The sequence below is a fragment of the Burkholderia sp. AcTa6-5 genome, from assembly GCF_017815075.1.
Classification (GTDB): domain Bacteria; phylum Pseudomonadota; class Gammaproteobacteria; order Burkholderiales; family Burkholderiaceae; genus Burkholderia; species Burkholderia sola.
On sequence record NZ_JAGIQE010000006.1, the window covers coordinates 1 to 57,671 of the forward strand.

At 66.0% G+C, this 57,671-nt stretch carries 51 protein-coding genes, 1 tRNA gene and 1 rRNA gene (1 of these 53 running past the window's edge); 38 read left to right on the forward strand and 15 right to left on the reverse strand.

The genetic code is table 11. The features are described from left to right. Positions 1–192 precede the first annotated feature (192 nt). The 3 genes from rrf to J8I33_RS10095 all read left to right on the forward strand — a co-directional run bounded on the left by rrf (position 193) and on the right by J8I33_RS10095 (position 4,559). Positions 193–305 (forward strand): 5S ribosomal RNA (rrf, locus tag J8I33_RS10085). Positions 306–672: 367 nt separating this feature from the next. Then, positions 673–2,748 (forward strand): molybdopterin oxidoreductase family protein, encoded by a 2,076-nt coding sequence (locus J8I33_RS10090; RefSeq protein ID WP_124594241.1) that lies wholly within the window; start codon positions 673–675, stop codon positions 2,746–2,748. A gap of 137 nt (positions 2,749–2,885) precedes the next feature. Further along, entirely contained in the window at positions 2,886–4,559 is a 1,674-nt protein-coding gene (locus tag J8I33_RS10095) for a long-chain fatty acid--CoA ligase (RefSeq protein WP_209935273.1), read from the forward strand. A 280-nt stretch (positions 4,560–4,839) separates the two neighbouring features. Here the strand turns inward: J8I33_RS10095 and J8I33_RS10100 are convergent, their stop codons facing one another. After that, on the reverse strand, positions 4,840–5,991 hold the full coding sequence (locus J8I33_RS10100) for a porin (protein WP_050013912.1): 1,152 nt from the start codon (positions 5,989–5,991) through the stop codon (positions 4,840–4,842). A 277-nt stretch (positions 5,992–6,268) separates the two neighbouring features. Between J8I33_RS10100 and coq7 the strand changes: the two genes are divergently transcribed. From coq7 to lpxC, 18 genes are all read left to right on the forward strand, one after another. After that, positions 6,269–6,895 (forward strand): 2-polyprenyl-3-methyl-6-methoxy-1,4-benzoquinone monooxygenase, encoded by a 627-nt coding sequence (gene coq7 / locus J8I33_RS10105; RefSeq protein WP_050013911.1) that lies wholly within the window; start codon positions 6,269–6,271, stop codon positions 6,893–6,895. A gap of 385 nt (positions 6,896–7,280) precedes the next feature. Continuing rightward, complete coding sequence (gene mraZ / locus J8I33_RS10110; protein WP_006487094.1) at positions 7,281–7,709, forward strand: division/cell wall cluster transcriptional repressor MraZ; 429 nt, start codon at positions 7,281–7,283, stop codon at positions 7,707–7,709. 23 nt (positions 7,710–7,732) lie between these two features. Continuing rightward, complete coding sequence (gene rsmH / locus J8I33_RS10115) at positions 7,733–8,674, forward strand: 16S rRNA (cytosine(1402)-N(4))-methyltransferase RsmH (protein ID WP_050013910.1); 942 nt, start codon at positions 7,733–7,735, stop codon at positions 8,672–8,674. Next, positions 8,671–9,012 (forward strand): cell division protein FtsL, encoded by a 342-nt coding sequence (gene ftsL, locus J8I33_RS10120; RefSeq protein ID WP_050013909.1) that lies wholly within the window; start codon positions 8,671–8,673, stop codon positions 9,010–9,012. The genes rsmH and ftsL overlap by 4 nt, the downstream gene beginning before the upstream one ends. Then, positions 9,009–10,856 (forward strand): penicillin-binding protein 2, encoded by a 1,848-nt coding sequence (locus tag J8I33_RS10125; protein WP_209935280.1) that lies wholly within the window; start codon positions 9,009–9,011, stop codon positions 10,854–10,856. The genes ftsL and J8I33_RS10125 overlap by 4 nt, the downstream gene beginning before the upstream one ends. Next, positions 10,853–12,400, forward strand: coding sequence for a UDP-N-acetylmuramoyl-L-alanyl-D-glutamate--2,6-diaminopimelate ligase (locus J8I33_RS10130; RefSeq protein ID WP_209935288.1), 1,548 nt, complete (start codon positions 10,853–10,855; stop codon positions 12,398–12,400). The genes J8I33_RS10125 and J8I33_RS10130 overlap by 4 nt, the downstream gene beginning before the upstream one ends. Next, positions 12,397–13,803: a UDP-N-acetylmuramoyl-tripeptide--D-alanyl-D-alanine ligase gene (gene murF / locus J8I33_RS10135; protein ID WP_124651653.1), complete on the forward strand. Its 1,407-nt coding sequence runs from the start codon at positions 12,397–12,399 to the stop codon at positions 13,801–13,803. The genes J8I33_RS10130 and murF overlap by 4 nt, the downstream gene beginning before the upstream one ends. 16 nt (positions 13,804–13,819) lie before the next feature. Next, positions 13,820–14,989 carry a phospho-N-acetylmuramoyl-pentapeptide-transferase gene (gene mraY / locus J8I33_RS10140; protein WP_006477019.1) on the forward strand — a complete coding sequence of 390 codons (1,170 nt, stop codon included), beginning with the start codon at positions 13,820–13,822 and terminating at the stop codon, positions 14,987–14,989. A 28-nt stretch (positions 14,990–15,017) separates the two neighbouring features. Continuing rightward, entirely contained in the window at positions 15,018–16,526 is a 1,509-nt protein-coding gene (gene murD, locus J8I33_RS10145) for a UDP-N-acetylmuramoyl-L-alanine--D-glutamate ligase (RefSeq protein ID WP_209925707.1), read from the forward strand. Further along, positions 16,523–17,806, forward strand: coding sequence for a putative lipid II flippase FtsW (ftsW, locus tag J8I33_RS10150; RefSeq protein WP_050013904.1), 1,284 nt, complete (start codon positions 16,523–16,525; stop codon positions 17,804–17,806). Before murD ends, ftsW begins: the two co-directional genes overlap by 4 nt. Beyond that, positions 17,803–18,906, forward strand: coding sequence for an undecaprenyldiphospho-muramoylpentapeptide beta-N-acetylglucosaminyltransferase (gene murG, locus J8I33_RS10155; protein WP_050013903.1), 1,104 nt, complete (start codon positions 17,803–17,805; stop codon positions 18,904–18,906). Before ftsW ends, murG begins: the two co-directional genes overlap by 4 nt. Next, the gene (gene murC / locus J8I33_RS10160; RefSeq protein ID WP_050013902.1) at positions 18,903–20,300 is read left to right on the forward strand and encodes a UDP-N-acetylmuramate--L-alanine ligase; all 1,398 of its coding nucleotides are present in this window, start codon (positions 18,903–18,905) and stop codon (positions 20,298–20,300) included. Before murG ends, murC begins: the two co-directional genes overlap by 4 nt. Position 20,301: 1 nt before the next feature. Further along, positions 20,302–21,243 carry a D-alanine--D-alanine ligase gene (locus J8I33_RS10165; RefSeq protein ID WP_050013901.1) on the forward strand — a complete coding sequence of 314 codons (942 nt, stop codon included), beginning with the start codon at positions 20,302–20,304 and terminating at the stop codon, positions 21,241–21,243. Between the two features lie 19 nt (positions 21,244–21,262). Continuing rightward, the gene (locus J8I33_RS10170; protein ID WP_006477014.1) at positions 21,263–22,015 is read left to right on the forward strand and encodes a cell division protein FtsQ/DivIB; all 753 of its coding nucleotides are present in this window, start codon (positions 21,263–21,265) and stop codon (positions 22,013–22,015) included. Between the two features lie 26 nt (positions 22,016–22,041). Further along, positions 22,042–23,274, forward strand: coding sequence for a cell division protein FtsA (ftsA, locus tag J8I33_RS10175; RefSeq protein ID WP_006487138.1), 1,233 nt, complete (start codon positions 22,042–22,044; stop codon positions 23,272–23,274). Positions 23,275–23,386: 112 nt separating this feature from the next. Next, on the forward strand, positions 23,387–24,583 hold the full coding sequence (gene ftsZ / locus J8I33_RS10180) for a cell division protein FtsZ (RefSeq protein ID WP_006487140.1): 1,197 nt from the start codon (positions 23,387–23,389) through the stop codon (positions 24,581–24,583). A gap of 189 nt (positions 24,584–24,772) precedes the next feature. Next, positions 24,773–25,279: a peroxiredoxin gene (locus J8I33_RS10185; RefSeq protein ID WP_011544504.1), complete on the forward strand. Its 507-nt coding sequence runs from the start codon at positions 24,773–24,775 to the stop codon at positions 25,277–25,279. A gap of 240 nt (positions 25,280–25,519) precedes the next feature. After that, positions 25,520–26,437, forward strand: coding sequence for a UDP-3-O-acyl-N-acetylglucosamine deacetylase (gene lpxC, locus J8I33_RS10190; protein ID WP_124556620.1), 918 nt, complete (start codon positions 25,520–25,522; stop codon positions 26,435–26,437). A gap of 83 nt (positions 26,438–26,520) precedes the next feature. On the opposite strand, the gene J8I33_RS10195 is transcribed toward lpxC, so the two are convergent. Next, the gene (locus J8I33_RS10195; RefSeq protein WP_050013898.1) at positions 26,521–26,997 is read right to left on the reverse strand and encodes a DUF721 domain-containing protein; all 477 of its coding nucleotides are present in this window, start codon (positions 26,995–26,997) and stop codon (positions 26,521–26,523) included. Between the two features lie 256 nt (positions 26,998–27,253). Between J8I33_RS10195 and secA the strand changes: the two genes are divergently transcribed. The 4 genes from secA (at position 27,254) to J8I33_RS10215 (ending at position 32,767) form a co-directional block, all read left to right on the forward strand. Then, a complete protein-coding gene (gene secA, locus J8I33_RS10200; protein WP_124556621.1) occupies positions 27,254–30,052 on the forward strand; it encodes a preprotein translocase subunit SecA in 2,799 nt (932 codons plus the stop codon). A gap of 144 nt (positions 30,053–30,196) precedes the next feature. Beyond that, entirely contained in the window at positions 30,197–31,438 is a 1,242-nt protein-coding gene (gene argJ / locus J8I33_RS10205; RefSeq protein WP_209935292.1) for a bifunctional glutamate N-acetyltransferase/amino-acid acetyltransferase ArgJ, read from the forward strand. Between the two features lie 19 nt (positions 31,439–31,457). Beyond that, a complete protein-coding gene (locus J8I33_RS10210) occupies positions 31,458–32,327 on the forward strand; it encodes an ATP-binding protein (protein WP_050013895.1) in 870 nt (289 codons plus the stop codon). Beyond that, complete coding sequence (locus tag J8I33_RS10215) at positions 32,324–32,767, forward strand: NUDIX domain-containing protein (protein ID WP_209925709.1); 444 nt, start codon at positions 32,324–32,326, stop codon at positions 32,765–32,767. The genes J8I33_RS10210 and J8I33_RS10215 overlap by 4 nt, the downstream gene beginning before the upstream one ends. A 53-nt stretch (positions 32,768–32,820) precedes the next feature. Here the strand turns inward: J8I33_RS10215 and J8I33_RS10220 are convergent, their stop codons facing one another. The 9 genes from J8I33_RS10220 to J8I33_RS10260 form a co-directional block, all read right to left on the reverse strand. Continuing rightward, on the reverse strand, positions 32,821–33,021 hold the full coding sequence (locus J8I33_RS10220; RefSeq protein WP_011544509.1) for a DNA gyrase inhibitor YacG: 201 nt from the start codon (positions 33,019–33,021) through the stop codon (positions 32,821–32,823). Positions 33,022–33,049: 28 nt separating this feature from the next. Then, positions 33,050–33,805: a cell division protein ZapD gene (gene zapD, locus J8I33_RS10225; protein WP_050013893.1), complete on the reverse strand. Its 756-nt coding sequence runs from the start codon at positions 33,803–33,805 to the stop codon at positions 33,050–33,052. 109 nt (positions 33,806–33,914) lie between these two features. Continuing rightward, on the reverse strand, positions 33,915–34,523 hold the full coding sequence (gene coaE / locus J8I33_RS10230; RefSeq protein ID WP_050013892.1) for a dephospho-CoA kinase: 609 nt from the start codon (positions 34,521–34,523) through the stop codon (positions 33,915–33,917). 1 nt (position 34,524) lies between these two features. Further along, positions 34,525–35,436, reverse strand: a complete 912-nt coding sequence (locus J8I33_RS10235; protein WP_050013891.1) for an A24 family peptidase — start codon at positions 35,434–35,436, stop codon at positions 34,525–34,527. A gap of 46 nt (positions 35,437–35,482) precedes the next feature. Then, positions 35,483–36,694, reverse strand: coding sequence for a type II secretion system F family protein (locus tag J8I33_RS10240; protein ID WP_209935294.1), 1,212 nt, complete (start codon positions 36,692–36,694; stop codon positions 35,483–35,485). Continuing rightward, complete coding sequence (locus tag J8I33_RS10245) at positions 36,691–37,968, reverse strand: ATPase, T2SS/T4P/T4SS family (protein ID WP_050013889.1); 1,278 nt, start codon at positions 37,966–37,968, stop codon at positions 36,691–36,693. Before J8I33_RS10245 ends, J8I33_RS10240 begins: the two co-directional genes overlap by 4 nt. Before the next feature lie 116 nt (positions 37,969–38,084). Next, positions 38,085–39,377, reverse strand: coding sequence for an HlyC/CorC family transporter (locus tag J8I33_RS10250; RefSeq protein ID WP_124556626.1), 1,293 nt, complete (start codon positions 39,375–39,377; stop codon positions 38,085–38,087). 140 nt (positions 39,378–39,517) lie between these two features. Next, positions 39,518–39,594: transfer RNA gene (locus J8I33_RS10255), tRNA-Pro, on the reverse strand. A gap of 149 nt (positions 39,595–39,743) precedes the next feature. Further along, positions 39,744–40,739 (reverse strand): polyprenyl synthetase family protein, encoded by a 996-nt coding sequence (locus J8I33_RS10260; protein ID WP_050013887.1) that lies wholly within the window; start codon positions 40,737–40,739, stop codon positions 39,744–39,746. Between the two features lie 210 nt (positions 40,740–40,949). On the opposite strand from J8I33_RS10260, the gene rplU reads away from it, so the two are divergent. From rplU to proB, 4 genes are all read left to right on the forward strand, one after another. After that, positions 40,950–41,261, forward strand: a complete 312-nt coding sequence (rplU, locus tag J8I33_RS10265; RefSeq protein WP_004194344.1) for a 50S ribosomal protein L21 — start codon at positions 40,950–40,952, stop codon at positions 41,259–41,261. 24 nt (positions 41,262–41,285) lie between these two features. Next, entirely contained in the window at positions 41,286–41,549 is a 264-nt protein-coding gene (gene rpmA, locus J8I33_RS10270; RefSeq protein WP_006476999.1) for a 50S ribosomal protein L27, read from the forward strand. Positions 41,550–41,735: 186 nt separating this feature from the next. Next, entirely contained in the window at positions 41,736–42,848 is a 1,113-nt protein-coding gene (gene obgE, locus J8I33_RS10275; RefSeq protein WP_050013886.1) for a GTPase ObgE, read from the forward strand. A gap of 97 nt (positions 42,849–42,945) precedes the next feature. After that, positions 42,946–44,064 carry a glutamate 5-kinase gene (gene proB / locus J8I33_RS10280; RefSeq protein ID WP_050013885.1) on the forward strand — a complete coding sequence of 373 codons (1,119 nt, stop codon included), beginning with the start codon at positions 42,946–42,948 and terminating at the stop codon, positions 44,062–44,064. Between the two features lie 98 nt (positions 44,065–44,162). Here proB and J8I33_RS10285 read toward each other — a convergent pair whose 3' ends face one another. Together J8I33_RS10285 and J8I33_RS10290 are read right to left on the reverse strand one after the other, a co-directional pair. Next, positions 44,163–44,771, reverse strand: a complete 609-nt coding sequence (locus tag J8I33_RS10285) for a CNP1-like family protein (protein ID WP_050013884.1) — start codon at positions 44,769–44,771, stop codon at positions 44,163–44,165. 13 nt (positions 44,772–44,784) lie between these two features. Continuing rightward, positions 44,785–45,429 carry an RNA pyrophosphohydrolase gene (locus J8I33_RS10290; protein ID WP_050013883.1) on the reverse strand — a complete coding sequence of 215 codons (645 nt, stop codon included), beginning with the start codon at positions 45,427–45,429 and terminating at the stop codon, positions 44,785–44,787. A 218-nt stretch (positions 45,430–45,647) separates the two neighbouring features. Here J8I33_RS10290 and J8I33_RS10295 point away from each other — a divergent pair, with 218 nt between their 5' ends. Next, complete coding sequence (locus J8I33_RS10295; protein ID WP_050013882.1) at positions 45,648–47,384, forward strand: proline--tRNA ligase; 1,737 nt, start codon at positions 45,648–45,650, stop codon at positions 47,382–47,384. A gap of 21 nt (positions 47,385–47,405) precedes the next feature. Next, on the forward strand, positions 47,406–48,014 hold the full coding sequence (locus J8I33_RS10300; RefSeq protein ID WP_050013881.1) for a MarC family protein: 609 nt from the start codon (positions 47,406–47,408) through the stop codon (positions 48,012–48,014). Between the two features lie 89 nt (positions 48,015–48,103). Here the strand turns inward: J8I33_RS10300 and J8I33_RS10305 are convergent, their stop codons facing one another. Beyond that, positions 48,104–48,655, reverse strand: coding sequence for a hypoxanthine-guanine phosphoribosyltransferase (locus J8I33_RS10305; RefSeq protein WP_023477519.1), 552 nt, complete (start codon positions 48,653–48,655; stop codon positions 48,104–48,106). 94 nt (positions 48,656–48,749) lie between these two features. Next, positions 48,750–50,117, reverse strand: coding sequence for a signal recognition particle protein (gene ffh / locus J8I33_RS10310; protein WP_209935300.1), 1,368 nt, complete (start codon positions 50,115–50,117; stop codon positions 48,750–48,752). 89 nt (positions 50,118–50,206) lie between these two features. Between ffh and ccsA the strand changes: the two genes are divergently transcribed. From ccsA to J8I33_RS10345, 7 genes are all read left to right on the forward strand, one after another. Continuing rightward, a complete protein-coding gene (gene ccsA, locus J8I33_RS10315) occupies positions 50,207–51,100 on the forward strand; it encodes a cytochrome c biogenesis protein CcsA (protein WP_050013879.1) in 894 nt (297 codons plus the stop codon). A 13-nt stretch (positions 51,101–51,113) separates the two neighbouring features. Further along, positions 51,114–51,434 carry a PP0621 family protein gene (locus J8I33_RS10320; RefSeq protein ID WP_124556627.1) on the forward strand — a complete coding sequence of 107 codons (321 nt, stop codon included), beginning with the start codon at positions 51,114–51,116 and terminating at the stop codon, positions 51,432–51,434. After that, complete coding sequence (ampD, locus tag J8I33_RS10325) at positions 51,431–52,021, forward strand: 1,6-anhydro-N-acetylmuramyl-L-alanine amidase AmpD (protein ID WP_050013877.1); 591 nt, start codon at positions 51,431–51,433, stop codon at positions 52,019–52,021. The genes J8I33_RS10320 and ampD overlap by 4 nt, the downstream gene beginning before the upstream one ends. 452 nt (positions 52,022–52,473) lie before the next feature. Beyond that, complete coding sequence (locus J8I33_RS10330; protein ID WP_050013876.1) at positions 52,474–55,476, forward strand: ribonucleoside-diphosphate reductase subunit alpha; 3,003 nt, start codon at positions 52,474–52,476, stop codon at positions 55,474–55,476. A 365-nt stretch (positions 55,477–55,841) separates the two neighbouring features. Then, on the forward strand, positions 55,842–57,053 hold the full coding sequence (locus J8I33_RS10335) for a ribonucleotide-diphosphate reductase subunit beta (RefSeq protein WP_014898151.1): 1,212 nt from the start codon (positions 55,842–55,844) through the stop codon (positions 57,051–57,053). Positions 57,054–57,135: 82 nt separating this feature from the next. Then, positions 57,136–57,462, forward strand: coding sequence for a hypothetical protein (locus tag J8I33_RS10340; RefSeq protein ID WP_080334256.1), 327 nt, complete (start codon positions 57,136–57,138; stop codon positions 57,460–57,462). A gap of 28 nt (positions 57,463–57,490) precedes the next feature. Further along, positions 57,491–57,671: the 5' end (the start) of a histone H1-like DNA-binding protein gene (locus J8I33_RS10345; protein WP_089488157.1), read on the forward strand. It continues 470 nt past the right edge of the window; the window shows 181 of its 651 coding nt (coding positions 1–181); it begins with the start codon at positions 57,491–57,493; its stop codon lies off the right edge, out of view.

A 57,671-nucleotide genomic window follows, 5' to 3' on the forward strand; every position in this document is an offset into this window, starting at 1 on the left:
TCAGGTGTGTAAGCGCAGTAATGCGTTCAGCTAACTGATACTAATTGCCCGTAAGGCTTGATCCTATAACAAGTCTGTTTCGCGCTACAGAGCGCGTCGGACGGTTGGATTCTCGTGTGTGATACACACAACCTAATTACTGCTTCTTCCAGGATTGGTTGCGCTGCGAAGCCAGCGCAACAACCCCCTTTGCCTGATGACCATAGCGAGTCGGTCCCACCCCTTCCCATCCCGAACAGGACCGTGAAACGACTCTACGCCGATGATAGTGCGGATTCCCGTGTGAAAGTAGGTAATCGTCAGGCTCCCTAAGCCAGAAACCCCCGCCCGACAAGGCGGGGGTTTTTGCATTTCGGCATTCCAAAAAGCATGTGGCGAGGCGTGACCGAGGCTACGTACGCCGGGCTCCTCTGCCGTAAACCATTGCAGCATCAAACTCCCCCAACCGCTTCCATCTCCGGCGATTCCGCCGATTATCGACCGTATCTTCGATCAAAACCGCAATTTGCTCCCCGCAAACGTATATCGACAAGCGCGATTGCGCGACCCGCTTCCTGCAGCCAGCTACCCGTCCCGTCTTCGGTCAAATAATCCAAAATCCGTGCGAAATGAACGCTTTATTCGACGTCCCCACGTAAAATTTGCGAATCCCCATCTCTGCATTCAAAAACGATGAACGCCGCCACCCAGATAGCCCGGGCCGTTTGCCCGCATGATTGTCCGGACACGTGCGCAATGCGGGTGACCGTCGAGAACGGCAAGGCCATCAAGGTCACCGGCGATCCCGATCATCCGCCGACGCAGGGTGTGTTGTGTACGAAAGTCAGCCGATACGCGGATCGCGTTCATCATCCCGATCGCCTCACCGTCCCGCTCAAGCGCGTCGGCGCGAAGGGGGAAGGGCGCTTCGTGCCGATTAGCTGGAGCGAGGCATTCGACGAGATCGGGCGTCGCCTCGGTGAAATCGCCGAGCGCGCGCCGGAAGCAATCATGCCGTACAGCTATGCGGGGACGATGGGGTTCGTGCAAGGCGAGGGCATTGCCCAGCGCTTCTTCCACAAGCTCGGCGCGTCGCGGCTGGAGCGCACGATCTGCTCGGCGGCCGGCGCGGCGGGGCTGCGATACACATACGGCGGTAGTGTCGGCATGCACGTCGAGCACTTCGAGGAAAGCGAGCTGATCCTGATATGGGGCGCGAATCCGATTGCATCGAGCCTGCACTTCTGGACCCGCGCGCAGGAAGCGAAGCGTCGTGGCGCGCATCTTGTCGCGATCGACCCGTACCGTTCGCTCACCGCGGAGAAATGTCATCAGCACATTGCACTGAAGCCCGGTACCGATGGCGCGTTTGCGCTCGGCATGATGTACGTGCTGATTACCGAAAACCTGCTCGATCACGATTACATCGCCGACCACACACTCGGCTTTGACGCACTCAAGGCGCGCGCCTTGTCCTACCCGCCGGAACGCGTTGCGCAGATCTGCGGCATCGACGCATCGGAGCTGGTCGACCTTGCGCGTCGCTACGGCGCCACCCGCAAGGCATCGATTCGCCTCAACTACGGCATGCAGCGCGTTCGCGGCGGCGGCAATGCCGTGCGCGCAATCGCAAGCCTGCCGGCATTGACGGGGGCGTGGCGCGATCGGGCGGGTGGCCTGCTGCTCTCGTCGTCGGAATCGGCGCCCGTCAATCAGGCGACGCTGGTACGTCCGGACCTGATGCCGGGTTGGCCGCACAAGCTGCCGCGCATCATCAACATGAACGCGCTCGGCGATGCGCTGCTACACCCGGGCGACGCGACGTTCGGGCCGAAAGTCGAAGCGGTGATCGTGTACAACTCGAATCCGGTGGCGGTCGCGCCGGACTCGTCGAAGGTTGCCGCGGGCTTCGCACGTGACGATTTGTTCACGGTCGTTCTCGAACACTTCAAGACGGATACGGTCGATTTCGCCGACATTGTCTTGCCGGCGACGACGCAGCTCGAACATCTGGATGTTCATAAGTCGTACGGCCATACCTACGTGATGGCCAACCTGCCGGCGATTCCGCCGGTGGGAGACGCGCGGCCGAACACGGAGATCTTTCGCGGAATCGCGCGCAGCATGGGACTCGACGAGCCCGCGCTCTATCACAGCGACGAAGAGGTCGCGCGTGCGGCGCTTCGCTGGGACGATCCGGCGCTCGACAGCGACTGGGACACGTTGAAGCGCGCAGGCTGGCTGAAGCTCAAGCTGCCGGAAGCGCCATTCGCGAACGGCGGTTTCCGCACACCCTCCGGCAAGTGCGAGTTCTACAGCCCGCGGCTCGAGCAGATGGGCATGGACCCCGTCCCTGACTATCTGCCGCCGTTCGAATCGGCCGAAGCCGCGCCCGAGCTTGCCGCACGCTATCCACTGGCGATGATTTCGCCGCCGGCCCGCCACTTCCTGAACAGCACGTTCGTGAACGTCGACAGCCTGCGTTCGACGGAAGGCGAGCCGCACCTGGACATGCATCCGTCCGACGCCCGCGCGCGCGGCATCGCAGAGGGAGACGTCGTCCGTATCTTCAACGACCGCGGATCGATGCAGGCGCTCGCGCGAGTAACCGATCGCGCGCGTGCCGGGCTCGTCGTCGGTCTGTCGATCTGGTGGAAGAAGCTGTCGCCGGACGGCAGGAACGCGAACGAGGTGACGAGCCAGGCGCTGACAGACCTGGGCAATTCGGCGACGTTTTACGATTGTCTTGTGGAAGTTGAGCGGATTTGATCGAATATCGCCGTATGATCAGACGAAATTGATATGCAAGTTCGAAGTGGACATCTAACCCTGTTGTCTCGGGGCGGGGGAGCCGTTACGATGCGTTTTAGCACGACCATTCGAAAATCTGTGAGGAGACGCGCGGTATGGATCAAATTTGGCTGAAATCGTACCCACCCGGCGTTCCAGCCGAAATTGACGCCTCTCCTTATCCGTCCGTTCCAGACCTGCTCGACGAGAGCTTCCGGCAGTACCGAGACCGTACCGCGTTCGTCTGCATGGGCAAGGGCATCACGTACGGCGAACTCGACAAGCTGTCGCGCGAGTTCGGCGCGTGGCTGCAATCCCGCGGCCTGGCTCGCGGGGCGCGCGTCGCGATCATGATGCCGAACGTGCTGCAATATCCGGTCACGATTGCCGCGGTCCTGCGTGCCGGCTACACGGTCGTCAACGTCAACCCGCTCTATACGCCGCGTGAGCTCGAGCATCAGCTGAAGGACAGCGGTGCGGAGGCGATCGTCATCCTGGAGAATTTCGCGTCGACGCTGCAGGCCGTCATCGCCAATACGGCCGTCAAGCACGTGGTCGTCGCGTCGATGGGCGACCTGCTGGGCATCAAGGGCTGGCTCGTCAATTACGTCGTGCGCAACGTGAAGAAGATGGTGCCTGCGTGGCAACTGCCGTCGTTCACGCGCTTCAAGGCCGCGCTGTCGGTGGGCGGGCGACAGGGCTTCAAATCGCAGAAAATCGGCCCCGACGACGTCGCGTTCCTGCAGTACACGGGCGGGACGACCGGCGTGGCGAAGGGCGCGACGCTGCTGCACCGGAACATCGTGTCGAACGTGCTGCAGGCCGGCGCGTGGCATCAGCCGGCTCACGACAAGTACCCGGACGTGAAACAGTTCGTGACGGTTGTCGCGCTGCCGCTGTATCACGTGTTCGCGCTGACCGTGTGCGGTTTCCTGACGATGCGCACGGGCGGGATGGGTATCCTGATCCCGAACCCGCGCGATATCGGCGGCATGATCAAGGAGTTGAAGGGCTACCAGATCTCGACGATTCCGGCCGTCAACACGCTGTACAACGCGCTGCTGAACCATCCGGAATTCGGTCAGCTCGACCTGTCGAAGCTCGTGATCGCCAACGGCGGCGGCATGGCGATCCAGGAAGGCGTCGCGAAGCGCTGGTATGAAAAGACCGGTACGGCGATCATCGAAGGATACGGGCTGTCCGAAACGTCGCCGGTGGCGACCTGCAACCCTGTGACGGCGACCGAATACAGCGGCACGATCGGCTTGCCGCTGCCGTCGACCGAAGTCGCGATCCGAGACGATGCCGGCAACGACGTCGCGCTCGGCGAGCCGGGCGAGATCTGCATCCGTGGCCCGCAGGTGATGGCCGGCTACTGGAACCGGCCCGACGAGACCGCGAAGGTCATGTTCGCGGACGGCTTCTTCAAGACGGGCGACGTCGGCGTGATGGATGCGCGCGGCTACGTGAAGATCGTCGATCGCAAGAAGGACATGATTCTCGTGTCCGGCTTCAACGTCTATCCGAACGAAGTCGAGGACGTCGTGGCGTCGCATCCGGGCGTGTTCGAGGTGGCGGCAGTTGGCGTGCCGGACGAGCATTCCGGCGAAGCCGTGAAGCTGTTCGTCGTCAAAAAGGATCCGGCGCTGACCGACAAGGACATCCTTGCCTACTGCAAGGAGCGGCTCACCGGGTACAAGCGGCCGAAGCTGGTCGAGTTCCGCACGGAGCTGCCGAAGACGAACGTCGGCAAGATCCTGCGGCGCGAACTGCGCGACGGACGTGCGTAACGCACGCAACGATGCGGTTGAACGAAACGCCCGGCCTGTGCCGGGCTTTTTGTTTGCGGCTGCGGGTGATTGACCAAGAGGCGCCTGTTTCGTGCGAGCGGCGGCGCAAGCCTCGCGTTTCGACCTGACGGCCGGGACGGCGTACCGCGACGCGCGTCTACCGCCACCCGCGGACCGATCGATTCACCGCCCGGCCACCAATCGACATCCCCGCCGCGCCAGCAAAGAAAAAGGCGCCCGAAGGCGCCTTCAATATGCTGCGGCTTGTCAGACAAGCTGATTAGAACTTGTGACGGATACCGACGCGTGCTGCGACCTGGTTGCTGGTGCTCGAACCTGCGAGACCGTTGATCGCCGCCGTTGCCTTCAGGACGTTGCCGTTCGAATCGAGCACGTTGCCCGATGCGTGCTGGTACACGCCGATCGCGTACACGTCCGTGCGCTTCGACAGGAAGTAGTCGACGCCCAGCGAGCCCTGGTGGTACTTGGCTGCCGAGTTGCCGTCGATCTTGCTGCCTTGCGTGTAGTCGTACGCGGCGCCGAGAATCAACGCCGGGGTCAACTGGTACTTGAAGTTGATTTCGCCGTTGTTGAACGTCGCGGTCTGGTTCACGAACGGGCCTGCCGAGAAGCCCTTGAACTTCGTGTTCGAGTACGTCGCGCCGATCGTCGCTGCGCCGAACGTGTACGCGCCGCCTGCACCGATGACCTGGTACGTGTTCGCGTTGTTCGCGTACGCGCCGTAGACCGGCGACGAGACCGACGACGATGCCGAGCCGTTGTTGAACATGCCGCCGAACTGGTTCGGCGTACGTGCGTTCAAGTAACCGACGCCGAGGACCAGCGGGCCGTTGTTGTAGCCTGCGCCGAGCGACCAGACCTGGTTCTTCGAGAACTGGCCTGCCTGGCCGCCGAAGCTGTACAAGCCGCCGAACGTGAGGCCGCCGTAGTTCTGGCTCGTGAACTTGACCGCGTTGTTCACGCGATACGCGTTGTTGAAGTTGTCGAGGTCGCCCGGGTGAGCGGCGATGTAGCCGCCCCACTGGTCGCCTGCCTCGAGCGGGCCGACGAAGTCGACGACGGAGTCGTACTGACGACCCAGCGTGACCGTACCGTACGGGCTCGACAGGCCGACGTAAGCCTGACGACCGAACATCAGGCCGCCCTGACCGAGCCGGCCGCTGTTCACGTCGAAACCGTTTTCGAGGGTGAAGATCGCCTTCAGGCCGCCACCGAGGTCCTCGGTGCCGCGCAGGCCGAAGCGGCTGCCTTGCATCACGCCGCTCGCCAGGCCGTACAGGTGCTTGCCGCCTGCGTTGTTGTTGAAGAGGAAGCCTTCATCGATGATGCCGTAAAGCGTCACGCTGCTTTGCGCATGAGCAGCGCCAGCGAACGCGCCCAGCGCGACGAGCGCGAGAAGCGACTTTTTCATTAGCGGATCTCCAAGAATCACTGAATTTTTTTTGGCGGGGCGGATAGTTATGTTCTGTCGACGGGCCCCATCAACTTCGCAAGAAGTCGCTCGTAATGTAGCAAAGCCGGTTTTTGCCACAAAGCGAAATGCTGCAGCTCAACGCCGCCATGTTTCCTTTATGCAACAATGGTTAAAATCACGGGTTAACCGCAATTTCCGCTGAATAATCAAGTCGGTTACGCAGCGGACTCGTGCCCTTGCCGCGCGCAGCGGCATCTGCAGCCAGGAGAACAGGATGGTGTTGGATGAACTGATCAGCGAATTCGATCGCGGCCTGCGATCGCTGACCGGCATTAGCCGGATGAGCCGGCCGGTGCCCGTGCCGGTCGATACGACGGACGTCGAGCTGACGCCCGCCGAGCGCACGCACGCGGCCGGCCTGATGCGCGTGAATCACGTCGGCGAGGTCTGCGCGCAGGCGCTCTACCAGGCGCAGAAGCTCACCGCGCGTACCGCGTCGGCGAAGGCGATGTTCGAGGAGGCCGCGCGCGAGGAGGAGGATCACCTCGCGTGGACCGCGCACCGCCTGAAGGAACTCGATTCGCGCCCGAGCCTGCTGAACCCACTGTGGTATGCCGGCGCGCTCGCGATCGGTGTGGCGGCCGGCACGCTCGGCGACAAGGTCAGCCTCGGCTTCATGGCGGAGACGGAGCGGCAGGTCGAGAGCCATCTCGAAGGTCACATGTCCGAGCTGCCGGCGACCGACACCGCATCGCGCGCGATCGTCGACCAGATGCGGATCGACGAGGTGAAGCACGGCAAGGCCGCGACCGACGCCGGCGGGATCGAGCTGCCGCTACCCGCGCGGATGCTGATGCGCGCCGCGTCGAAAGTCATGACGCGCACTGCTTACTATCTCTGAGATTTGGCCGGGGTGGCGCAGGACGCCGCCCCGGTTCACCGCCCCCGATACCGTCCGCTCACTCCTCGTTTTCCCGCCCCCGAAAGCCCCGTCCGCACGCCAGTCTGGCCCGTCTTTCTCACGTATCACCTTCACAAGTTGCACTAGCTCATTCATTTATAACGGTTTTTGGAATGAGGGGTCGCATGAGCATGTGCGCGTAAGTCCTTGTTCTAACTAACAAAATTCGTCAAAAAAGCGGGCCGCTCCCTTGACCGTGCCACACCCTTCCTCTAAAGTGGGAGACAGTGTGAGAAAGTGTATTTTTGTGTGATTTAGCCGGCTGTTCCGGCTAAATTCTCAGCATTGAGCGGGTGCTTCGGTGCCCTGAACGGGAGAGCGGAAAGTGTTTCAAGGGGCGTCGGCGCTGACGCTCGATGCGAAAGGGCGGATGTCGGTGCCGGCTCGCTATCGCGAAGCGCTGCAAGGACAGGCAGAAGGACGGGTGACTGTGACCAAGCACCCGGACGGCTGCCTGTTGCTGTTTCCGCGCCCCGAATGGGAAGTGTTCCGCGCCAAGATCGCCGCGCTGCCGATGGACGCGCACTGGTGGCGGCGAATTTTTCTCGGCAATGCGATGGATGTCGATCTCGACAGCGCGGGCCGGATTCTCGTATCGCCCGAGCTGCGCATGGCAGCCGGACTGGAAAAGGAAGTCATGTTGTTGGGAATGGGTAGTCACTTCGAGCTGTGGGATTCGCAGACCTACAACGCGAAGGAGCAGGCGGCGATGGCGCAGGGCATGCCCGACGCGCTGAAGAATTTCACGTTCTGATTGCGGTGACGGAGACGCCCGCGATGGGAAATGAATTGCGGCATCGGACGGTGCTGTTGGATGAGGCGGTCGAGTCGCTCGTGACGCGGCCGGACGGCGTGTATGTCGACGGCACGTTCGGGCGCGGCGGCCATAGCCGCGCGGTGCTCGCGCGGCTGGCGTCGGGCGGGCGGCTGATCGCGTTCGACAAGGATCCGAGGGCGATCGAGACGGCACAGGGCATCGAGGATGCGCGCTTCTCGATCGTGCATGACAGCTTTGCATCGATGCGCGACGCGCTTGCGGCGCGCGGCGTCGAGAAGGTGTCGGGGGTGTTGCTGGACCTGGGCGTGTCCTCGCCGCAGGTGGACGATCCGGCGCGCGGCTTCAGTTTCCGCGCGGATGGTCCGCTGGACATGCGAATGGATCCGACGCGCGGCGAGTCGGCGGCCGAATGGCTCGCGCGGGCATCGGTGCAGGAATTGACGGAGGTGATACGGGATTATGGGGAAGAACGGTTTGCTTTTCAGATTGCAAAGGCGCTTGTTGCTCGCCGGGCAGAGTCCGACCGTCTTGGGCCTCTCGACACCACGGGCGAGCTTGCCCAAATCGTGGGTCACGTCGTCAAAACCCGTGAGAAGGGCAAGGATCCGGCAACCCGCACCTTTCAGGCTATACGGATTCACGTCAATCAAGAGCTTGCGGACCTGCAAGTCGTACTAGACGCGGCACTGTCGTTGCTGGAGCAAGGGGGGCGGCTGGTGGTCATCAGCTTTCATTCACTCGAGGACCGGATCGTCAAGCGATTCATGCAGGCGCACGCGAGTGCGCCTGCGGTCGATCGTCGCCTGCCGATCCGCGCCGTCGACCTGCCGAGCCCGCCGCTCAAGATCATCAGCCGCCAGTTCCCGAGCGAAGCGGAAGTCGCCGCGAATCCGCGCGCCCGCTCGGCCGTGATGCGCATTGCGGAGCGCGTCACGCCATGAGCCGTCTCAATATCTTCCTGCTGATCATCGTGATGGGTTGCGCGCTGTCGGTCGTCAACTCGACGAACCAGCAACGCCAGATCTTCATCCAGCTGCAGCGCGCGCAGTCGCAGGAGCGTCAGCTCCAGCAGGACTACGCGCAGCTTCAATATCAGCAGAGCGCGCTGTCGAAGACGTCGCGCATCGAGCAGCTCGCGAACGATTCGCTGAAAATGCAGCCGATTTCGACCGGTCGCACGCAATACCTGACGCTGCCGGCGGGTGCGGCGAAGGCGATCGACGCGCCGATGGCGGCATCGGCCGACACGACCGGCAAGGGCAACGGGGGCGCGCGATGAAGCCGTCCCCGAAGCGCCAGAACGTGAAGTTCTCGTCGAGCCCCGTGCTGGGCGTGCATTTGCCGATGTGGCGCTCGAAGCTCGTCGTGTTCCTGCTGTTCATGGCGTTCGTCGCGCTGACCGCCCGGGCGTTCTGGATCCAGGGGCCCGGCAACGCGTTCTATCAGAAGCAGGGCGAAAGCCGCTACCAGCGCACGCTCGAGCTGCCGGCCACGCGCGGCAAGATTCTCGACCGTAACGGGCTCGTGCTCGCGACGAGCTTGCCGGTGCGCGCGATCTGGGCGATTCCGGACGCGGTGCCAGACGATCTCGATACCGACAAGGTCAACCAGCTCGGCAAGCTCCTCGGCATGACGTCGAAGGAACTGCGCGTGAAGCTGTCGCAAGACAAGGGTTTCGTCTACGTGAAGCGCCAGGTGCCGATCGACGTCGCGGACAAGGTCGCCGCGCTCGACATTCCCGGCATCTATCAGCGCAACGAATACAAGCGCTTCTATCCGGAAGGCGAGATCACCGCTCACCTGATCGGTTTCACGAACGTCGAGGACGAAGGGCAGGAAGGCGTCGAACTGGGCGACCAGAAGATGTTGTCCGGCACGTCCGGCATGCGTCGCGTGATCAAGGACCGGATGGGGCACATCATCGAGGATGTCGCCGAGCAGATCCCGCCGCACAACGGCACCGACGTCGACCTGTCGATCGACAGCAAGATCCAGTACATCGCGTACGCGAACCTGAAGGCCGCCGTCGAGAAGTTCAAGGCGAAGGCCGGCGCGGCGATGGTCGTCGACGTGCGGACCGGCGAAGTGCTCGCGCTCGTCAACTACCCGACGTACAACCCGAACGACCGTTCGCGCATGACGGGCGAGCAGTTGCGCAACCGGATCATGACCGACGTGTTCGAGCCGGGCTCGATCATGAAGCCGTTCACCGTGTCGCTCGCGCTCGATCTGCATCGCGTGACGCCGAACACGCTCGTCGAGACGGGCAACGGGCACTTCGTGCTCGACGGCGCGCCGATCACCGACGACGCGGGTTTCGGCACGCTGACGGTCGGCGGCGTGATCCAGAAGTCGAGCAACATCGGCGCGACGAAGATCGCGATGACGATGCGGCCCGAGGAAATGTGGAATATGTATACGAGCATCGGCCTCGGCCAGGCGCCGAAGGTCGGGTTCCCGGGCGCGGTGGCCGGCCGACTGCGTCCGTGGAAGAGCTGGCGCCGCATCGAGCAGGCGACGATGTCGTACGGCTATGGCCTGTCGGTGTCGCTGTTCCAGCTCGCCCGCGCGTACACGGCGATCGCGCACGACGGCGAGCTGATGCCCGTGACCATTTTCAAGACCGACCCCAATCAGCCGATCGCGGGCACGCAGGTGTTCAATCCGACCACCGCGCGCGAAGTGCGCGCGATGCTCGAGACGGTGGTCGCGCCGGGCGGCACGTCGCCGGATGCGGCCGTGCCGGGCTACCGCGTCGGCGGCAAGAGCGGTACCGCATACAAACATGAAGGTCACGGCTACACGCGCAAATACCGCGCGTCGTTCGTCGGGATGGCGCCGATGCCGAATCCGCGCGTCGTGATCGCGGTGTCGGTCGACGAGCCGACTGCCGGCAGCCACTTCGGCGGCCAGGTGTCGGGCCCCGTATTCTCGGCGATCGCCGGCGACACGATGCGTGCGCTGAACGTCCCGCCGAACATGCCGATCAAGCAGCTCGTCGTGTCCGACGATTCGCCGGAATTTGCTACCGCAAAGGGCCCGCAAAAGCTGGCCGCGGGCAGCGGTGCGAAGCATATGATCGTATCCAGCACGACACGTAATTCACCAGGAGTGGTTCGATGAGCGCCGCCCGCAGTTCCCATCCGGCGCATCAGCAGATCGCAGCCGCGCTCGCGTGGTTGCGTCAGCATGTGACCCCCGCGGCGCAACTGCATGCGGACACGCGCAGCCTGAAGGCTGGCGACGTGTTCGTCGCGTATGCGGTCGACGGGGCAGATAACCGCGTGTTCATGGCCGACGCCGTCGCACGCGGTGCGGCCGCCGTGCTGTATCAGCCGGAAGGGCTGAGCGCGGCACCGGCCGCGCCGGCCGTACCCGTCGCGCTCGCGGTGCCGGCGCTCGACCAGCTCGCCGGCGAGATCGCCAGCGGCTGGTACGGCGATCCGAGCGACAGCCTGCTCGCGATCGGCGTCACCGGCACGAACGGCAAGACGTCGTGCACGCAATGGATCGCCACCGCGCTGACGGCGTTGCACCAGCCGTGCGCGGTGATCGGCACGCTCGGCAGCGGGATGCCCGGCCAGCTCGTGCCGACCGGCTTCACGACGCCCGACGCGCCGCAACTTCAGCGCAGCCTTGCGCAGTTGCGCGGCGCGGGCGCGCAGGCCGTCGCGATGGAGGTGTCGTCGCACGCGCTGCACCAGGGGCGCGTGAACGGGACGGCGTTCGACATCGCGGTGTTGACGAACCTCACGCAGGATCACCTCGACTATCACGGCACGTTGGATGCGTACGAGGCGGCGAAGGCGAAGCTGTTCGCGTGGCGCGGTTTGCGCGCGGCGGTGATCAACCGCGACGACGCAGCGGGCCGTCGCCTGCTCGAGAAGCTGGCCGGCCGTGTGCGCACGATCGCGTATGGGATCGGCGACGTGCCGGCGCCCGACGCCGATCGCGAACTGATCGCGCTCGACGTGCGCGCGACGGCGACCGGCACCGCTTTCCGCTTGCGTTCGTCGTGGGGCGACGCGGACGTCGAGGTCGGCACGCTCGGCACGTTCAACGTCAGCAACCTGCTCGCGGTACTCGGCTCGCTGCTCGCGGCCGACGTGCCGTTCGACGCGGCCCTCGGCGAAATCGAGCGGCTCGAGTCGGTCAACGGCCGGATGCAGCGGCTCGGCGGCCGGCTGCAGAACGACGAGCCGCTCGTCGTGATCGACTACGCGCATACGCCGGACGCGCTCGAAAAGACGCTCGACGCGCTGCGCCCGATCGCCGCGGCGCGCGGCGGCCGGCTCGTCTGCATGTTCGGCTGCGGCGGCGATCGCGATGCGACGAAGCGTCCGCTGATGGGCGCGATCGCGGAGCGGCTCGCCGATGAAACCGTCGTCACGAGCGACAACCCGCGCAGCGAGGATCCGCAGCGCATCATCGACCAGGTCGTCGCGGGCATGACCGCGCCCGATCGCGCACGCCGGATCGAGGATCGCGCGAGCGCGATCCTGCAGGCCGTGCGCGGCGCCGCTCGCGAGGACGTCGTCGTGCTGGCCGGCAAGGGCCACGAGGCCACGCAGGAAATCATGGGCAAGAAGCGCACGTTCTCCGATCAGGATCATGCAAGGCTCGCGCTCGCCGCGCGCGCGACGCACGGCAAGGGAGGCGCCGAATGACGATGCTCAGTCTCGGCGAAGCCGGCCGCCTGATTCCCGGCGCCACCGTCCACGGCGACGCGGGCGTCACGTTCGACCGCGTGTCGACCGATAGCCGTACGGTCGGCCCGGGCGACCTGTTCGTCGCGCTGAAGGGCGAGCGCTTCGACGCGCACGATTTCCTCGGCGACGTCGCCGCGCGCGGGGCGACCGCCGCGCTCGTCGCGCACGCGCCCGCAGGCGTCGCGATGCCGATGATCGAAGGCGGCGAAACGCGTGCCGCGCTCGGTGCGCTCGCGCACGGCTGGCGGATGCGATTCCCGCTGCCGCTGGTCGCGGTGACGGGCAGCAACGGCAAGACGACCGTCAAGGAAATGATCGCGTCGATCTTCGCGGCGGCGGTCGGCGCCGACGCGCGGCTCGCGACGGCCGGCAACCTGAACAACGACGTCGGCCTGCCGCTGACGCTGCTGCGCTTGTCGGCCGTGCATCGTCTCGCGGTGATCGAGATCGGCATGAACCACCCGGGCGAAACCGACGTCCTCGCGCGTCTGACCGCGCCGACGGTCGCGCTCGTCAACAACGCGCAGCGCGAGCACCAGGAATTCATGGCGACGGTCGAAGCCGTCGCGCTCGAACACGCGGCCGTGATCCACGCGCTGCCGCCGGACGGCGTCGCGGTGTTCCCCGCCGACGACGCGTACGCGGGCATCTGGCGCGTTGCGGCGACCGGCAACCGGATCCTCGATTTCGCGCTGCACGACGTCGAACGGCAGAACGACGCGCAGGTGGTCGGCCGCGTGCACGGCGGCGAGCTCGCGATCGACACGCCGGCGGGCGCCGTCACGGTCCGGCTGCGTGCGCTCGGCGAGCACAACGCGCGCAACGCGCTGGCCGCGACGGCCGCGGCGCTCGGCGCCGGCGTCGCGCTGTCGGCGATCCGGCAGGGGCTCGAAGCGTTCGAACCGGTCAAGGGCCGGCTGCAGGTGAAGCAGGCGAGCGTCGGCAGCCTCGCGGGCGCGACGGTCGTCGACGATACGTACAACGCGAACCCCGATTCGATGCGTGCCGCGATCGACGTGCTCGCCGCGCATCCGGCGCCGCGCGTGCTGGTGATCGGCGACATGGGCGAAGTCGGCGACGAAGGGCCGGCATTCCACCGCGAGGTCGGCGCGTACGCGCGCGAACGCGGGATCGACGCGCTGTTCGCGCTCGGCGACGCATCGCGCGACGCGTGCACCGCCTACGGCGACACGGCACGCCATTTCGGCGACGTCGGCGCGCTCGTGTCGGCGCTGCTCGCGGCCGGTTACGGCGCGCAGGCGACGGTGCTCGTGAAGGGCTCGCGGTACATGAAGATGGAGCGCGTGGTCGACGCGCTGACGAACCAACCCGCGACGGGCACCGTGCCCGCCGCACACTGAGTAGAAGGAAGGAAGCATGCTGCTGGCGCTGGCGCAATGGCTGCAAGGAGACGCAAGCTTTTTGCGCTTGTTCACGTACCTCACGTTCCGGGCGGTGATGGCCACCATCACCGCGCTGGGGATCGGGCTCGTGTGCGGACCGTGGGTGATTCGCAAGCTGACGCAAATGAAGGTCGGGCAGGCCGTGCGCAAGGACGGCCCGCAGACCCACCTCGTCAAGTCCGGCACGCCGACGATGGGCGGCGTGCTGATCCTGATCGGCATCGCGGTCGCGACGCTGCTGTGGGGTGACCTGACGAACCGGTTCATCTGGATCGTGATGCTCGTCACGTTCGGCTTCGGCGTAATTGGCTGGGTCGACGATTACCGCAAGGTCGTCCACAAGGATCCGCGCGGGATGTCGTCGCGCGAGAAGTATTTCTGGCAGTCGGTGATCGGGCTGTTCGCGGCCGTCTATCTCGCGTTCAGCGTGTCCGAGGCGAACAACGTACGCGTGTTCGACCTGTTCATGGCATGGGTGAGGAGCGGCCTGTCGATGGGGCTGCCGGCGCGTGCCGACCTGATGCTGCCGTTCCTGAAGTCGATCAGCTACCCGCTCGGCGTGTGGGGCTTCATCGTGCTGACCTACTTCGTGATCGTCGGCGCGAGCAACGCGGTGAACCTGACCGACGGCCTCGACGGCCTCGTGATCATGCCGGTCGTGCTGGTCGGCGCGTCGCTCGGCGTGTTCGCGTACGTGATGGGTAGCGCGGTCTATTCAAAATATTTGCTGTTCCCGCACATCCCGGGCGCGGGCGAACTGCTGATCTTCTGTTCCGCGATGGGCGGGGCAGGGCTCGCGTTCCTCTGGTACAACACGCACCCCGCGCAGGTGTTCATGGGCGACGTCGGCGCGCTGGCGCTGGGCGGCGCGCTCGGCACGGTCGCGGTGATCGTGCGCCAGGAAATCGTGCTGTTCATCATGGGCGGCATCTTCGTCGCGGAAACGCTGTCGGTGATGCTGCAGGTGTCGTGGTTCAAGTACACGAAGAAGCGTTACGGCGAAGGGCGGCGCCTGCTGAAGATGGCGCCGCTGCATCACCATTTCGAATTGTCCGGCTGGAAGGAAACGCAGGTGGTCGTGCGTTTCTGGATCATCACCCTGATGTTGTGCCTGTTCGGTCTGACCACCCTCAAGCTGCGGTAAAGGAAAGGTAACAAGGATGTCTGGCGAGATGTTTGGAGATCGGCAACGGCCGATGGTGCTCGTACTGGGGCTCGGGGAATCGGGTCTCGCGATCGCGCGATGGTGCGCGAGACACGGGTGCCGGCTGCGCATTGCCGATACCCGCGAGGCGCCGCCGAACCTTGCCGCGCTGCAGGCCGAAGGCATCGATGCGGAGTTCGTTGGCGGGGCGTTCACGCCCGCGCTGCTCGACGGCGGCGTCGAGATCGTCGGGCTGAGCCCCGGGCTGTCGCCGCTCGAACCCGCACTCGCGGCGCTGGTCGCGGCCGCGAACGAGCGCGGTGTCGCGGTCTGGGGCGAGCTGGAATTCTTCGCGCAGGCGCTGCGCGCGCTCGGCACGAGCGGCTACCAGCCGAAGGTGCTCGCGATCACCGGCACCAACGGCAAGACCACGACCACGAGCCTCACGGGCTTGCTGTGCCACCGCTCGGGCAAGCAGGTCGCGGTCGCGGGCAACATCAGCCCGGCGATGCTCGATCGGCTCGCGAGCGCGATCGACGAAACCGCGCTGCCCGACGTCTGGGTGCTCGAACTGTCGAGCTTCCAGCTCGAGACCGCGCGCACGTTCGCGCCCGATGCGGCCGCGATCCTCAACATCACGCAGGACCACCTCGACTGGCACGGCGGCTTCGACGCGTACGCGCAGGCAAAGGGCCGGATCTTCGGCGCGACGACGACGCGCGTACTGAACCGCGACGACGCGGCCGTGATGAAGTTCGCGCCGGCAGCCGGCGCGGCCGACGCACCGCGCACGGTCACGTTCGGCCTGAACGAACCGACGCAGGACGGCGACTACGGGCTGTCGCGCGACAACGGCATCGCGTGGCTCGTGGAAGCCGTCGATCGCGACGCGCCGGATGAAGCGACGACGACCCGCCGGCGCAAGCGCGACGCGCATACGCCCGACATCGCGCAGAAGCGCCTGATGCCGGCCGACGCGCTGCGCATCCGCGGGCTGCACAACGCGGCGAACGCGCTGGCCGCGTTCGCGCTCGCGCGGGCGATCGACCTGCCCGCCGCGCCGCTGCTGCACGCACTGCGCGAATACCGCGGCGAAGCGCATCGCGTCGAGGTGATCGCGACGATCGACGACGTCGACTACGTCGACGACAGCAAGGGCACGAACGTCGGCGCGACGGTGGCCGCGCTCGACGGACTCGCGCAGAAGATCGTGCTGATCGCGGGCGGCGACGGCAAGGGGCAGGATTTCGCGCCGCTGGTCGTGCCGGTCGCGCGCTGGTGCCGCGCGGTGATGCTGATCGGCCGCGACGCGCCGGCGATCCGCGACACGCTCGCCGAAACGGGCGTGCCGCTTTCCGACCATGCGACGCTCGAAGGCGCGGTGCACGCGGCGGCCGAGCTGGCCGAGCCGGGCGATGCGGTGCTGCTGTCGCCCGCGTGCGCGAGCCTCGACATGTTCAGGAACTACGCCCATCGCGCGGAAGTGTTCCGCGCGGCGGTGGATGAAGTCGCCATCGACAAAGGAGCGACGTCATGAGCTGGTCCGATCGCCTCGTCTCCCGTTTCAACGACCGGCGCGACACCGGCGGCAATGCCGCGGGCGGCCGCGTCGCATCGGCCACGCGCGCCGCGACGGGCGGCCTCGCGAGCGTCGTCAACGGCGTGCGTCCGAGCCGTTCGCGGATGCTCGATTTCGACTATTCGCTGCTGTGGGTCGCGATCGCGCTGCTCGGGCTCGGCGTCGTGATGGTGTATTCGGCGTCGATCGCGATGCCCGATTCGCCGAAATACGCGTCGTATCACGATTACGCGTTCCTGATGCGCCACTGCGTGTCGCTTACCGTCGCGTTCATCGCGGCGGTGGTTGCGTTCCGCGTGCCGGTGTCGACCTGGGATAAATACGCGCCGCATCTGTTCCTGATCGCGCTGGTCGGCCTCGTGATCGTGCTGATCCCGCACGTCGGCAAGGGCGTGAACGGTGCGCGCCGCTGGATTCCGCTCGGCATCACGAACATGCAGCCGTCGGAAATCATGAAGCTCGCGGTGACGATCTACGCGGCGAACTACACGGTGCGCAAGCAGGAATACATGCAGAGCTTCGCGAAGGGCTTCCTGCCGATGGCGTTCGCGGTCGGCCTCGTCGGCGCGCTGCTGCTGCTCGAGCCGGACATGGGCGCGTTCATGGTGGTCGCCGCGATCGCGATGGGCGTGCTGTTTCTCGGCGGCGTGAACGGCAAGCTGTTCGGCGGCCTCGTCGCGACGGCGGTCGGCACGTTCACGATGCTTGTGTGGCTGTCGCCGTGGCGTCGCGAGCGGATCTTCGCGTATCTCGATCCGTGGGACGAGCGCTACGCGCAAGGCAAGGCCTATCAGCTCACGCACTCGCTGATCGCGTTCGGCCGCGGCGAGTGGTTCGGCGTCGGCCTCGGCGGCAGCGTCGAGAAGCTGAATTACCTGCCGGAAGCGCATACCGACTTCATCCTCGCGGTGATCGGCGAGGAACTCGGCTTCGTCGGCGTGCTGGTCGTGATCCTGCTGTTCTACTGGATCGTGCGCCGTGCGTTCGAAATCGGCCGCCAGGCGCTCGCGCTCGATCGCACGTTCGCGGGCCTGATGGCGAAGGGCATCGGCATCTGGTTCGGCGCGCAGACGTTCATCAACATGGGCGTGAACCTCGGGCTGCTGCCGACCAAGGGGCTGACGCTGCCGCTCGTGAGCTACGGCGGTTCGGGCATTTTGCTGAACTGCGTCGCGCTCGCGGTGCTGCTGCGCGTGGACTACGAGAACCGGGTGCTGATGCGCGGAGGGAAGGTATGACCGCGTCGCAACGCACGCTGATGGTGATGGCAGGCGGCACCGGGGGGCACGTGTTCCCGGGGCTCGCGGTCGCGCACCGGATGGAGGCGGCGGGCTGGCGCGTCGTATGGCTCGGCAATCCGGCCGGGATGGAAGCGACGCTCGTGCCGAAGCACGGCATTCCGATGGAGTACGTGCGGTTCGGCGGGCTGCGCGGCAAGGGCCTGAAGACCAAGCTGACGCTGCCGGTCAACCTGCTGCGCGCATGCTGGCAGAGCCTCGGCGCGCTGCGCCGCGTGCGGCCGGACGTCGTGCTCGGGATGGGCGGCTACATCACGTTCCCGGCGGGCGTGATGACCGCGCTGTCGGGGCGTCCGCTCGTGCTGCACGAACAGAACTCGATCGCCGGCCTGACGAACAAGGTGCTCGCGAAACTCGCGAAGCGCGTGCTCGTCGCGTTCCCCGGCGCGCTGCCGCACGCGGAATGGACGGGTAACCCGATTCGCGCGGAACTTGCGCACACGGAACCGCCCCAAGCACGCTATGCGTCGCGCAGCGGCCCGTTGAACGTGCTGGTCGTCGGCGGCAGCCTCGGGGCCGCCGCGCTGAACGAAGTCGTGCCGCGCGCGCTGGCGCTGCTGGCGCCGGGCGAGCGCCCGCGCGTCGTGCACCAGGCGGGCGTGAAGCACATCGAAGCATTGAAGGCGAATTACGAAGCGGCCGGTTTCGCGGCCGGCGAAGACGTGCGGCTCGTGCCGTTCATCGACGACATGGCGGCCGCGTATGCGGCGGCGGATCTGGTGATCTGCCGGTCGGGCGCGATGACGGTGTCGGAGATCGCGGCGGTGGGCGTGGCGGCGCTGTTCGTGCCGTTCCCGTACGCGGTCGACGATCACCAGACGACCAACGCCGCGTTCCTCGCCGATGCGGGCGCGGCCGTGCTGGTGCAACAACGCGACCTGTCGGCGGAACTACTCGCCGACTGGCTGCGCAGCCAGTCGCGGGCATCGCTCGCGGAGATGGCGGAACGTTCGCGCTCGCTCGCGAAGCCCGAGGCCACCGATGAAGTCGCGCGCGTGTGCGCGAAGGCGGCCGGCGCGAACCTGGAACAACTGCAATGAAACACATCGTCAAACACATTCATTTCGTCGGGATCGGCGGCGCGGGCATGAGCGGCATCGCCGAAGTGCTCGTCAACCTCGGCTACGAGGTCAGCGGCTCCGACCTGTCGCGCAATGCGGTGACCGATCGCCTCGAGGCGCTGGGCGCGCGGGTCGCGATCGGCCACGACGCGGCGAACATCGAGGGCGCGAACGCGGTCGTCGTGTCGACGGCCGTGCGCTCGGACAACCCGGAAGTGCTGGCCGCGCGCCACCAGGGCGTGCCGATCGTGCAGCGCGCGGTGATGCTGGCCGAGCTGATGCGCCTGAAGCAGGGCATCGCGATCGCCGGCACGCATGGCAAGACCACGACGACGAGCCTCGTCGCGAGCGTGCTCGCGGCGGGCGGGCTGGACCCGACCTTCGTGATCGGCGGCCGGCTGATCAGCGCCGGCGCGAACGCACGGCTCGGCACGGGCGACTTCATCGTCGCCGAGGCCGACGAGTCGGATGCGTCGTTCCTGAACCTGTATCCGGTGATCGAAGTCATCACGAACATCGATGCCGACCACATGGACACCTACGGCCACGATTTCGCGCGGCTGAAGCAGGCGTTCATCGAATTCACGCAGCGCCTGCCGTTCTACGGCAGCGCGGTCGTGTGCGTCGACGATCCGAACGTGCGGCAGATCATCCCGTTCATCTCGAAGCCGGTCGTGCGCTACGGCCTGTCGCCGGACGCGCAGGTGCGCGCGGAAGACATCGACGCGCGCGACGGCCGGATGCACTTCACGGTGATCCGCGAAGGGCGTGCGCCGCTCGCGGTCGTGCTGAACATGCCGGGCCTGCACAACGTGCAGAACGCGCTCGCGGCGATCGCGATCGCGACCGATCTCGGCGTGTCGGACGACGCGATCCAGCTGGCGCTGGCGGAATTCAACGGCGTCGGCCGGCGCTTCCAGCGTTACGGCGACGTGCCGAGCGCGGACGGCGGCCAGTACACGCTGATCGACGATTACGGTCATCACCCGGTCGAGATGGCAGCGACGATCGCGGCCGCGCGCGGCGCGTTCCCGGGCCGCCGCCTCGTGCTGGCGTTCCAGCCGCACCGCTACACGCGCACGCGCGACTGCTTCGACGATTTCGTCAACGTGCTGTCGACGGTCGATGCGCTGGTGCTGACGGAAGTCTACGCGGCCGGCGAGGCCGCGATCCCGACGGCCAGCGGCGACGCGCTGTCGCGTGCGCTGCGCACGGCGGGGAAGGTCGACCCGGTGTTCGTCGCGACGGTCGACGACGTGCCGGACGCATTGGCGAAGGTCGCGCAGAACGGCGACGTGGTGATCACGATGGGCGCGGGTTCGATCGGCGGCGTGCCGGCGAAGGTCGTGCAGAACACGCAACAGAAGGGATGACATGAGCGGGATCGATCCGAAACGTTTCGGCAAGGTGGCGGTGTTGTTCGGCGGCGAATCCGCCGAGCGCGAGGTGTCGCTCACCTCGGGCCGCCTCGTGCTGCAGGGCCTGCGCGACGCAGGCGTCGACGCGCATCCGTTCGACCCGGCCGAGCGGCCGCTGTCGGCGCTGAAGGACGAAGGCTTCGTGCGCGCGTTCAACGCGCTGCACGGCGGCTACGGCGAGAACGGCCAGATCCAGGGCGCGCTCGATTTCTACGGGATCCGCTACACGGGCAGCGGCGTGCTCGGGTCGGCGCTCGGCCTCGACAAGTTCCGCACGAAGCTCGTGTGGCAGCAGACGGGCGTGCCGACACCGCCGTTCGAGACGGTGATGCGCGGTGACGACTACGCGGCGCGCGCGACGGAGATCGTCGCGAAGCTCGGCCTGCCGCTGTTCGTGAAGCCGGCGAGTGAAGGTTCGAGCGTTGCGGTGTTGAAGGTGAAGACGGCCGACGCGTTGCCCGCCGCACTGTCGGAAGCCGCGACGCACGACAAGATCGTGATCGTCGAGAAGAGCATCGAAGGCGGCGGCGAATACACCGCGTGCATCGCCGGTGATCTCGACCTGCCGCTGATCAAGATCGTGCCGGCCGGCGAGTTCTACGACTATCACGCGAAGTACGTCGCCGACGATACGCAGTACCTGATCCCGTGCGGCCTGCCGGCGGAACAGGAAGCGGAACTGAAGCGCATCGCGCGCCGCGCGTTCGACGTGCTCGGCTGCACCGACTGGGGGCGCGCGGATTTCATGGTCGACGCGGCCGGCAATGCGTATTTCCTGGAAGTGAACACGGCCCCCGGGATGACCGACCACTCGCTGCCGCCGAAGGCCGCGCGCGCGGTCGGCATCGGCTATTCGGAGCTGGTCGTGAAGGTGCTGTCGCTCACGCTCAACGACTGACGCAGGAACGGAACGACGTATGTGGAACAACGTTCGCCAACTCAACCTTGCCGCCAGCGCGCTGTACGCGCTGCTGCTGCTCGTGTTGGCGGCGGCCGGCTGCTACTGGCTGATCCAGCGCCCGACGTTCGCGCTGCGGGAGATCCGGATCGACGGCGACACCGAGCACATCAATTCGCCCACGGTGCGCGCGGGCGTGGTCGGCCGGCTGAAGGGCAATTTCTTCACGGTCGATCTCGATACGGCGCGCGCGGCGTTCGAGCAGATGCCGTGGGTGCGTCACGCGAGCGTGCGCCGGGTGTGGCCGAATGCGCTGGCTGTCACGCTCGAGGAGTACAAACCGCTCGGGACCTGGGGCAGCGATCAGTTGGTGAGCGTCGACGGCGAGCTGTTCACCGCGAACCAGGGCGAGCTGGAGCAGGAACTGCCGGCGTTCGACGGCCCGGAAGGCAGTGCGAAGGAAGTCGTCACGCGGTATCGCGACTTCGGGAAATGGTTCGCGCCGCTGAAGGCGGCGCCGGAAGAAGTGACGCTGTCGGCGCGGTACGCGTGGACGGTGAAGCTGTCGAACGGCATGCAGGTCGAGCTGGGCAAGGAACGCAACAGCGACACGCTGCATGACCGGAGCCAGCGTCTGGTCGCCGCGTGGCCGGCCGTCACGGAGCGTTGGGGCAACGACATCGAGTACGCGGACCTGCGCTATCCGAACGGATTCGCGATTCGCGCGGCAGGCATGCGGTTCCTGACCGATACCGACAAGCGCAAGAAGTAACGAGAGATCACACGCAAGAGCACTTTATGAGCAAAGACTACAAGGATCTGCTGGTTTCCCTCGACATCGGCACGTCGAAGGTGGTGGCCATCGTCGCCGAGCTGAAGGGCGAGGGTCACTACGAGGTGATCGGTCTCGGCCAGAGCGAGTCGAAGGGTCTGAAGAAAGGTGTGGTGGTCAACATCGAGGCCACCGTGCAGTCGATCCAGCGCGCGCTCGAGGAAGCCGAGCTGATGGCCGACTGCAAGATCACCAACGTGTTCACCGGGATCGCGGGCAGTCACATCCGCAGCTTCAACTCGAGCGGGATGGTCGCGATCAAGGACAAGGAAGTCACGCAGACGGACGTCGCGCGCGTGATCGAGACCGCGAAGGCGATCAACATCCCGACCGACCAGCAGGTGCTGCACATCCTCACGCAGGAATTCATCATCGACGGCCAGGAAGACGTGCGCGAGCCGATCGGGATGAGCGGCATCCGGCTGGAAGTGAAAGTGCACATCGTGACGGGCGCGGTGAGCGCCGCGCAGAACATCGTCAAGTGCGTGCGCCGCTGCGGGCTGGAAGTGAACGACCTGATCCTGCAGCCGCTCGCGTCGTCGCTGGCGGTGCTGACCGAAGACGAGAAGGATCTCGGCGTGGTGCTGGTCGACATCGGCGGCGGCACGACCGACATCGCGATCTTCGCCGAAGGCGCGATCCGCCACACGGCGGTGATTCCGATCGCTGGCGACCAGATCACGAGCGACATCGCGATGGCGCTGCGCACGCCGACGCCGGATGCGGAAGACATCAAGGTCGGCTACGGGATCGCGAAGCAGGCGCTTGCCGATCCGGACGAAATGGTGGAAGTGCCGGGCCTCGGCGAACGCGGCCCGCGCACGCTGTCGCGCCAGGCGCTCGCGGCCGTGATCGAGCCGCGCGTCGAGGAACTGTTCTCGCTCGTGCAGCAGGTCGTGCGCGAATCGGGTTACGAAGAACTCCTGAGCTCCGGCGTGGTCATTACCGGCGGCGCGTCGATGATGCCGGGCATGGTCGAGCTCGGCGAAGACATTTTCCTGAAGCCGGTGCGCATCGGTGCGCCGGAATATGCAGGCGGCCTGTCCGACGTCGTGCGCAATCCGCGCTACTCGACGGCGATGGGGCTGCTCGTCGAAGGCAGTGCGCAGCGCATGCGCGGCCGCAAGGTCGCCGTGCAGTCCGGCAACGCGGGGCAGGTGTTCTCGCGGATGAAGGAATGGTTCCTGAGCAACTTCTGAAATACCGAATCGAAATTCGCGCTGGTGCCGGCGGCTGGCGCGCGACAGGGGGTTGCCCGATCTCCTGCCGAATAACGGCCGAGTAGCAGTCATTCTCTTGACGGAGGCAACAATGGAATTCGAAATGCTGGAAACCGAGACCAACGGCACCATCATCAAGGTGGTCGGCGTTGGCGGCGCTGGCGGCAATGCCGTCCAGCACATGATCAACCGCGGCGTGCAGGGCGTCGACTTCATCGTGATGAACACGGACGCGCAGGCGCTGTCGCGTTCGCGCGCATCGTCGGTGATCCAGCTCGGCAACACGGGTCTGGGCGCCGGTGCGAAGCCGGAAATGGGTCGTGCGGCAGCGGAAGAAGCGCGCGAGCGCATCGCCGACGCACTGCGCGGCGCGCACATGGTGTTCATCACGGCCGGCATGGGTGGTGGCACGGGCACGGGCGCGGCACCGGTGGTCGCGCAGATCGCGAAGGAGATGGGCATTCTGACGGTCGGTGTCGTCAGCAAGCCGTTCGAGTTCGAGGGCGGCAAGCGCATGCGCGTCGCCGAAGCAGGCTCGCAGCAACTGGAGGATCACGTCGACTCGCTGATCGTCGTCCTGAACGACAAGCTGTTCGACGTGATGGGCGACGACGCCGAGATGGACAAGTGCTTCCAGTGCGCGGACGACGTGTTGAACAACGCGGTGGCGGGTATCGCGGAAATCATCAACGTCGACGGCCTCGTGAACGTCGACTTCGAAGACGTGAAGACGGTGATGGGCGAGCAGGGCAAGGCGATGATGGGCACGGCGACGGTTGCCGGCGTCGATCGCGCACGCCTCGCGGCGGAACAGGCCGTGGCGAGCCCGCTGCTCGAAGGCGTCGATCTGTCGGGCGCGCGCGGCGTGCTGGTCAACATCACGTCGAGCCGTTCGCTGCGCCTGTCGGAAACGCGCGAAGTGATGAACACGATCAAGAGCTACGCGGCGGAAGATGCGACGGTGATCTTCGGTGCGGTGTACGACGACGCGATGGGCGATGCACTGCGCGTGACGGTCGTGGCGACGGGGCTGGGCCGTGCGGCGAAGAAGCAGCAGTCGGCACCGATGACGCTGCTGCGCACGGGTACGGACAACCAGCCGGTCAGCGCGGTGTCGCACGGCTATGCGCCGGCGCAACACGTCAGCACGGCCGACTACGGCGCGCTCGATACGCCGGCGGTGTGGCGCAACTCGCGCGAAACCGCGGCATCGCACGTGCAGGCGCTGCAGGAGAAGGGGGTGGACACGTACGACATCCCGGCTTTCCTGCGCAAGCAGGCTGACTGACGACGCACACAGGCGAAGCCGCGGCGAAGTTGCCGCGGTAACGCCGGCGTGACGGATGCCACGGACCACGACAGGCCGCGTCGGATGCGACGCCGGGCCGGGAAACGTGCCCTCTTCGCGTGAGCGGAGCGGGATGGGCCGTGCTGTCCGCGACACGCTGAAAAACCGTATCGCTATGAGGGACCAGCCATGATTCAAGTGGGCGACGCGCTGCCCGACGCGCAATTGTTCGAGTTCATCGACGATGCGCGCGAAGGGTGCACGCTGGGGCCGAACGCCTACAGCGTGCGCGACCAGGTTGCGGGAAAGCGGGTGGTGATCTTCGGATTGCCGGGCGCGTTCACGCCGACCTGCTCGGCGCAGCATGTGCCGGGCTACGTCGAACACGCCGAGCAACTGCGCGCGGCGGGGATCGACGAGATCTGGTGCGTGTCCGTCAACGACGCATTCGTGATGGGCGCATGGGGACGTGATCTGCACACCGCGGGCAAGGTGCGCATGATGGCGGACGGCAGCGCGGCTTTCACTCATGCGCTGGGGCTGACGCAGGATTTGTCCGCGCGTGGCATGGGAATTCGTTCCCTGCGCTACGCGATGGTGATTGACGGCGGTGTGGTCAAGACGCTGGCCGTCGAGGCGCCGGGCAAGTTCGAAGTGAGCGATGCGGCGAGTGTTCTCGCGACGTTGACGTCCTGATCGTGCGGTGCGCCGTTGCCTTCCGGCAACGCTGCTCACCGGCCGCAGGGCAGTTGTAACACGGGCCGATGACCGGAAACGCCTCCGTTCCGGGCATTGGCCCGTCCCGTATCGGCGCGGGTAAACAGACGAAACAGATTGATACGCAGTTTCAAACAGCGTTGAATTGGGAATTACGCTATAATCTCGCCTATCGAATATAACTCCTGATTGATATCTTCAATCAAGACGAAGAAGACCATGTTGAAGCAGCGCACCATCAAATCCATCGTGAAGACCGTGGGTATCGGTCTCCACTCGGGCCGCAAGGTCGAACTGACGCTCCGTCCGGCTGCGCCGGGCACGGGTATCGTGTTCACGCGCGTCGACCTGCCCACGCCCGTCGATATCCCGGCCTCCGCGATGTCGATTGGCGACACGCGGCTCGCGTCGGTGCTGCAGAAGGATGGCGCGCGCGTGTCGACGGTCGAGCACCTGATGTCGGCGTGCGCCGGCCTCGGCATCGACAACCTCTATGTCGACGTGACGGCCGAGGAAATCCCGATCATGGACGGCAGCGCCGCGTCCTTCGTGTTCCTGATTCAATCCGCCGGCATCGAAGAGCAGAACGCGCCGAAGCGCTTCATCCAGGTGAAGAAGCCGGTCGAAATCCGCGATGGCGACAAGTTCGCGCGTCTCGATCCGTATTTCGGCTTCAAGCTGAAGTTCACGATCGACTTCCGTCACCCGGCCGTCGACAAGACCGGCCAGGAATTGGAGGTCGATTTCGCGAATACGTCGTACGTGCGCGAGATCGCGCGCGCGCGCACGTTCGGTTTTGCCCATGAAGTCGAAATGATGCGCGAGCTGGGTCTCGCCCGCGGCGGCAGCATGGACAACGCGATCGTGCTCGACGAGTACCGGATCCTGAACAACGACGGGCTGCGCTACGACGACGAGTTCGTGAAGCACAAGATGCTCGATGCGATCGGCGACCTCTACGTGGTCGGCCATCCGCTGCTGGCATCGTACACCGCGTACAAGTCGGGCCACGGGCTGAACAATGCGCTGCTGCGCGAGCTGCTCGCACACGAAGACGCGTACGAGATCGTGACGTTCGACGATCCGCAGGCTGCGCCGAAGGGGTTCGCGTTCGACGCGCAGACGGCCTTCGCGTGACCGGCATTCGTTACCGCAAGCGATAAAAAAGCGACCCTCGGGTCGCTTTTTTGTTGGCTGGCCGCCGTTGGCGGCCGGGGCAGTCAGCGCGGTTTCGCGCCGTGCCGCGCCGCCATCCGTGCGAGCGCAGCCTGCAGCGGCGACGGTTCGAGGTGGTCGGCGAGGTCGCGCAGCGCGGCGGCGCCGGTCGACGTCATCCGCGCCTGCTTCACGTGCGGCGGCTCCGGCGCGTCCTTCGGCCGCACGCGCACGCGCAGCGTCGTCACGGGCCAGCCGCGCTTCTGGAGATCGCCGAGCAGTCGCACTTCGACTTGTCGCAGCCGGGCGGCCAGCGCATTGTGCGCGGCAAAGAGGGTCAGGGTGCCGTCCTTGATGAAGCCCGGTTCGACGTGATTCGCCAGATAGTCGGGCAGGCACGCGCCGAGGTCGCGCTGCAGCGACGCGATCTGCTCGACGCCGGCGCGCAGCGCCGCGAATGCGTCGGTACGACCGAGCACTTCGGACACGGGTTGCGGGCGATAGGCGGCGAGCGGGCCGAAACGCTTGGAAAATCGGTTCATCGAGGCTTTCTTCGAGCGCGCACGCGCGCGGACGTTGCAGCCGATTGTACCCGCGCCGGCCCGCGCACGGGCGGCTTTCGCCCACGCCCACCCGGCCCCGGCGCGCAATGGCCGTCCGGCCGGGACGCAGGCGCATGCGGCCCCGCGTGCTAAAATTCGTCGTTTGAGTCCACTAATTCGCTAAGCCGCCGAGGCTCGGGCGCCGGGGCGCGTACCACGCGCCGGGCGCCGGTGCTGCGACGCAGGATCCGATCCGATGACAACCGGTTTTCTCCAGAAAATTTTTGGCAGCCGCAACCAGCGGCTCGTCAAGCAATACCAAAAGACCGTCGCGACGATCAATGCGCTCGAAACGCAGATCGAGCAGCTGACGGACGACCAGTTGCGCGGCAAGACGGATGAATTCCGCCAGCGGGTCGCGGCCGGCGAGTCGCTCGACAAGCTGCTGCCCGAGGCCTTCGCGGTCTGTCGCGAGGCGAGCCGCCGCGTGCTGAAGATGCGGCACTTCGACGTGCAGATGATCGGCGGCATGGTGCTCCACTACGGCAAGATCGCGGAAATGCGCACCGGCGAGGGCAAGACGCTCGTCGCGACGCTGCCCGTGTACCTGAACGCGCTGGCCGGCCGCGGCGTGCACGTCGTGACCGTCAACGATTACCTCGCGCAGCGCGACGCCGAATGGATGGCGCGCCTCTACAACTTCCTCGGTCTGTCGGTCGGCATCAACCTGTCCGGCATGGAGCACGACCAGAAGCAGCAGGCGTACGCGGCGGACATCACGTACGGCACGAACAACGAATTCGGCTTCGACTACCTGCGCGACAACATGGTCTACGAGACCGACGCGCGCGTGCAGCGGGCACTGAATTTTGCAGTCGTCGACGAAGTGGACTCGATCCTGATCGACGAAGCGCGGACGCCGCTGATCATTTCGGGCCAGGCCGAGGATCACACCGAGCTGTACGTGCGGATGAACGCACTGCCGCCGCTGCTCGAGCGCCAGATCGGCGAAGAGAAGGCCGACGGCACGGGCGTCGAGAAGCCGGGCGACTACACGCTCGACGAGAAGGCGCGCCAGGTATTCCTGACGGAATCGGGCCACGAGAAGGCCGAGCGCCTGCTCGCCGAATGGGGCCTGATCGGCGAGGGCGAGAGCCTGTACGCGCCGCAGAACATCACGCTGATGCACCACGTGTACGCCGCGCTGCGCGCCCACACGCTGTTCCACAAGGATCAGCACTACGTCGTGCAGAACGGCGAAGTGGTCATCGTCGACGAATTCACGGGCCGCCTGATGGCCGGCCGCCGCTGGTCCGACGGCCTGCACCAGGCGGTCGAGGCGAAGGAGCACGTGAAGATCCAGAGCGAAAACCAGACGCTCGCGTCGATCACGTTCCAGAACTACTTCCGGATGTACGCGAAGCTGGCCGGCATGACCGGCACCGCGGACACCGAAGCGTACGAATTCAACGAGATCTACGGCCTCGAGACGGTCGTGATCCCGACCAACCGCCCGCCGAAGCGGATCGACAAGCAGGACCAGATCTACAAGACGGCCAAGGAGCGCTACGACGCGGTGATCCGCGACATCCGCGACTGCTACGAGCGCGGCCAGCCGGTGCTGGTGGGCACGACCTCGATCGAGAACTCCGAGCTGCTGTCGCACCTGCTGAAGCAGGCCGGGCTGCCGCACGAAGTGCTGAACGCGAAGCAGCACGAGCGTGAAGCGGCGATCGTCGCGGAAGCCGGCCGTCCGAAGCGCATCACGATCGCGACCAACATGGCCGGTCGCGGTACCGACATCGTGCTCGGCGGCAACGCCGAGAAGCAGGCCGCGTTCATCGACGCCGACGACGCGATCCCGGCCGACGAAAAGGCACGCCGCATCAAGCAGCTGCACGACGAGTGGGAAACGCTGCACGAGCAGGTGAAGGCCGCGGGCGGCCTGCACATCATCGGTACCGAGCGCCACGAATCGCGCCGGATCGACAACCAGCTGCGCGGCCGTGCGGGCCGCCAGGGCGATCCGGGCTCGTCGCGCTTCTATCTGTCGCTCGACGATCCGCTGCTGCGCATCTTCGCGGGCGACCGCGTGCGCTCGATCATGGATCGCCTGAAGATGCCGGAAGGCGAGGCGATCGAGGCGGGTATCGTCACGCGGTCGATCGAATCGGCGCAGCGCAAGGTCGAAGCGCGCAACTTCGACATCCGCAAGCAGCTGCTCGAATACGACGACGTGTCGAACGACCAGCGCAAGGTGATCTACCAGCAGCGCAACGAGCTGCTCGAAGCGCACGACATCACCGAGACGATCACCGCGATGCGTCACGGCGTGATCACCGAGGTCGTCCGCCAGTTCGTGCCGGAAGGCAGCATCGAAGAGCAGTGGGACGTGCCCGAGCTCGAGGAAGCGCTGCGCAACGACTGGCAGCTCGACCTCGCGATCCAGGAAATGGTGAACGAGTCGTCGTCGATCACGGCCGAGGAGATTCTCGACGCGGTGACGACGGCCGCCGACGAGCAGTACGACGCGAAGGTCGCGCTGGTCGGCCGCGAATCGTTCAGCGCGTTCGAGCGTTCGGTGATGCTGCAGACGGTCGACCGCCTGTGGCGCGAGCACCTCGCGGCGCTCGACCACCTGCGTCAGGGCATCCATCTGCGCGGCTATGCGCAGAAGAATCCGAAGCAGGAGTACAAGCGCGAGGCGTTCGAACTGTTCGCCGCGATGCTCGACGCGATCAAGCAGGAAGTCACGCGCGTCGTGATGAACGTGCAGATCCAGTCGCCGGAGCAGCTCGAGGAGGCGGCCGAGCAGATCGAGGAGCGCGGCGGTCATCTCGAGAACGTCGAATACCAGCACGCCGACTACGCGGACGCCGGTGCGCCGGTCGCGAACGTCACGGCCGCCGCGGCGGCCACGGCGACGGCCGACATGGTCGGCAGCGCGATGACGCACAGCGGCCCCGGCGGTGAAATGCCGAAGGTCGGCCGCAACGACCCGTGCCCGTGCGGCAGCGGCAAGAAGTACAAGCAATGTCACGGGAAGCTGTCATGATCGGCGGCGGCGCGCGTCACGCGTGCCGCGTCGTTCGCAGCTTCGAGTCAGTGATGTGAGTTGTGGCGGCCCGCGCGTGCGGCCGCCGGTTCTTCCAATCGATGCCGGCGCATGCCGGCATTTTCCATCCGGCAGGTGTGCCCCATGGCTGTCAATTTTCCGTCGATCGATCCCGCCCAACTGCATCCCGTCGCCGGCGTCACGCTCGGCTGGGCGGAAGCGAACATCCGCAAGCCGAATCGCAAGGACGTGCTGGTCATTTCCGTCGACGAAGGCGCGACGGTCGCGGGCGTGTTCACCGAAAATCGTTTCTGCGCGGCGCCGGTCACCGTCTGCCGCGAGCACCTGGCGAAGGTCCGTGCGGGCGGCGCGGGCATCCGCGCGCTGGTCGTGAATACGGGCAATGCGAACGCGGGCACCGGCGAGCCGGGCCTCGTGAACGCACGCGAGACCTGCACGGAGCTCGCGCGTCTCGCGGGCATCGCGCCGGCGCAGGTGCTGCCGTTCTCGACCGGCGTGATCCTCGAGCCGCTGCCGATCGACCGCCTGAAGGCCGGCCTGCCGGCCGCGCTCGCGAACCGCCAGGCCGCGAACTGGTTCGACGCCGCGCAGGCGATCATGACGACCGACACGCTGCCGAAGGCGACGTCGCGCCAGGTGACGATCGACGGTCACACGGTCACGCTGACGGGCATCAGCAAGGGCGCGGGCATGATCAAGCCGAACATGGCGACGATGCTCGGCTTCCTCGCGTTCGACGCGAACGTCGCGCAGCCGGTGCTCGACACGCTGGTGAAGGAAGTCGCCGACCGCTCGTTCAACTGCATCACGATCGACGGCGACACGTCGACGAACGACTCGTTCATCCTGATCGCATCGGGCAAGAGCTCGCTGTCGGCCATCACGTCGACCGATTCGCCGGCCTATGCGGCGCTGCGCGACGCGGTGACGGAAGTCGCGCAGGTGTTGTCGCAACTGATCGTGCGCGACGGCGAAGGCGCGACGAAATTCATGACGGTGCAGGTCGAAGGCGGCAAGAGCGTCGCCGAATGCCGCCAGATCGCGTACGCGATCGGCCATTCGCCGCTCGTGAAGACGGCCTTCTACGCATCCGACCCCAACCTGGGCCGGATTCTCGCGGCGATCGGCTATGCGGGCGTCGCGGATCTCGACGTCGGCAAGATCGACCTCTATCTGGACGACGTGCTCGTCGCGAAGGCGGGCGGCCGCAACCCGGCCTACCAGGAAGAGGACGGCCAGCGCGTGATGAAGCAGAGCGAGATCACGATCCGCGTGCTGCTCGGCCGTGGCGACGCGCAGGCCACCGTCTGGACGTGCGACCTGTCGCACGATTACGTGAGCATCAACGCGGATTACCGCTCCTGATCGGGAGCGCTCGAACGACATGGACAAGCTTGAACAGTTTCTGACGCGCGCGGAAGCGCTGCTCGGCCGTCTCGAAGGGATGCTGCCGCCCGCACCGGCGGCCATCGACTGGAACGCGGCGCACGCGTTCCGCTGGCGCAAGCGCCAGGGGCGCGGCTACCTGCAGCCGGTACCGGCCGTGTCGTCGATCACGCTCGGTGACCTGCACAACATCGATCGCCAGAAAGTGCTGATCGACCAGAACACGCGGCAGTTCGTGCAGCGCAAGCCGGCCAACAACGTGCTGTTGACCGGCGCGCGCGGCACTGGCAAGTCGTCGCTGATCAAGGCGTGCTTGAATGCGTACGCGAACGACGGGCTGCGGCTGATCGAAGTCGACAAGGACGACCTGCACGATCTCGGCGACATCGTCGACCTGATCTCGCAGCGTCCGGAGCGGTTTATCGTGTTTTGCGACGACCTGTCGTTCGAGGACGGCGAATCGGGCTACAAGGCGCTGAAGGTCGCGCTGGACGGGTCGATCGCCGCGCAGTCGGACAACGTGCTGATCTACGCGACGTCGAACCGCCGCCATCTGCTGCCCGAGTACATGAGCGACAACGAATCGTACAAGCATCTGCCGGACGGCGAGATTCACCCCGGCGAAGTCGTCGAGGAGAAGATCTCGCTGTCGGAGCGCTTCGGCCTGTGGGTCAGCTTCTATCCGTTCAAGCAGGACGACTACCTCGACATCGTCGCGCACTGGCTGCGTCACTTCGGCTGCCCGGATGCGGAGATCGAGACCGCGCGCGGCGACGCGCTCGTATGGGCGCTCGAGCGCGGCTCGCGTTCGGGCCGCGTCGCGTGGCAGTTCGCACGGGACTGGTCGGGCCGCAAGGAGCAGGCATGAGCGCGGATCTGGCACAGGGCGCCGTGCGGGCGCCGGACGGCCGCAAGGTGACGGAAGTCGCGGTCGGCGTGATGGTGCAGCCGGACGGGCGTTATCTGCTCGCGCAGCGCCTGCCGGGCAAGCCGTATGAAGGTTACTGGGAGTTTCCGGGCGGCAAGCTGGAGGCCGGCGAAAGCGTCGAGGACGCGCTGGCGCGCGAGCTGCACGAGGAACTCGGCATCGAAGTCACGGCCAGCCATCGCTGGCACACGCTCGAGCACGATTATCCGCACGCGTATGTGCGGCTCTATTTCTGCAAGGTGACGGGCTGGACGGGCGAGCCGCACAGCAAGGAAGGGCAGGCGTTCGTGTGGCAGCAACTGCCGGTCGAGGTTGCGCCGCTGTTGCCGGCGGCGCTGCCGGTGCTCGAACTGCTCGAGAAGGAAGCGGCGTCGCAATGACGCCGCGGCGGCCTGCCGGAAAGGCGGGCCGTATCGGCGGACGGGGGCGTCGCTCAGCTGTCGCGGCGGTTGTCCGTGCCGTCTTCTTCCGACGACGGACCCTCGTCGGAGGCGCCGCCGATCCGATACTTTTCCGCGGCCCATGCGCCGAGGTCGAGCTGCTTGCAGCGGGCCGAACAGAAGGGACGGAACTTGTTTTCAGGCGTCCAGCGCACTTCGGCGCCGCACGAAGGACATTTCACAACGGTAGTCATACGAAAGCATCGATCCGGCACGTGGCCGTTACAGATTACACAGTGTCAGATGGAACGGCACGTCGATGTCCACCGCGCGCGGCCGTACATCGCCGTCCTGCATGGTGAACCGCACCCACAGCATGTATTTGTTGGCGCTCGCTTCGGGAATGACGCGCAGCTCCGGCGGCACCCGTACCTGCATCAGCTGGTAGGTGCGGCCGGACAGCATCTGCTGGTAGCTGCCCTGCATCGCCATGACCTTCGACGCCTGACCCGATTCGCGCGCGAGCCGCAGCACGATCGCCGCGGCGTCGCGCAACGGTAGCATCGGCAGGACCCACTTCGCGATGTCCTGGCGCCGCTGCTCCGCAGGCCATTGCTGCCACGCGTAGTACGACGGCAGGTCGAACTTGCAGGTACCGCCCGGAATCACCGCGCGGCTGCGGATGCTGGCGAGCCACTCGTTGTCGACGAGGTGCTGGCCGGTCTTGCCCTGCATCTGCGCGAGATTCGCGAGCGTTTGCTCGATTTCACCGAGCACGGCTTCGAGCGCGTTCTGCTCGATGCCCGGATTGCCGCGAAAGGGGGCGAGCGTCTGGCGCTGACGTTCGAGCTCCTTCATCAGATCCGATTTCAGGTCCGCGCGGCCCGTTACCTCGGCGATTTCGAACAGCGTCGTCAGCGCGACGTGGTGTTCACGCGGGTCCTCCTGAGCCAAAAAGAACGTGAAGCGCTCGAACAGATCTTCGAGACGCAACAGCGTGCGAATTCGCTCGTTGAACGGATACTCGTAAAGAATCAAGCGCGCTCGCCTCTTGGGTAGGGATTGAAACAATGAAGGACATTCTAATGCCCCCTCTCTACCCTAGCAACGCGCCAATTTCGTACACCATCACGATTGCGCGCGATGCTCAGTGCGCGGCGGCCGCGAATTCGACATAGCGTTGGTGCAGTGCATCGACCTGCGCGGCGAGCGCGTCGGGCGTGAGCGCGTCGTTGACGATCACGTCGTCGGCCGCTGCGAGGCGGGCTTCGCGCGACGCCTGTCGCGCGATGATCGCTTCGACCTGTTCGCGCGTGAAACCGTTGCGCCGCATCACGCGCGCGATCTGCGTTTCGACCGGGCAGTCGACGACGAGCACGCGATCGCTGCGCGCCTTCCAGGTGCCCGACTCGACGAGCAGCGGCACGACGAACATTACGTACGGGCCCCGCGCTTTGCGCGCGTCGCGATCGGTCTCCGCGCGGATCAGCGGATGCGTGATCGCTTCGAGGCGCCGGCGCGCGGCGTCGTCGCTGAAGATCAGCGTGCGCATCTTCGCGCGATCGAGCGAGCCGTCGGCGGCCACGAAGTCGCGACCGAAAGCCTGCTCGATCGCGGGCATCGCGAGGCCGCCCGGCGCGGTGATGCGGTGGGCAATCAGGTCGGTATCGACGAGCGATGCGCCACGGGCGCCGAACAGGTCGGCAACGGTCGTCTTGCCGCTGCCGATGCCGCCCGTGAGTCCTACGGAAAACATGTCAGCCTCCGAGCGCCGCATAGAAAGGGGTGCCGAAAAACAGCGTGGCGACGCCGCCGGCCGCGAGGAACGGGCCGAACGGAATCGGCTCCTCGAAGCGCATGCGGCCGCGCCAGGTTGCGACGAGCCCGACGATCGCGCCGGTCACCGCCGCGAACAGCACGACCTGCGGCAGCGCGGCCCAGCCCATCCATGCGCCGAGCGCGGCAAGCAGCTTCAGGTCGCCGAAACCGATGCCCTCGATGCCGCGCAGCCATTTGAACAGCCAGTAGATCGACCACAGGAACAGGTAGCCGGCCATCGCGCCGATCACGGCCGAGCGCAGCGACGTGAAGGTGCCGCCGAGGTTCAGCACGAGCCCTGCCCACAGCAGCGGCAGCGTCATCGAGTCGGGCAGGTAGCCGGTCCGGATATCGATCGCGCTCATCGAGAGCAGCGCCGCGCACAACGCGAACGCGGCAAGCGCGGCGACGGTCGGGCCGAACGCCGCGAGCGAGCCGGCGGCGAGCCCTGCGCAAGCGATCTCGACGAGCACGTAGCGGATGCCGATCGCATGGCCGCAGCGCCGGCAGCGCCCGCGCAGCATCAGGTAGCTGACGAGCGGGATGTTTTCCCACGCGCGCAATACGTGGCCGCAATGCGGGCAGGCACTGCGCGGGCGCCACAGATCGTAGCGCGGCGGATAACCGTCGTCGGGCGGGGCGCTCGCGGTGCCCGTCGCCTCGGCGATCTCGGCCTGCCACGCGCGCTGCATCATCACGGGCAACCGGTGCACGACCACGTTCAGGAAGCTGCCGATGCAAAGGCCGACGACGACCGCGAACGCATACTGCAGCGCGGGCGGCAGCATCGCCAGCGCGAGCAGCGTGCTCTCGGGCGAATCGGAAACGGCGGACAGGGGCGCGGGCGTCATGAGGCTCAAGGTTCGGACTTAAAAGGCGACAGAATCGGTTGCGATGCTACACCACGTTGCCGAGTTGAAGGATCGGCAGATACATCGCGATCACGAGACCGCCGACGAGTGCGCCCAGCAGGATCACGATCAACGGTTCGCCGAGCGCCGCGAGCGCATCGAGGCGCGCGTCCAGCTGGCGTTCGCACAGCGCGGCGATGTCGGCGAGCATCGTGTCGAGCGCACCGGTTTCCTCGGCGACGGCGATCGGCTGCACGACGTCGTCCGGAAAGCAGCCGGCCGAATGCATCGCATCGGCCAGACGTACGCCGCGCAACACGCGTGCGGCGATGTGCGCGGTGGCGTGCGCGAACACCGGGTGGCCGGCCGTGCGCTCCAGCGTGGCGAACGCATCGGCGAGCGGCACGCCGGCGCCGAGCAGGGTCGCCAGCGAGCGGCACCAGCGTGCGGCAGCGTACCGCTCGAGCGCGCTGCCCGCGAGCGGGGCGCGCAGCAGGCGTCGCGCGAGCGCGTGACGCAGCGCGGCCGAGCGCTGCAGCGCGTGCCGCGCGGCAAGGCCCGTGGCGGCCGCGCCGGCCAGGAGTACGCCGCCCCACGCCGACAGCGCGGAGGACAGCGCGAGCAGCGCGCGGGTCGGCGCGGGCAGCGCGGCGCCGAAACCGTCGAAGATCTGCCGGAAGGTCGGCACGACCCACATCATCAATGCAGCGGAGATCGCGAGCCCGAACAGGATGACGGCGGCCGGATACGCGAGTGCGGCGCGCAGCTTGCGCCATTGCGCATCGGTGCGCTCGCGGTGTTCCGCGACCCGTGTCAGCACGACGCCGAGCGAACCGGACGCTTCGCCGACCTCGATCAACTGACGATACAGCGTGCCGAATTGCGATGGATAGCGTGCGAGCGCATCGGCGAAGCGCCGGCCGCCGACGATCTCGCGGGCGAGACCCGCGGCAATGCGCGGCACGCCGTCGCGCGTGCGGGTGCGCGCGAGCATCTCGAGCGACGGCGCGAGCGGCAGGCCGGCCTGCAGCAGGCTCGCGAGCTGGCGCGTGAAGCGCGTGATGTCGCGCGCGGCCGCCGTAGGCGGACGGGCCGGCCCGCGGACGTCGAGCGACAGTACCGCGATGCCGTCGCGCGCGAGCGTGGCGCGCGCGGCCGAGGCGTCGAACGCGATGACGATCCCGCGGCGTGGAGAGCCGTCGCGATGGCGGCCGCGCCATGCGAAGCGGGTTTCGCGCGGCGGCGTGCGCACGTTCACGCGGCGGGGGTGGCGGCGACGGCTTCCGCGAGGCTCGTCGTGCCGTCCATGACGCGCGCGAATGCCGCGTCGCGTAGCGTGCGCACGCCCTCGGCCGCCACGCAGTGCGCGAGTTCGCCGACGCTCGCCCGCGCGACGATGCGCTCGGCCAGCGCGGGTGAGACCGGCATCGTCTGATGCAGGCCGATGCGGCCGCGATAGCCGATCCCGTGACAGGCGGAACAGCCGCGCGCGACGAACGGCCGCCAGCCGGCCGCCAGCGCCGCCGGGTCGCAGCCGGATTCCCGCAGCGCGCGCGCCGATGCGTCCGAAGGCGCGCGGCAGTGAACGCACAGGCGCCGGACGAGGCGTTGCGCGGTGACGAGGTGCAGCGCGGCGGCGAGGTTGTACGGCGCGACGCCGATGTCGAGCAGCCGCGCGACGGCTGCCGGCGCGTCGTTCGTGTGCAGCGTCGACAACACGAGATGGCCGGTCTGCGCGGCCTTGATCGCGACGTCGGCCGTCTCCGCATCGCGAATCTCGCCGACCATGATGACGTCCGGGTCCTGTCGCAACAGCGCGCGCAGCGCCGTCGCGAACGTGAGCCCCGCCTTGTCGGCGACGCCGACCTGATTGATTCCGTCGAGCTGGATCTCGGCGGGATCCTCGACCGTGCAGACGTTGTGCGCGTCGCGATCGAGCATTTGCAGTGCGCAGTAGAGCGACAGCGTCTTGCCGCTGCCGGTCGGGCCCGTGACGAGCACGAGGCCATGCGGCGCGCGGATCGCGGCCTCCATCGCGGCCGCCTGCCGCGCATCGAAGCCGAGGTTGGCCAGCGTGAGATCGGGCGGCAGCGTTTCGAGCCGCCGCAGCACGAGCTTTTCGCCGAACAGCGTGGGCAGCGAACTGACACGATAGTCGCCGCGCGTGCCGCCGTCGATCGCGATGCGCAGCCGGCCGTCCTGCGGAAGCCGCCGCTCGGCGATGTCCATGCGCGAGAGCACCTTGATCCGCGTGACGAGCGCATCGCGCAGGTGCAGCGGCGGTCGCGCGTGTTCATGCAGCACGCCGTCGATGCGCAGACGGATGCGCCAGCCGGCTTCGAACGGCTCGACGTGGATGTCCGACGCGTCGCGCACGCGCGCCGCGTGCAGCGTGTCCGTCAGCAGCCGTACGGCGGGGGCATCGTCGAGCTGGGCCGCATCGAGTGCATGGGGCGCGTCGGCGGGCGGCGCGTCGGCGTGCGCGGGCGCCGACCGCGCGTGCAGCGACGCCGCGGAGGAAGGAAAGTGCATGTGAGCCGGCACGCTGGCCGCCAGTTGACCGTGATGCGCAGATCATCGCGCGTCGCGGCCGGCGCCGGCAGTCGGCCGTTCGGCTAGCGCTAGCCCGTTATTAGCGTGAACCGGCCCTAGCGCGAGGCGGCGCGCCCGGTACGCGTGCCGCGCGGCTTGAAGAGCTTGACGGTGCGTACTGCCTGATCGTCGCTGCGCATCACCTCGAGCATCACGTCGCCGATTTTCAGGCACACGTCGTCTTCCGGAATTTCCTCGAGGATCTCGAGTACCAGTCCGTTCAGCGTCTTCGGCCCGTCGGTCGGCAGTTTCAGGTGCAGCCAGCGGTTCAGCTCGCGCAGCGGCATGCTGGCCGACACGATGCATTCGCCGTTCTCGTCCCAGCCGCCCGCGCGTTCGCTGCGCGGCATCGACGTCGTGAATTCGCCGATCAGTTCCTCGATGATGTCCTCGGGCGTGACGAGCCCTTGGAGTTCGCCGTACTCGTTGACGACGAGCGCGGTGCGCTGCCGGGTTTCCTGGAAGAACTGGAGCTGCTGGACCACCGGCGTGCCGGACGGCACGTAGTACGGTTCGGCGAGCAGCGCGCGGAGCGTCTCGCGGTCGAAATCCTGGTTGTGCAGCCCGGTGAGCGTCTTGCGCACGTGCAGCACGCCGAGCACCTTGTCGATGTCGCCTTCGTAGACGACCAGCCGGTTGTGATAGCAGGTTTCGAGCTGATGCAGGATGTCGTCGAGCGGCGCGTAGAAGTTGAGCGACTCGATCTGGCGGCGCGGCACCATCACGTCGTCGACCGTGATGTTCTCGAGGTCGAACAGGTTGAGCAGGATGCTGCGGTGCTTGGTCGGCATGAAACTGCTCGATTCGAGCACGATGGCGCGCAGCTCGTCGGCCGACATCCGCTGGTCGCGGCCTGTCTTCGTGTTGATGCGCAGTACCCACAGCACGCCGTTCGCGAGCGCGTTGACGAACCACACGACCGGCTTGAACACGCGCATCAGCGGGGCGATCACGAGGCTCGCGGGCAGCGCGATGCGTTCGGGGAACGTCGCGCCGACGATCTTCGGTGCGATTTCCGCGAACACGATGATCAGGAACGCGACGACGCCGGTGGCGATCGACAGCGCGAGGTTGTTGCGGCCGAACGTATGGAGCGCGAGCGACGTCGTGAGGACCGGGATGATCGTGTTGAACAGGTTGTTGCCGATCAGGATCACGCTGAGCAGCAAGTCAGTGCGCGTGAGAAGCCCCTGCGTGGTTTTCGCGCCGAGTGCGCCCTGGCCGGCGAGATGCTTCAGCCGATGGCGGTTGAGCGCCATCATCGCGGTCTCGGAAATGGAAAAGAAGCTGGAACAGAGAAGAAGCAGGAAGACGGCGCCGATTTGCGCCCATAAGGGAATTTGGTCCACGCGTTGGAAAGGGCAGTGAAGGACAGGGATGGGGGAAATATAGCAGAGGCCGGCGACCGCGATGTGTCGCGCGCGACACGAGGGCCCGCGGCGGCCGGACGAAAAAAAACCGTGCACGCGGTGCACGGTTTTTTTAAATCTGGTCGGGGTGAGAGGATTCGAACCTCCGGCCTCTACGTCCCGAACGTAGCGCTCTACCAGGCTAAGCTACACCCCGATTTTTGCTCTTCTGACTTCGCCGTCTTCGTTAAGAATCGCTGCGTCGTCACAAGCAAGAACGTAACTATAACGATGTTTTTTCTAAAAGGGAATACTTTGATGAAGAAAATTTTCGAGACAACGCATCGCTTCGCGTTCGCGGCGTGTTTACGATTGCCGCGACGTCGAGTATGAGCACAACCCGAGCAGGCTTTCCTTGTAGATCGAATCGGGGAACGCGGCAATCGCCGCGGCGGCCGCCTGCGCTTCCTGGCGTGCGCATTCAAGCGTGTGATCGAGCGCGCCCGAGCGCGTGATCGCTTCGAAAATCGTGTCGAAGCGATCGGTGCCGCCGTGTTCGATCGCCTCGCGTGCGAGCGCCGACTGTTCGGGCGTGCCGCGCTCGATCAGATAGATGAGCGGCAGCGTCGGCTTGCCTTCGCGCAGGTCGTCGCCGGCATTCTTGCCCATTGCCTCGGCGGTGCCCGCATAGTCGAGCCAGTCGTCCATGATCTGGAACGCGGTGCCGATCCGGCGGCCGTATTCGGCGGCGGCGGCCTCGGTCGGCGCATCGGCGCCCGCGAGCACCGCGCCCAGGCGCGCCGACGCCTCGAACAGCTTCGCCGTCTTGTAGCGGATCACCTGCATGTAGCGCGTTTCGTCGACGTCCGCGTCGTGCATGTTGAGGAGCTGCAGCACCTCGCCTTCCGAAATGATCGTCGTCGCTTCGGACAGGATCTCCATCACGCGCATCTTGCCGACGCCGACCATCATCTCGAACGAGCGCGAGTAGAGGTAGTCGCCTACCAGCACGCTCGCCGCGTTGCCGAACAGCGCATTGGCCGTCTGGCGGCCGCGGCGCAGCTCGGATTCGTCGACGACGTCGTCATGCAGCAGCGTGGCCGTGTGGATGAACTCGACGACGGCGGCCAGCACGTGCCGCTGGTGCGACGTTTCGCCGAGCGCGCCGGCGACGAGCAGCAGCAACGCCGGACGCAGCCGCTTGCCGCCCGCGCCGATGATGTATTCGGCGATCTGGTTGATCAGCAGCACGTCGGACGCGAGGCTTTGCCGGATAACGCGATTCACCTGCTCCATGTCGCTGGTGATCGGGGCGAGCAGGTGGGCGGCGCTGAGGGTGGGGGAGGCGGTGGACGACGACATGATGATGGAATTGGGTGATGCCGCGGATTATAAGTCGAATCCGCGATATGCCGGTCTGTCAGACGTACCGGCGGCGCGATTTTGGCCGTCCGGCCGAAGCCCGCGCGCGGCAATCGTCGATCGGCTTTGACTTGGATGCTAAGCCCATGTATAATCACGTGTTTTCCGCGCGTGGTGTGCGGAAAAATTGGATCCAGAGTGAGGTTCTCAATGTACGCGGTCATAAAAACCGGCGGCAAGCAGTACAAGGTTGCCGTTGGCGAAAAACTCAAAGTAGAACAGATACCGGCTGACATTGACGCTGAAATCACGCTCGACCAGGTTCTCGCAGTGGGCGAAGGCGAATCGATTCAGTTCGGTACGCCGCTGGTCAGTGGGGCTTCCGTCAAGGCCACCGTTGTGTCGCACGGTCGTCATGCCAAGGTCACCATCTTCAAGATGCGTCGCCGGAAGCACTACCAAAAGCACGGCGGCCACCGCCAGAACTACACTGAGCTGCGCATCGACGCGATCAACGCGTAAGCGCCTCGGTAAAGGAGCAATCAGATGGCACACAAAAAGGCAGGCGGCTCTTCCCGGAACGGCCGCGACTCCGAGTCGAAACGTCTCGGCGTGAAAGTGTACGGCGGCCAGGCAATCAACGCTGGCGGCATCATCGTGCGTCAGCGCGGCACGCGCATGCACGCTGGCGAGAACGTCGGCATGGGCAAGGATCACACCCTGTTCGCGCTGGTCGACGGTCACGTCAAGTTCGCGACGAAGGGCGCGGACAAGAAGCATCTGGTCATCGTCGTCCCGGCGGCTGCCTAAGTCAGGCACCCACGGGCTTCGTAGCCGAAAGGCCCCGCAGTCTTCGCGGGGCCTTTTTTATTGGGTCGCCGCCCGCCAGTGCGGACCGGCGACCCTCGCGCGACCGGCGGTCGATCGGCCGAACGGCAGATTGTTCAAGCGTGCCGGCGCGCGGCACAATAGCGGAAATACTGGGCGGAGTGACGAATGAAGTTCATTGACGAAGCACGAATCGAAGTCATCGCCGGCGACGGAGGCGATGGCAGCGCGTCGATGCGCCGCGAGAAATTCGTCCCGTTCGGCGGGCCGGACGGCGGCGACGGCGGCCGGGGCGGCAGCGTTTACGCGATCGCCGACCGCAACATCAACACGCTGATCGACTACCGTTACGCGAAGAAGCACCTCGCGCGCAACGGCGAAAACGGTCGCGGCTCGGATTGCTACGGCAAGGGCGGCGACGACGTCACGCTGCGCATGCCGGTCGGCACGATCATCAGCGACATGGAAACGGGCGAGCTGATCGCCGACCTGACCGAGCACGATCAGCAGGTGATGCTCGCGCAGGGCGGCGCCGGCGGTCTCGGCAACCTGCATTTCAAGTCGAGCACGAACCGCGCGCCGCGCCAGAAGACGGACGGCAAGCCGGGCGAGCGGCGCATGCTGAAGCTCGAGCTGAAGGTGCTCGCCGACGTCGGCCTGCTCGGCATGCCGAACGCGGGGAAGTCGACCTTCATCTCGTCGGTGTCGAATGCGAAGCCGAAGATCGCCGACTACCCGTTCACGACGCTTGCGCCGAATCTCGGCGTGGTGCGGGTCGGCCCGAGCAAGAGCTTCGTGATCGCCGATATCCCGGGGCTGATCGAAGGGGCGGCCGAAGGCGCGGGCCTCGGCCATCAATTCCTGCGTCACCTGCAGCGTACCGGCGTGCTGCTGCATCTGGTCGATCTCGCGCCGTTCGACGAAAGCGTCGATCCGGTCGCGGAAGCGACGGCGATCGTCGGCGAACTGCGCAAGTATGACGAGGCGCTCTACGAGAAGCCGCGCTGGCTCGTGCTCAACAAGCTGGACATGGTGCCGGAAGACGAGCGCGAGGCGCGCGTCGCGGATTTCCTCGACCGTTTCGGCTGGGACGGCCCCGTGTTCGAGATCTCGGCGCTGACGGGCCAGGGCTGCGAAGCACTGTGCTACGCGATCTACGACTACCTCTCCGAACATTCGGACGCGCATCGCGCGGCGGAGGCGGAGGATCTCGCGGCGGACGTGCGTTTCCGCGATGCGCCGCCGGCGAAGGGCGGCGCGGCCCCGGGCGACGACGCCTGAACGGTCAGGCGGTCAGATCACGCGCCGGGCGTGCCGCCCGGCGTCGGTGTTCAATCGCGCCCGGCGGGCCGGCATCAGATACAGGAGACAGTGCAGGATGCGTTCGATCATCGCGGATTCGAAGCGATTGGTGGTGAAAGTGGGTTCCAGCCTCGTGACCAACGACGGCAAGGGGCTCGATCATGCTGCAATCGGCCGCTGGGCAGCCCAGATCGCCGCGTTGCGTGCGCAGGGCAAGGAAGTCGTGCTCGTCAGTTCGGGCGCGATTGCCGAAGGCATGCAGCGGCTCGGCTGGAGCAAGCGGCCGCGGGAAATCGACGAGCTGCAGGCCGCTGCCGCGGTCGGCCAGATGGGGCTCGCGCAAGTCTACGAGAGCCGCTTCACCGAGCACGGCATTCGCACAGCGCAGATCCTGCTCACGCACGCCGATCTGGCGGACCGCGAGCGCTACCTGAATGCGCGCTCGACGCTGCTCACGCTGCTGCGGCTCGGCGTCGTGCCGATCATCAACGAAAACGACACGGTCGTGACCGACGAAATCAAGTTCGGCGACAACGACACGCTCGGCGCGCTCGTCGCGAACCTGATCGAAGGCGATGCGCTGATCATCCTCACCGACCAGTCGGGGCTGTTCACGGCCGATCCGCGCAAGGACCCGAATGCGACGCTCGTCGGCGAGGCCAATGCGGGCGCACCGGAGCTCGAGGCGATGGCGGGCGGGGCCGGTTCGAGCCTCGGTCGCGGCGGGATGCTGACGAAGATCCTCGCGGCGAAGCGTGCGGCCCACAGCGGCGCGAATACCGTGATCGCGAGCGGCCGGGAGTCCGACGTGCTCGTGCGCCTGGCGGCCGGCGAGGCGATCGGCACGCAACTGATCGCCCGTACCGCGCGGATGGCGGCACGCAAGCAATGGATGGCCGACCATCTGCAGGTGCGCGGCCATGTCGTGATCGACGCGGGCGCGGTCGAGAAGCTGACGGCCGGCGGCAAGAGCCTGCTGCCGATCGGCGTGATCGACGTGCAGGGCGCGTTCGCGCGCGGCGAGGTGATCGCGTGCGTCGGCCCGGACGGGCGCGAGGTGGCGCGCGGGCTCACGAACTACAGCAGCGCGGAAACGAAGCTGATTCACCGCAAGCCGAGCGGCGAGATCGAGACCGTGCTCGGCTACATGCTGGAGCCCGAACTGATTCATCGCGACAACCTCGTGCTGGTGTGAGCGCCGGCCAAATGCCGCCGTTCAAATGAAAAAGCCCGCGCGATGCGGGCTTTTTTGTCCGGCGGGAGGGCGATGCGGACGACCCGCATCGCGTGCCGTCAGCGCAACTGCGTCATCGCGGTGCGGTGGAACCGGATGTTTTCGAGGATCTGCCGGGTCGAGCCCTGCGGCATCTTGTTCGCGCAGAAGTAGTCCTGGTAGAGCGCGGAGTGGTAGGCGTTCAGCTCGCCGTTCTCGATGCGCCGCCAGTCGTTCTCGACGGTGCGATCCCAGCCGTTGTGGTCCGAGTTCAGGCCGGCGTACTGCCGCCATTCGTAGGTGTCGCAGCGGATGCCTTCGTAGTTCACGTTGCGCGCACCGGCCGGGCTCGTGACGACGACTGCGTAGCGCACGACGCCGTCGCTGCCGACCTCGAGCGACTTCGCATCGACGAAGAACTTCAGCGGCGTGTTCTGCGACACGTTGAACGGCAGCAGATCGCCCGTTTGCGGCAGCGGCGGCAGCGTGTCGACGGCGTTTTCCTTCCAGGTTCCCTGACGGTCGAGCAGGTACACGAACTCGCTGTCATCCTTGTTGGACGGCGCTTTCGAGTTCGCGCAGCCGGCCAGGGCGGCCATCGCGGCGATCGATGCGAGCGCGAGAGCAATCGCTTTCAATATGCATTCCTCGTAAAAAAAGGGCGCGACACCAAGGTCGCGCCCGGTCATGCAGTCCGCCCCGTCACTTGCCGACGATCACGTGGGGCGGCATCTCGTCGAGCGTGCTCGCTTCCACTTCGATCTCCGAACAAACCACCGATGCGTCGACAATCGTCAGCGTTTGAGCCTGTGCGCCAATGACGCGCGGATAGCGCGACACACGCGGCCCGCGCGGCTTCTCGGCTCGCTGCGCCGGGCGGCGCAGGAAGCGCGACAGTTCCGTCAGCGCCAACTGATAGACATCCCGCTTGAACTCGATCACCGCATCGAGCGGTACCCAATACTCGTTCCAGCGCCACGCATCGAACTCCGGGTGGTCGGTCGCGCGCAAGCAAATGTCGCAATCGCGTCCAACCATCCGCAGCAGGAACCAGATCTGCTTCTGGCCGCGGTAATGACCGCGTACTTCGCGTTTGATGAACTTGTCAGGCACCTCGTAACGCAACCAGTCGCGGGTGCGGCCGATTATCTTGACGTGTTCCGGATGCAGGCCCGTTTCCTCGTGCAGTTCCCGGTACATCGCCTGCATGGGGGTCTCGCCGTACTTGATCCCACCTTGAGGAAACTGCCAGGAATGCTCGCGGAGCCGCTTGCCCCAAAACACCTCGTTGCGCGCGTTCAAGAGGATGATGCCGACGTTCGGGCGAAAGCCTTCACGATCCAGCATACAACCACCTTCGAATCCTTTAAAATTGCTTTGATTATAAACAGATAACGGGCGCTGCGCACCGTGACGGAGCGAATCCGCGCGGGGCACACCGGCTGAATTGTCCCTGATTAGTCTGCTACGTCATCTGCGCCATCGTCGTTCGCGGCGCGCCGCTTTTTCACCTTGAAACTTTTTCGGGCGCCCCGCCTGGGGGCGCCGTTTTTGGAACCGTCCGCATGAAAGCTTCCCGTTTCTTTATCGGCACCCTGAAAGAGGCACCCGCCGACGCAGAGATCGTCAGCCACAAGCTGATGGTCCGCGCCGGCATGATCCGTCGCGTCGCCGGCGGCATCTACAACTACCTGCCGGTCGGCCTGCGTTCGATTCGCAAGGTCGAGGCGATCGTGCGCGAGGAAATGAACCGGGCGGGCGCCATCGAGCTGCTGATGCCGGCCGTGCAGCCGGCCGAGCTGTGGCAGGAGTCGGGCCGCTGGGAGCAGTACGGCCCCGAGCTGCTGCGCTTCAAGGACCGCAAGGACAACGATTTCGTGATCGGGCCGACGCACGAGGAAGTCGTCACCGACATCGCGCGCAACCAGATCAAGAGCTACCGGCAGATGCCGGTGAACTTCTACCAGATCCAGACGAAGTTCCGCGACGAGATCCGCCCGCGCTTCGGCGTGATGCGCGGCCGCGAATTCATCATGAAGGACGCGTATTCGTTCGACAAGGATGCGGCCGGCCTGAACGAGTCGTACCGCAAGATGTACGACGCGTACGTGCGCATCTTCACGCGCCTGGGCCTCGAGTTCCGCGCGGTCGCGGCCGACAGCGGCTCGATCGGCGGCAACTTCTCGCACGAGTTCCACGTGATCGCCGATACCGGCGAGGACGCGATCGCGTACTGCCCGACGTCCGAATTCGCGGCGAACGTCGAGGCGGCCGAAGCGCTGCCGCTGACGCCTGAGCGCGCGGCGCCGGCCGAAGCGATGGAAAAGGTCGCGACGCCCGGCAAGGCGAAGTGCGAGGCCGTCGCCGAACTGCTGGCGATCCCGCTCGAGCGCACGATCAAGTCGATCGTGCTCGCGACCGACAACGAAGGCGCCGAGCCGACCATCTGGCTCGTGATGCTGCGCGGCGATCACGACCTGAACGAGATCAAGGTGTCGAAGCTGCCGGGCCTGAAGAATCACCGCTTCGCGACCGAGCAGGAAATCGTCGAGTGGTTCGGCACGCCGCCGGGCTATCTCGGCCCGGTCGGCACGAAGAAGCCGGTGAAGGTGATCGCCGACCGTACGGTCGCGAACATGAGCGATTTCGTCGTCGGTGCGAACGAGGTCGACTATCACATCGCGGGCGTGAACTGGGGCCGCGACCTGCCGGAGCCGGACGTCGCCGACGTGCGCAACGTGAAGAAGGGCGATCCGTCGCCGGACGGCAAGGGCGCGATCGACATCTGCCGCGGCATCGAAGTCGGCCACGTGTTCCAGCTCGGCACCAAGTACTCGGAAGCGATGGGCGCGACGTTCCTCGACGAGTCGGGCAAGCCGCAGCCGATGCTGATGGGCTGCTACGGCGTGGGCATCACGCGTATTCTCGGCGCGGCGATCGAACAGAACTTCGACGACCGCGGGATCATCTGGCCCGAGTCGATCGCGCCGTTCGAGGTGGTGCTGTGCCCGATGGGCTATGACCGCAGCGACATGGTGCGCGAGACGGCCGACAAGCTGTACGCGGAACTCGTCGCGGCCGGCATCGACGTGATCCTCGACGATCGCGGCGAGCGCCCGGGCGTGATGTTTGCCGACTGGGAGCTGATCGGCGTGCCGCATCGTCTCGTGATCGGCGAGCGCGGCCTGAAGGAAGGCAAGATCGAGTACCAGGGCCGCCGCGACGCCGAAGCGACGCTGCTGCCGGCCGACACGGCCGCGGCGACGGTCGCCGAAAAGATCCGCGCTGCGCTCGCGCACTAAGCGCGGCGACCGGGGGACACGATGGAATACACGTTCCTGTCGGCCACCGTGCTCCTCGTGCTGATCACGGATCCGCTCGGCAACATCCCGCTGTTCATCACGGCGATGCGGGATGTGCCGCGCGAGCGGCGCGTGAAGCTGATCCTGCGCGAAGTGGGGATCGCGTTCGTGATCCTGCTGTTCTTCATGCTGGTCGGCGACCGCTTCCTGCGGATGATGAGCCTCACCGACCTGTCGCTGCGGCTCGGCGGCGGGATCGTGCTGTTCCTGATCGCGCTGCGGATGATCTTCCCGCATCCGGACGGCGCGCTCGGCAGCGATCCGCGCGCGGGCGGCGAGCCGTTCATCGTGCCGCTCGCGATTCCGGCGCTGGCCGGGCCGTCCGCGCTCGCGACGGTGATGCTGCTGACGTCGCAGGCGCCCGGCAAAATGCTCGAGTGGGTCGGCGCGCTGACGGTCACGATGATCGTCTGCGCGATCACGCTGGTGCTGGCCGAACGGATTCAGGCGTGGCTCGGCGAGCGGACCGTCGCCGCGTTCGAGCGGCTGATGGGCCTCGTGCTCGTCGCGATCTCGGTCGAGATGCTGCTCGCGGGCATTCGCGCGTTCGTGCACCAGTTGCAGCCGTAGCGCGGGCGGCGCGGCGGGCCGACGAAAAAAAGCGGCGCTCCGGGCAACCGGAGCGCCGCTTTCTATTTATATAGCGGACAGCGCGGCGATCAGACGTTCGCGGTCAGCGCGCGGATCGTCGGCAGGTTGCGCCAGTAGCCCTTCGCGTCCATCCCGCAGCCGAACACGTAGCGGTCCGGCACCGAGAAGCCGCAGAAGTCGGGGTGCAGCGGTTTCGCCTTCGCGAGCGTCTTCTCGCACAGCACGGCCGACATGAAGCGCTTCGCGCCCATGTCGAGGATGCGGTCGCGGATCGCGGCCATCGTCTCGCCTTCGTCGAGGATGTCGTCGAGTACGAGCACGATGCGGTCCTTCACCGATTCGCGCGGCGCGACGCGCCAGTGCATCTCCGGGCTGCCCTGCGTCGTGTTGCGGTAGCGGGTCAGGTGGATGTAGTCGAATTCGAGCGGGAAATCGAGATGCGGCAGCAGCATCCCGGTAAACACCGCAGCGCCGCCCATCACCGAGAGAACGAGCGGGAACGCGTCGCCGATCTCGGCGCGGATCGCGTCGGCCATCTTCGAGATCGACGCATTGACGGCGTCGGCCGAGACGATCTCTTCGGAGTGGTCGAAAATGTGGAGGGCTTCTTCGCGGTTCATGTGTTCTGGCGGGCAGTCGGTATACAAATAAGGATGAAGCAGAACGGCAGGCGCGCGCTACGGCAAAAACCCGCGCGCCGGCCGACGGACGTAATCAGCGCATGCCGGGCATCATGCCTTTCAGGCCGCGCATCATCTTCTGCATGTTGCCGCCCTTCAGCTTCTTCATCATCGTACGCATCTGGTCGTACTGGTTCAGCATCCGGTTGACTTCCTGCACCGGCACGCCCGCGCCGGCCGCAATGCGGCGCTTGCGCGTCGCCTTGATGATTTCGGGTTTCGCGCGCTCGGCGGGCGTCATCGAGCTGATGATGCCTTCCATCCGGCGGATCGACTTCTCGGCCTGGCTCATGTCGGCGCCGGCCGCCGCCTGCTGGAATTGCGCGGGGAGTTTGTCCATCAGCGACGACAAACCGCCCATGTTCTTCATCTGCGAGATCTGCGCGCGGAAATCGTTCAGGTCGAAATCGCCGCCTTTCTTGACCTTGTCGGCGAGCTTCTGCGCGGCCTGGACATCGACGCCGCGCTGCGCTTCCTCGACGAGCGCGAGGATGTCGCCCATGCCGAGGATCCGGTTCGCCATCCGGTCGGGGTGGAACACCTCGAGGCCGTCGAGCTTCTCGGCGACGCCGACGAACTTGATCGGCTTGCCCGTGACGTGACGCACCGACAGCGCGGCGCCGCCGCGCGAGTCGCCGTCGAGCTTGGTCAGCACGACGCCGGTGAGCGGCAGCGTGTCGTTGAACGCCTTCGCGGTGTTGACGGCATCCTGGCCGAGCATCGCGTCGACGACGAACAGCGTTTCGGCCGGCTTCAGCGCACCGTGCAGCGCGGCGATTTCCTGCATCATCGCCTCGTCGATGCCGAGGCGGCCGGCCGTGTCGACGAGCAGCACGTCATGGTAGTGGCGCTTCGCCCAGTCGACGGCCGCGAGCGCGATGTCGACGGGCTTCTGGTCCGGCGTGGACGGGAAGAAGTCGGCGCCGACCTGCTCGGTCACCGTTTTCAGCTGCATGATCGCGGCCGGCCGATACACGTCGCACGACACCGTGAGCACCTTCTTCTTGTACTTCTCGCGCAGCAGCTTCGCGAGCTTGCCGACGGTCGTGGTCTTGCCCGCGCCCTGCAGGCCGGCCATCAGGATCACGGCGGGCGGTGTGACCGCGAGGTTCAGCTCGGCGGCCTTGCCTTCGTAGTCGCCGCCGATCACGGCGGTCAGTTCCTTCTGGACCACGCCGACGAGCGCCTGGCCCGGCGACAGGCTGCTGATCACTTCTTCGCCGAGCGCCTTTTCCTTGACCTTGGCGATGAATTCGCGGACGACCGGCAGCGACACGTCGGCTTCCAGCAGCGCGAGACGCACCTCGCGGAGCATCTCCTGCGTGTTCGCCTCGGTGAGCCGGGCCTCGCCGCGCAGCGTCTTGACGACGCGCGCCATCCGTTGAGTGAGATTGTCGAGCATGGGGAGCGATGGACAGTGGGGCCCGAAGGCGCGGCGGAACCGAACAAAGGGAGCCGTCGCGGGAAGGGGGCCTAGTGTAAACTTCGAACATGGATATTGTACTGTATGCCCTCACCGCATTCCTGTACGGCGGCCTCGCCGTCGCAGGCTGGCGCACGCATCGCCAGGGCGCGACGCCGCTCGTCGCGAGCGTGCCGGCCGTGCCGGTCCCTGCATCGGCCGCGTCCGGGATGAGCGGGGCCGGTCGCGCGCTGCTGTTCGCCGCGCTGCTCGCGCACGGCGTGCTGCTCCACATGACGATCTTTCCGAACGACGCGATGGTGTTCGGCTTCGCGTTCGCGCTGTCCGCGATGTTCTGGCTCGGCGCCGGCATCTACTGGATCGAGAGCTTCTTCTTCCCGCTCGACAGCCTGCGCCTGCTGGTGCTGCCGCTCGCGTGCGGCGCGTCGCTGCTGCCGCTCGTGTTCGGCGGCGTGCGGGTGCTGCCTTATGCCGCAGCGCCGCTGTTCAAGCTGCATTTCCTGATCGCGAACATCGCGTACGGCCTTTTCGCGATCGCCGCGCTGCACGCGATCCTGATGCTGATGGTCGAGCGGCGCCTGCAGTCGCTGCGGCACGGCGGGCGCGACGGCTCGACCGGCTGGATCGCGAGCTGGCTCGAAACGCTGCCGCCGCTGCTCACGCTCGAGAAGCTGCTGTTCCGCCTGATCGGCGCCGGCTTCGTGCTGCTGACGCTGACGCTCGCGTCGGGCATCCTGTTCAGCGAACAGGTCGACGCGCGCGCGTTGCGGCTCGACCACAAGACGGTGTTCGCGATCCTGTCGTGGCTGATGTTCGGCGGCCTGCTGGTCGCCCGCAAGACGTCGGGCTGGCGCGGCCGCGGCGCCGCGCGCTGGGTGCTCGTGTCGTTCGCCGCGCTGCTGCTCGCGTATGTCGGCAGCCGATTCGTGTTCGAGGTGCTGCTGCACCGCTCCGTGGTTTGACCGCAGGTTTCCGATGCGACAGATTCTTCTCCTGATCCTTCTCTTCTTCGCCGGTTCTTGGCTCGCGCGCAAGCTGCGCCACGCGCAGGAACAGGCGCAGGCGCGCACCGGCCGCGGCGCCGGTTACGACGGCGCGCCTGGTGCCGGTGCCGGTGGTGGCGCCGCGCGCCCGAACGGCGACGCGCGGTCGCTGCCCGAGCCGATGGTGCGTTGCGCCGAATGCGGCGTGCACGCGCCGAAGGGCGACGCCGTCGCCGCGAGCGGCGAATACTTCTGCAGCGCCGAGCATGCGCAGCGCCACGCCACGCGCGTGAACGGCCGCGACGCGCGATGAGCGACGCGCCGGTGTTGTCGGTCGACGCGAACGGCTGGGTGCGCGAAGCGCGCCATGCGCCGTCGCCGAACTTCGAGGCGCGGCCCGCGGGTGCGGCGCCGACGCTCGTGGTCGTCCACAACATCAGCCTGCCGCCCGGCGAATTCGGCGGCGACGCGATCGAGGCGCTGTTCCTGAATCGCCTCGACTGCGATGCGCACCCCTATTACCAGCGCCACCTGCGCGGCGTGCGCGTGTCCGCCCATTTCCTGATCCGCCGCGGCGGCGAACTCGTGCAGTTCGTGTCGTGCGACGAGCGCGCGTGGCACGCGGGCTCGTCCGAGTTCTTCGGCCGCACCCGCTGCAACGATTTCTCGATCGGCATCGAGCTCGAAGGCGCGGACGACGTCCCGTTCGACGATGCGCAATACGCGGTGCTCGCCGCGCTCTCCCGCGCGCTCGCCGCGCACTATCCGGTCGACGCGTTCGCGGGTCACTCGGACGTCGCGCCGGGCCGCAAGACCGACCCGGGCCCGCACTTCGATTGGCAACGCTTCGCGAGCGATGCCGGTTTTTCCGCCGAATACTTTCCTTTCCGTCAGCACTGATCGCGGGGTTTTTTGAGCGGAGAAAGTTTTTTCTCCGACCAATGCCTTGCCGTGTCTGCGCGCGAGCGATGTCAAGACCTTCGCCGCAAATTATCCGTTTGGACGTCCTCCGAATGTCCACTATACTTGGTGCCAGTTGAGCAGTTCTGTACTAGATATAGTGTGTGTCGCAGGGGAAAACCCGAGCGGCACCGGCCGGCGGGCAACGTCGGCGGACAGGGTTCTCACGGCGGCGCGTCAGGCCGGGCGGTCCGGGCGTCGCGACCAGCGCAGCGAACATCGACGGGGCAGGGTACACATGACGAAGCACACGACCGGCTGGGTTGTCGCGCATCGACCGAACCGGCTTCCCCGGCGCATCGCTCGCCTCTTACCGCTCGCGCACCGCATTGCGCAGCGTTCGTTTTAATCCGCGGTTCTCTCCGCACCATCCAACACCAGGAGCTTTGCACATGCAAACCACCGACAACGCGACGTCCCAGTACGAGAGCGCCTCGAGCCGTCCGCTCGGCGGGACCGAACAGGGCGCGAAGGCGCTCGCGCCGCAGGCCACGTTCGCCGACTACAAGGTGATCCGCCGCAACGGCAGCGTGGTGTCGTTCGAACCTTCGAAGATCGCGATCGCGGTGACCAAGGCTTTCCTGGCCGTCAATGGCGGGCAGGGCGCGGCATCGGCGCGCGTGCGCGAGCAGGTCGAACAACTGACGCACAACGTCGTTCGCGCGCTCGTGCGCAGCCGCCCGAACGGCGGTACGTTCCATATCGAAGACATCCAGGACCAGGTCGAACTCGCGCTGATGCGCGGCGGCGAGCACAACGTCGCGCGTGCGTACGTGCTGTATCGCGAGAAGCGTCACCTCGAGCGCCAGCATGCGGGCGAGGAAGCGGCGGCAGCGGGCGGCGAGTCGACCACCGGCATCAACGTCGTCGACAACGGCGTCACGCGCCCGCTCGACCTGAACGCGCTGCGCGCGCTGATCGTGTCGGCGTGCGACGGCCTCGGCGCTGCGGTTAACCCTGACCCGATCGTCGCGGAGACGGTGAAGAACCTGTACGACGGCGTGCCGATGAGCCAGGTCTACGACTCGGCGATCCTCGCGGCGCGCACGATGATCGAAAAGGACCCGGCGTACAGCCAGGTCACGGCCCGCATCCTGCTGCACACGATCCGTCGCGAGATTCTCGGCGAGGAAGTCGTGCAGGCCGAGATGTCGACCCGCTACGCCGAATACTTCCCGCAGTTCCTGAAGCGCGGCGTCGACGCCGGCCTGCTCGACGACAAGCTGCTGCAGTTCGACCTGAAGCGCCTCGGCGAAGCGCTCGACGCGAACCGCGACCTGCAGTTCGGCTACCTCGGCCTGCAGACGCTGTACGACCGCTACTTCCTGCACGTCGAAGGCACCCGCATCGAAATGCCGCAGGCATTCTTCATGCGCGTCGCGATGGGCCTGTCGCTGAACGAGATCGACCGCGAAACGCGCGCGATCGAGTTCTACAACGTGCTGTCGAGCTTCGACTTCATGAGCTCGACGCCGACGCTGTTCAACTCGGGCACGCACCGCTCGCAGCTGTCGTCGTGCTACCTGACGACGGTCGCGGACGATCTCGACGGCATCTACGAAGCGCTGAAGGAAAACGCGCTGCTGTCGAAGTTCGCCGGCGGCCTCGGCAACGACTGGACGCGCGTGCGCGCCCTCGGCTCGCATATCAAGGGCACGAACGGCAAGTCGCAAGGCGTGGTGCCGTTCCTGAAGGTCGTGAACGACACGGCCGTCGCGGTGAACCAGGGCGGCAAGCGCAAGGGCGCGGTCTGCGCGTACCTCGAATCGTGGCACCTCGACATCGAGGAGTTCCTGGAGTTGCGCAAGAACACCGGTGACGACCGTCGCCGTACGCACGACATGAACACGGCGAACTGGATTCCCGACCTGTTCATGAAGCGCGTGATGGAAGGCGCCGACTGGACGCTGTTCTCGCCGTCGACCTGCCCGGACCTGCACGACAAGTTCGGCGCCGAATTCGAGAAGGCTTACACGGCTTACGAAGACAAGGTCGCGCGCGGCGAGATCAAGCTGTTCAAGAAGATCCCGGCGCAGCAGCTGTGGCGCAAGATGCTCGGCATGCTGTTCGAGACGGGCCACCCGTGGATCACGTTCAAGGATCCGTGCAACGTGCGCTCGCCGCAGCAGCACGTCGGCGTCGTCCATTCGTCGAACCTGTGCACGGAAATCACGCTGAATACGAGCGACACCGAAATCGCGGTGTGCAACCTGGGCTCGGTGAACCTCGTCGCCCACCTGGTGAAGCAGGCCGACGGCAGCTACGCGCTCGACCACGACAAGCTCAAGCGCACGATCAGCGTCGCGATGCGCATGCTCGACAACGTGATCGACATCAACTACTACGCGGTGCCGAAGGCGCGTAACTCGAACCTGAAGCACCGCCCGGTCGGCATGGGCATCATGGGCTTCCAGGACTGCCTGCACCTGCTGCGCACGCCGTACGCGTCGCAAGAGGCGGTCGAGTTCGCCGACCGTTCGATGGAAGCCGTCTGCTACTACGCGTACTACGCGTCGACCGAGCTGGCCGAAGAGCGCGGCCGCTACTCGAGCTACCGCGGCTCGCTGTGGGATCGCGGCATCCTCCCGCAGGACACGCTGAAGCTGCTGACGGAGGCGCGCGGCGGCTACGTCGAGGTCGACACGTCGGAATCGCTCGACTGGACGACGCTGCGTTCGCGGATCGCCGCGCACGGCATGCGCAACTCGAACTGCGTCGCGATCGCGCCGACGGCGACGATCTCGAACATCATCGGCGTGTCGGCCTGTATCGAGCCGACCTTCCAGAACCTGTACGTGAAGTCGAACCTGTCGGGCGAATTCACGGTGGTGAACGAGTACCTCGTCCGCGATCTGAAGGAACGCGGCCTGTGGGACGAAGTGATGGTCGCCGACCTGAAGTATTTCGACGGCATGCTGTCGCGCATCGACCGCATCCCGGCCGACCTGCGCGCGATCTACGCGACCGCGTTCGAGGTCGACCCGACGTGGCTGGTCGAAGCGGCATCGCGTCGCCAGAAGTGGATCGACCAGGCGCAGTCGCTGAACATCTACATGGGCGGCGCGTCGGGCAAGAAGCTCGACGAGACCTACAAGCTCGCATGGCTGCGCGGCCTGAAGACGACCTACTACCTCCGCACGATGGCGGCGACGCACGTCGAGAAGTCGACGGTCGCACACGGCGCGCTGAACGCAGTGCCGACGGGCGGTGCGGGTGGCGGCTCGAGCAGCGGCGGCGCGCAAGGCGCGGCGGGCGGCTTCGGTGCGGCGGGCGGCGGTGCGTCGTCGGGCGCGGTCAACGCGGCGCCGGCACTCGCGCCGGTCGAAGCGGATGGTCCGGTGTGCACGATGCGTCCGGGCGACCCCGGCTTCGACGAGTGCGAAGCGTGCCAGTAACGCAGTGCGCCTGACCTGAGAAGCAGGCCTGCGCGGCGCACACGACGACCGATCGAGGTTGAAGTGTGCGCCGCGCTCAACTAAAAAAATGATAAGGAATCTGTAACGCGACACCTGCGTTGCAGGCAATGACAAGCGATCGAAACATCTCCGACGGCGTCGCGTTTCGATCGGCGTTCGATGCGTCGAGCGCACCTCGCGATACACGCGCGACTCACATCGCGCGCTGCATGAACGACGATGCGTTGCTCAAAGTGTTGTATCGAGGTCGCAACGCGAATCGAAAAAAGGATTTTTCGTGAGCGAACCCTTTTATCGCTCAGGAAAAGATGGTACAAACCGTTCTAAATTGATGGTGAGAATTTATGCTCAACTGGGATGACGAGAAGACTGCCGTAACCCCCGCGAGCGGAGCGCAGCAAAACGCGATGCGCACCTCCGCCGGGATGGCTGTCGGAATGCAGGCTGCAACGCCTGCCGCCCATCAGGTCCGCGACATTTTCGAAGGCGATCTTGCGGTGCCGCCGCAAGCATCGGCTGTTCCCGCCGGCGGGTCGGAAGCGCGGGTCAATGTCGCCGACAAGCGCATCATCAACGGCCAGACTGACGTCAATCAGCTGGTGCCGTTCAAGTACAAGTGGGCGTGGGAAAAGTATCTGGCCGGTTGCGCGAACCACTGGATGCCGCAGGAAATCAACATGTCCCGCGACATCGCACTGTGGAAGGACCCGAACGGTCTGACCGAGGACGAGCGCCGCATCGTGAAGCGCAACCTCGGCTTCTTCGTGACGGCCGATTCGCTCGCGGCGAACAACATCGTGCTCGGCACGTACCGCCACATCACGGCGCCGGAGTGCCGGCAGTTCCTGCTGCGCCAGGCGTTCGAGGAAGCGATCCACACGCACGCGTACCAATACATCGTCGAATCGCTCGGCCTCGACGAAGGCGAGATCTTCAACGCGTATCACGAGGTCACGTCGATCCGCGCGAAGGACGAATTCCTGATCCCGTTCATTCATACGCTGACGGACCCGGCCTTCAAGACCGGCACGCTCGAAGCGGATCAGAAGCTGCTGAAGTCGCTGATCGTGTTCGCCTGCATCATGGAAGGCCTGTTCTTCTATGTCGGGTTTACGCAGATCCTCGCACTCGGCCGCCAGAACAAGATGACGGGTGCTGCAGAGCAATACCAGTACATCCTGCGTGACGAGTCGATGCACTGCAACTTCGGCATCGACCTGATCAACCAGATCAAGCTCGAGAACCCGCATCTGTGGACCGCGGAATTCCGCGCCGAGATCCGCGAGCTGTTCAAGCAGGCTGTCGAACTCGAATACCGCTACGCCGAGGACACGATGCCGCGCGGCGTGCTGGGTTTGAACGCGTCGATGTTCAAGAGCTATCTGCGCTTCATCAGCAACCGCCGTTGCCAGCAGATCGGCCTCGACCCGCTGTATCCGAACGAGGAAAACCCGTTCCCGTGGATGAGCGAGATGATCGACCTGAAGAAGGAACGCAACTTCTTCGAGACGCGTGTGATCGAGTATCAGACGGGGGGCGCGCTGTCCTGGGAATAACCCGCAGCAGCGAACCCGTTACATGATGGAGCAGCCGGTGGCCTCTCGGCCCTGGCCCAAGGTTTAGGAGCAAGAACGCCTGATGCAAAGCATGCCCGGTGCCTTAACGGCCCAACGATACGACAGGCACTTTGCGAACCCTTCAGTGGGATGGGCAAACTTCCCTCCGGAAAAAGCGGACGGCCGTGTGGCGGTCCGCTTGATCAAGCGATTAGGGGTAGCGGCGCGAGGTGCGCCGGCTACCGACTTGATTTGGCGTGCGAGGCCATGGGGTCACGCGCGCCATACCGTATTCATTAGCGTAAGCGCGCGGTATCTGCGTACGCCGATGAATAGCCCGCTTCGAAGCGCACGTCCTGAACAGCGTCCGCGGGAAGCGGGTTTTGACGAAGGGTGTAGTTTGAACTGACTCTCATCTGAACCTGAAGGAGAACAACATGGCTACTGCCAAGAAGAAACCGGCTGCTAAGAAGGTTGCTGCCAAGAAGACCGTTGCGAAGAAGGCTGCTGCGCCGGCGAAGAAGGCCGCAGTGAAGAAGGTTGCTGCGAAGAAGGTCGCGGTGAAGAAGGTTGCCGCGAAGAAGGCAGCACCGGCGAAGAAGGCCGCTGCAAAGAAGG

Coding starts and splice junctions, on each gene's coding strand:
- J8I33_RS10090 (WP_124594241.1), top strand. CDS start 673: ATGAACGCCGCCACCCAGATAGCCCGGGCCGTTTGCCCGCATGATTGT.
- J8I33_RS10095 (WP_209935273.1), top strand. CDS start 2,886: ATGGATCAAATTTGGCTGAAATCGTACCCACCCGGCGTTCCAGCCGAA.
- J8I33_RS10100 (WP_050013912.1), bottom strand. CDS start 5,991: ATGAAAAAGTCGCTTCTCGCGCTCGTCGCGCTGGGCGCGTTCGCTGGC.
- coq7 (WP_050013911.1), top strand. CDS start 6,269: ATGGTGTTGGATGAACTGATCAGCGAATTCGATCGCGGCCTGCGATCG.
- rsmH (WP_050013910.1), top strand. CDS start 7,733: ATGGGAAATGAATTGCGGCATCGGACGGTGCTGTTGGATGAGGCGGTC.
- ftsL (WP_050013909.1), top strand. CDS start 8,671: ATGAGCCGTCTCAATATCTTCCTGCTGATCATCGTGATGGGTTGCGCG.
- J8I33_RS10125 (WP_209935280.1), top strand. CDS start 9,009: ATGAAGCCGTCCCCGAAGCGCCAGAACGTGAAGTTCTCGTCGAGCCCC.
- J8I33_RS10130 (WP_209935288.1), top strand. CDS start 10,853: ATGAGCGCCGCCCGCAGTTCCCATCCGGCGCATCAGCAGATCGCAGCC.
- murF (WP_124651653.1), top strand. CDS start 12,397: ATGACGATGCTCAGTCTCGGCGAAGCCGGCCGCCTGATTCCCGGCGCC.
- mraY (WP_006477019.1), top strand. CDS start 13,820: ATGCTGCTGGCGCTGGCGCAATGGCTGCAAGGAGACGCAAGCTTTTTG.
- murD (WP_209925707.1), top strand. CDS start 15,018: ATGTTTGGAGATCGGCAACGGCCGATGGTGCTCGTACTGGGGCTCGGG.
- ftsW (WP_050013904.1), top strand. CDS start 16,523: ATGAGCTGGTCCGATCGCCTCGTCTCCCGTTTCAACGACCGGCGCGAC.
- murG (WP_050013903.1), top strand. CDS start 17,803: ATGACCGCGTCGCAACGCACGCTGATGGTGATGGCAGGCGGCACCGGG.
- murC (WP_050013902.1), top strand. CDS start 18,903: ATGAAACACATCGTCAAACACATTCATTTCGTCGGGATCGGCGGCGCG.
- J8I33_RS10165 (WP_050013901.1), top strand. CDS start 20,302: ATGAGCGGGATCGATCCGAAACGTTTCGGCAAGGTGGCGGTGTTGTTC.
- J8I33_RS10170 (WP_006477014.1), top strand. CDS start 21,263: ATGTGGAACAACGTTCGCCAACTCAACCTTGCCGCCAGCGCGCTGTAC.
- ftsA (WP_006487138.1), top strand. CDS start 22,042: ATGAGCAAAGACTACAAGGATCTGCTGGTTTCCCTCGACATCGGCACG.
- ftsZ (WP_006487140.1), top strand. CDS start 23,387: ATGGAATTCGAAATGCTGGAAACCGAGACCAACGGCACCATCATCAAG.
- J8I33_RS10185 (WP_011544504.1), top strand. CDS start 24,773: ATGATTCAAGTGGGCGACGCGCTGCCCGACGCGCAATTGTTCGAGTTC.
- lpxC (WP_124556620.1), top strand. CDS start 25,520: ATGTTGAAGCAGCGCACCATCAAATCCATCGTGAAGACCGTGGGTATC.
- J8I33_RS10195 (WP_050013898.1), bottom strand. CDS start 26,997: ATGAACCGATTTTCCAAGCGTTTCGGCCCGCTCGCCGCCTATCGCCCG.
- secA (WP_124556621.1), top strand. CDS start 27,254: ATGACAACCGGTTTTCTCCAGAAAATTTTTGGCAGCCGCAACCAGCGG.
- argJ (WP_209935292.1), top strand. CDS start 30,197: ATGGCTGTCAATTTTCCGTCGATCGATCCCGCCCAACTGCATCCCGTC.
- J8I33_RS10210 (WP_050013895.1), top strand. CDS start 31,458: ATGGACAAGCTTGAACAGTTTCTGACGCGCGCGGAAGCGCTGCTCGGC.
- J8I33_RS10215 (WP_209925709.1), top strand. CDS start 32,324: ATGAGCGCGGATCTGGCACAGGGCGCCGTGCGGGCGCCGGACGGCCGC.
- J8I33_RS10220 (WP_011544509.1), bottom strand. CDS start 33,021: ATGACTACCGTTGTGAAATGTCCTTCGTGCGGCGCCGAAGTGCGCTGG.
- coaE (WP_050013892.1), bottom strand. CDS start 34,523: ATGTTTTCCGTAGGACTCACGGGCGGCATCGGCAGCGGCAAGACGACC.
- J8I33_RS10235 (WP_050013891.1), bottom strand. CDS start 35,436: ATGACGCCCGCGCCCCTGTCCGCCGTTTCCGATTCGCCCGAGAGCACG.
- J8I33_RS10245 (WP_050013889.1), bottom strand. CDS start 37,968: ATGCACTTTCCTTCCTCCGCGGCGTCGCTGCACGCGCGGTCGGCGCCC.
- J8I33_RS10260 (WP_050013887.1), bottom strand. CDS start 40,739: ATGTCGTCGTCCACCGCCTCCCCCACCCTCAGCGCCGCCCACCTGCTC.
- rplU (WP_004194344.1), top strand. CDS start 40,950: ATGTACGCGGTCATAAAAACCGGCGGCAAGCAGTACAAGGTTGCCGTT.
- rpmA (WP_006476999.1), top strand. CDS start 41,286: ATGGCACACAAAAAGGCAGGCGGCTCTTCCCGGAACGGCCGCGACTCC.
- obgE (WP_050013886.1), top strand. CDS start 41,736: ATGAAGTTCATTGACGAAGCACGAATCGAAGTCATCGCCGGCGACGGA.
- proB (WP_050013885.1), top strand. CDS start 42,946: ATGCGTTCGATCATCGCGGATTCGAAGCGATTGGTGGTGAAAGTGGGT.
- J8I33_RS10285 (WP_050013884.1), bottom strand. CDS start 44,771: ATGACCGGGCGCGACCTTGGTGTCGCGCCCTTTTTTTACGAGGAATGC.
- J8I33_RS10290 (WP_050013883.1), bottom strand. CDS start 45,429: ATGCTGGATCGTGAAGGCTTTCGCCCGAACGTCGGCATCATCCTCTTG.
- J8I33_RS10295 (WP_050013882.1), top strand. CDS start 45,648: ATGAAAGCTTCCCGTTTCTTTATCGGCACCCTGAAAGAGGCACCCGCC.
- J8I33_RS10300 (WP_050013881.1), top strand. CDS start 47,406: ATGGAATACACGTTCCTGTCGGCCACCGTGCTCCTCGTGCTGATCACG.
- J8I33_RS10305 (WP_023477519.1), bottom strand. CDS start 48,655: ATGAACCGCGAAGAAGCCCTCCACATTTTCGACCACTCCGAAGAGATC.
- ffh (WP_209935300.1), bottom strand. CDS start 50,117: ATGCTCGACAATCTCACTCAACGGATGGCGCGCGTCGTCAAGACGCTG.
- ccsA (WP_050013879.1), top strand. CDS start 50,207: ATGGATATTGTACTGTATGCCCTCACCGCATTCCTGTACGGCGGCCTC.
- J8I33_RS10320 (WP_124556627.1), top strand. CDS start 51,114: ATGCGACAGATTCTTCTCCTGATCCTTCTCTTCTTCGCCGGTTCTTGG.
- ampD (WP_050013877.1), top strand. CDS start 51,431: ATGAGCGACGCGCCGGTGTTGTCGGTCGACGCGAACGGCTGGGTGCGC.
- J8I33_RS10330 (WP_050013876.1), top strand. CDS start 52,474: ATGCAAACCACCGACAACGCGACGTCCCAGTACGAGAGCGCCTCGAGC.
- J8I33_RS10335 (WP_014898151.1), top strand. CDS start 55,842: ATGCTCAACTGGGATGACGAGAAGACTGCCGTAACCCCCGCGAGCGGA.
- J8I33_RS10340 (WP_080334256.1), top strand. CDS start 57,136: ATGCAAAGCATGCCCGGTGCCTTAACGGCCCAACGATACGACAGGCAC.